Here is a 56,235-nt window from a genome sequence, read left to right on the forward strand (position 1 = left end):
GGATGGCTATGCGGCGGCGCTGACCATGGCGCAGGCGCGCGCGCAGCGTTTTATCGTCGCCACCCACCTGGACGGGCAGGCGATGGCGCTGGGCGGCTTGGGGCCCCTATGGGCGATCCACGATGCGGACCGCATCGCCGCCGTGGCGGCCCTGCCCCTGGCCGAACGGTTCGCCAGCTGCCCGTGGGCGCTGTATCACATCGGCGTGGAGGCGGGTTGACGCTACTTAAAACGCCAAACAAAACCGTAGCGAGCGGAAGGGAGAGGTGGCTGAGAAGCGGAGCTGTGCTAATGCACGGGGCCGCCGAGGCAGTGAGCATCGCAGGCCGCCTATACCGACGCGCAGTAGGTTTTGATAGGCGTTTAGGCGTAGGCTTCCGCCATCGACATGACGCGCGGCGAGATGGTGATGCCGTGTTCCTCGAACAGCGCCGTGATGGCCGCCAGGTTATGCGTGCATTCCTCGGTTTTCCAGCCCTTGAAGATGTCCGTGCCATCCTTCTGGAAATGCAGGTCCAGCACCTTGCCCGCATCCTTGTGCAGGTAGGGCGAACTATAGGTGTTCTCGAAGCCGAGCGCCTTCAATTGTCCCAGCAAGGCATGCGGTGGATGGTCGGGATCGGTGGCGAGAAAAATGCCGAAGGTCTTGCCCGGTGGTTTCGCGGCGATGTCGACCTCGTAGATGCCGGGGGCCTTGCTGACGGACGTACTCTTTAAAAATAACATACAACACTCCCTGCGCGTAATGTCCCGCGCCTGAAACGGGCGGCAAGACAGGGGCGGTGCGCAATGATTCCCCTCGTCAAATCTTATTGCTAATTTGCATCTTTGTCGACAAATCGGCACTTTTATTTGGTAAGTCGTGGTTATCTTGTTGCGTTCGCCAAGGTAAATTGTCAATAAAGCCAGTTATCATTGCGCCAATACCCAGCCTGCTGCATACTTTTGGCTTGCGTCAAGATTGCCTTCCCGCCGGCCACCCCTCGTCTCCATGCGTCTTCTGTCGATCAAGTACCGCCTGCTCATACTCCTGACCTTGATCCTGGGGGCGGGCTTCATGGCCACCAGCCTGGCCAGCTACCTGGCTTCGCGCCAGGCCATCGAGCACGGCATCGCCGACCAGACCTTGCCATTGACGGGCGACAATATCTATTCCGAAATCCAGAAGGACATACTGCGCCCCGTCTTCATTTCCTCGCTGATGGCACACGACACCTTCGTGCGCGACTGGATACTCGCCGGCGAAAACAAGCCGGAACAGATCGTGCGCTACCTGGCCGAGGTCAAGAAAAAATACGGCGCCATCACCAGCTTTCTCGTCTCGGACAAGAGCAGCAAATATTACTATGCGGAAGGCACCCTGAAATCCGTCAGCCCGCAAGCCACGCGCGACATCTGGTACTACCGCGTGCGCGCCATGGACACCACCGACTATGAAACGAATGTCGACGTGGACATGGCCAACCGCGACAGCATGACCATCTTCATCAACCACCGCGTCTACGACTACGACGGCCAGTTCATCGGCGCCACCGGCATCGGCCTGACCCTGGCCACCATGAGCCACATCATCGACCGCTACCAGGCGCGCTTCCACCGCAACATCTATTTTGTCGACGGCGCCGGCGCCCTGGTGCTGGCGGGCAAGACCATGCGCAACGGGCACGGCAATATCCGCAGCCTGCCCGGCGTAAACGCCATTGCCGAGCAAATCATCAACCACCAGAGCGAACCGACGCACCTGTCGTACCAGCTGGGGCGCGCGCAAATCCTCGTCAACTCGCGCTTCATTCCCGAACTGGGCTGGTACCTGGTGGTCGAGCAGAATGTCAGCGACGAAGTCCAGTCGCTGCAGCGCGTCTTCATCTTCAACCTGGCCATCAGCTTTGGCGTCACTCTGCTGGTGCTGGTATTGACCCTGCTGACGGTGAACCGCTACCAGCGCCGCATCGAACGCATCGCCTCGACGGATGCGCTGACGGGGCTATTGAACCGCCAATCGCTGGAATTGCTGTTCCAGCGCGCCATGCTCTTGTCCAAACGCAACGAACAACCGATGTCCGCCATCCTGTTCGACATCGACTTCTTCAAGCGCGTCAACGATACCCACGGCCACCTGTGGGGCGACAAGGTGATCCGTGGCGTGGCCGACGTGGCGCGCGCCACCGTGCGCGAAAGCGACGTCATCACGCGCTGGGGCGGCGAGGAATACCTGGTACTGCTGAACAATTGCAGCCTGGCGCAAGCGGCGGAAGTGGCGGAAAACCTCCGCGCCGCCGTCGAACGCCACGATTTCGGCCTGCCCGCGCCGCAACTGCCCGTGACGATCAGCCTGGGCGTGGCCGAGTACCGGCCAGAGGAAAGCGAGTCGGCCTTCTTCTCGCGCGCCGACAGCGCCTTGTATCAGGCCAAGCATCACGGCCGCAACGGCGTGCACGCCGCCTGAGTCATCCCCCGCGCTTGCGCCTGGCCAGATCCTGCGTGGGCGCCACCAGCGCCCGGTACAACTCGCCCGTGGCGGCATCCCAGCTTTGCACGGCCAGTTGCTGGCGTTGCACGGTGGCAGAGTCGCCGCGCGCGATGGGGCCGGACAGCGCGGGCGCGGCGCCCAGGCGGAACACGTTCGCCACCGCTTCCGTCACCAGGGGCTGCGCCAGTTCGCGCGCCACGGGCTCGGGAATGCCTGCCGCCTGGTAGGCGCGCAAGGCGGCGTCGAGCACCGTCACCAGGTAATTGCTGGCGAAGACGGCGGCGGCGTGATACAGGGTCTTGGCGGCCGGGTCGATGGGCACGGGACGCGCGCCGATGGCGTTCAAGGCGGGCGTGAGGAAGGCCAGCGCCAGCGGATCGCCTTCGACGCCGCAAAACGTGCCGTCAAAGGTGGCGGCCACCTGCTGCGGGTCGGCAAAGCTGCGGATCGGGTGCGCGCTGGCGACAAACGCGCCGGCCTGCGTGGCGGCCAGCAGCACGTTCGAGGCCAGCGCGCCGCTGCAGTGGAACACGATGGCGCCCGCCTGGCGTCCCTCGGCCACCAGCGCCGCGCAGGCCGGGCCGATCTGGTCGTCGGAGACGGCCAGCATGGTGACGTCGGCGCGCCGCAAGGCCGCATAGCTGGCGACGGGAGTGCCGGCACCGATGAAATCGACGGCCGCCTGCGCCGACGTCATCGAGCGCGTCAGCACGTCCTGCACCAGGATTGCTCCGCCCTGCGTGCCATCCACGCGGGCGAACAAACGGCCCAGCACACGGCCCACGTGGCCGGCGCCGATGATATTGAGGGTAACGTTCATGGCGATTTTCTAGAAGCTCGATCCCGGCTGGCGCAAAAATTCCAGCTCTTGCGGCGTGGAGGCGCGGCCGAGGATGGCGTTGCGGTGCGGGAAGCGGCCAAAGCGGGCGATCACTTCCTGGTGGCGCTCGGCGTAATCGAGCATGCCGTCAAAGCCGGGCTGCGCCTGCGACAGCAGCTGGAACAGCTCGACGGCGCGTGCCTGCATGGCCAGGTCTTCCGCGTGTTCGAACGGCAGGTAGGCAAAAGCGCGCAGCATCGGCGGCAGCTGGCGGTCCTGCCCCGCGTCCGTCAAGGCGACGGCCAGGGCCAGCGCCCGGGCATCGCCGGCAAACGCGCGCGGCGTACCCCGATAGACATTGCGCGTGAATTGATCGAGCACGATGAGGCGCGCCAGCGCGCCGTGCGGCGCGGTATCCCACGCGCGCAAGCCGCCGTCGATGGCGGCATCGATCAGCGCGCCGAAACGCGCGCGTATCTGCGCATCGAAGCCGTCATCCTTGCGGAACCATTCCACGCGCGACTGGCCGTAGTCGGGGTTATCCGGCGGCAGGAACCAGAAATCGAGTACCTCTTGAGCCTGTGCATCCATGTCCATCCTCTCGGCATCCGTATCAGTTGCGGGCATGCGACAGCTGGAAGCCGGCGATGCCTTCGAAGGCGGCCAGTTCGGCCGACATGGCCGACAGGCTGGCGCCCGTGTTCTTGCCATGCGCGATGGCAACAAAACGCCATTCCTGCATGCCGTCCGTGCTGCCGATGGTCAGCGAGCCGCCGGCGATGTCGTAGCCGCGCTTGGCCGCCATGCGCCGCAGCGCATCTTCGCGCGGAATGAAATCGCGCTTGAAGCGCATGGTGATGGCCACCGCGTGGCGCGACGGCAGCCAGTTCTCCAGTTTTGACAGGAAAATCATCGCCATCGCACACAGGAAGGCCAGGCCCATGGCCGACAGGTAAAAACCGATGCCGACCATGATGCCGATCACGGACGAAGCCCAGATCGAGGCGGCCGTCGTCAGGCCGCTGATATTGAAGCCCTCGCGCATGATCACGCCGGCGCCGAGGAAACCCACGCCCGTAACGATGCCCTGGATGACGCGCGTGGGGTCGCTGCCGATGATGGCGCCATGGCCGCCGTACCAGAACTCCGGATAGCCGCCCAGCACCGTCAGCGCGGCCGAGGCCATGCACACGAGGCTGTAGGTGCGCATGCCGGCCGCGCGCCCGTGATACGAGCGCTCGTAACCCACCAGCAAGCCCAGCAGCAGTGCGCCGAGCAGGTTCAGCAGGATCACGCCATTCGTCGCCAGCTCGGCCGGCGACCAGTAGGCGCGCAGGAAGTCGATGGTCGGCATTTAGTCCTGGGGCTTTTTCGTCAGCTGCTTTTCAAACGCCACGTCGAGCTTGCTGACGCGGCGCGCCTTTTGCGGTCCCAGGCCATTCACGAAGGCGACAAAGGCGTCCAGTTCCAGCGGCGGGCACAGGGGCGGCAAGCCCGGGCCTTCCGTGAGGAAGAACAGTTCATCGCCCGTGCGCGCCATCGTGTAGAGGCGGTGGCCGGTGCGTTCCTTGAGCCGCTCGATGGCGGACGTGGCGCGGGTCGAGCGCATCAGATGGCTCCCGTGCGCTGTTCCAGCCACGCCAGCGCAGGCGCATCGGCCGGCGCGGCCAGGTGCGGCGCTAGGCGCGCGCGCACGGTGGCGTGATAGTCGTTCAGCCAGGCCGCTTCGTCATCGCGCAGCAGCGAACGTTCCACGCAGCGCGTGTCGATCGGGCACAGGGTCAAGGTTTCGAAGCGCAGGAATTCGCCGAAGGGCGTCGTCCCCGCGGGAACGTTCAGCACCAGGTTCTCGATGCGGATGCCCCACTGGCCGGGACGGTAGATGCCCGGCTCGACGGAAGTGATCATGCCCGGTTCCATGGCTGTCTGCGGCTCCGGCATGGCGGACTGCGAAATCGATTGCGGCCCTTCGTGGACGTTGAGGAAGAAGCCCACGCCGTGGCCCGTGCCGTGGCCGAAGTCGATGCCTTCGGCCCACAGGGGCGCGCGGGCGATGGAATCGAGCATGGGCGACTTCACGCCGCGCGGGAATTGCGCGCGCGACAGCGCGATCATGCTGCGCAAGACCAGGGTGAAATCGCGCCTGTGCTCGGCCGTGATCGCGCCGACGGGGACCACGCGGGTGATATCCGTGGTGCCGCCCCAATACTGGCCACCCGAGTCGATCAGCAGCAAGCCGTCGCCTTCGATAGTGGCGGCCGAATCCGCATGGGCGTGGTAATGCATGATGGCGCCATGCGCATTGAAGCCGGCGATGGTGCCGAAACTGGGGCTGACAAACCCGGCGCGGCGGGCGCGGGCAGCCGTCAGGTGCTCGTCGACGCCGATTTCAGTCAACGGCGCACGTTGCGGGTCGGCCAGGGTGCGATCTAACCAGCTGAAAAACTCGCACAGGGCGGCGCCATCCTGCTCCATGGCGGCGCGCACGTGCGCCGCTTCGGCATCCGTCTTGCGCGACTTGGCCAGGGTGGTCGGGTTGATGGATTCGACCACCTGCACGCCATCGGCCACGGCCTGGCGCGTGCCGAACGTGATGCGGCGCGGGTCGAGCAGCAAGGTGGCGCCGGCCGGCAAGGCAGCCAGCGCGGCAGCCGTGCGGTCATAGGCGGCCACGTCCACGCCCTGCTCTTCCAGGATGGCGCGCAGGGCTGCCGACACCTTGCCGTCGGCGACGAACAGGGTGGCGCGCTCGGGTCCCACCAGCGCATGCGCGAGGAAGACGGGGTTGTAGTTGACGTCGGCGCCGCGCAGGTTGAACAGATAAGCGATATCGTCGAGGGTGGAAATCACGTGGTGGCTGGCGCCCAGGGCCGCCATGCTGGCACGCAGGGCCGCCAGTTTTTGCGCGCGCGACAGCGAGGGATACGCGGCCGCATGTTCAACCACGGGGGCGGCGGGCATGGCCGGGCGATCCGGCCACACGGCTTGCAGCACATCGGTGTCCGTGCGCAGGGTGACTTGCGCGCCCAACGCCTGCTGCAGCAGGCGCGCATTGGCCAGGCCCAGCACGGCGCCATCGACGGCCACCGTCTGCCCCGGCCGCATGGTTTCGCCCAGCCAGTCGATATACAGCACGCTGGCGCCGGACGGGATTTTCTTCAGGACGATGCCGCTGCCGGCCAGTTCGTCTTCCGCCTGTTCCCAGTAGCGGCCATCGGTCCATACGCCGGCAAACTCCTGCGTCACGACCAGGGTGCCGACCGACCCCGTAAAGCCCGACAGCCACTCACGGCCCTGCCAGCGGGCCGGCAGGTACTCGGACAAATGCGGGTCGGCCGAGGGCACGATGCAGGCGTCGATATGCTGCGCGCGCATGGCGCTGCGCAGTTGCGACAAACGGGAGGCGGGAGTGGCTTGGTCAGGTGTCTGCATGGGTGCGAAAATGGAGCGGTGCTGGGAAGTGTCTATGATACCGCGATTAGCAGCCGGGCTGCACTCGGTGCAGCGCCAGCAACACCCCGGCGGTAGCGGCGATTTTTTCCAGCAGCGCCTCGTCGTAAGGCAGCCACGGCACGGCGGCCAGCTTGTTCCCCTTCGCGAGCACCTCGGTCGCCACCTCGGCGCCGTCCAGCGTGACCCTGCCGGTGGTCAGGTGGATGGCATGCCTGCCCACCAGCAGGTGACGGGGCTCGAGCGCCATGCGCCCTGCTTCGATCTGCTGCCCAAACACCTGACGCAGCACGGTGCGCCGCATGCCCGCCATCGGACCCGGGGGCAAGTTGGCCAGATAAGACAAGCGCTCTTCGCGCTGCATGCTTTGCTCTTCTTCCACCAGCGCCAACGCGCTGGCGCTGACCAGCAGATCCACCGCGCGGCACGCTTCCGAATAGGCCACAAGCGCCAGCGGCATCATCTGCACGGGCGCCAGCCCGTTGGACGTGCAGGCGCCGCCCGCGCCTGGATAGACGCGTCCCTCGAGGCGCAGCAATACGCGCCAGGCGCCGAACCCGCGCGACAAGCCTTCATCGTCGTCCAGCCGCCAGCCTTCGCGGCGGGCCAGTCCCAGCAAGGTAGGCAGCGACAGCTGGTAACCGGAAAAGGGGGCACTGCCGTCGCCGGGCGGTGCATATATTTCACGATACACCTGGCGCAGTGGCTGGCGCACGCGCCGCTGTGTAACCAGCGCCTGCCAAGCGGCGCGCTGCTCCCCGTTGCCGTGCAGGGGATGCCACAGGCCGATCTCGCCTTCTCCCTGCAGCGGCACATCCGCCGGCTGCCCCCATGCATCGATGGCACCCTCGCCATCGAGCATGAAAGCCTGGCCGTCGCCCGTGCGCCAGACCAGCGCGCGCGCCACCGTATCGATATCGGCATCGTCGCGCAAGGCGCGCCATTGATCCAGCCCCAGACGCACATCGCTGGCATAGCCCGCTTCCAGGCGGCGCGCCAGCATGGCCTGGCGCCGCTTGCCCATGGGGCCGGGCATGCCGATCCGCCAGGCGATATCGGGCCGTTCGGCCAGCGCCCGTTCGGCCGGTTTCAGATTGCGGTCCAGCTTCTTGCGGATGCCCGCATGGCGCACCTGCGCCAGCGCCGTGCGCAGGGCCAGCAAGCTTTCCGGCGTGGGGATGGTTTCCACCGCATGGCCCAGCGCCATCGCCAACGACTGCGACGGCGCGCTCTTGGCCGTGCCGGGCGCAACGCATACCAAGGGCAGCAAGACGGTGATCACGGGCCTGAACCATGCATCATCGCGATAGGCGGCGACCCGCGCGGCGCGCGCCAGCACTTGAGAGTCTGCCGTGGCAAAGGCGGCATCGGCCGCATACGGCACACCGCCGTCATGGATGGCGGCGATATGGCGTGCCGCCTGTTCCAGTATCGTGCGCGCAAATTCGACATACGCCGCATCGTCGGCCAGCACGACGGCGGGATCGGCCTCGCCGATACTGTCGCGGCTCCAGTGGCCGCTGTAGCGCGAGCCGGCCAGCGCCAACAGGGACGCTTGCGCCAGCTGCGGCAGCAATTCCAATTCATGCAAGGTCAATGGCATCGGATAAAGGGCGTGACGATCCTCCATTGCCTGCGCAAATTGCGCAGGGGCGTCGCCGCCAGCAAGGCGCGCCAGCAGGTAGGCCTGGTAGGGGCACTCGGCCCAACCCGAGGTTTTGCCGAGAATGCGCCGCGCCTGCCCCGCCGTGCCTGCCGGTGCCTCGCCCTGCAGGCAGGCCAGACAGCCGATGACATACTCCCATTCCCGGTTGTAATCGCCGGCCGCGTCCAGCGCATCAAGGAACATGGCGCCTGCCAGCGCCGGCGCCAGGTTCATGCTGGTCGCTTGTGCCAATAGCGCCGTCGCCAGCTCGCGCCGCGCCGTATCGTCATGGCCGAAGCGCGCCGCGCGATGCAACGCCCCCCAGATGGCGCCCAGTTCTTCCGGTGTCCAGTCGTTGAAATCGACGGGCGGCCCCGCGAATCGCGCATGCTCGACAAAGCCGCCATCGAGGCGTACGCGCAGGGCTGCGGCACGCGTGGTCTCAGATGGCATCATCGGCCTCGTAACGGCGCAAGCCTTCCAGGTCCAGCACGCGAATGCCGCCGTAATCGAGGCGCAGCAAGCCTTTCTTTTCCAGCACCTGCAAGGCCTGGTTGGCGCGCTGGCGCGAAGAGCCCGACAGCAGGCCGATTTCCTCCTGCGACAGCTGCACCAGCGTCTCCACGCCAGGGTACAAGTGCGAGTTGAACATCGACGCCAGGCAGCGCGCCACGCGCGTGTTCAGGTCCAGCAAGCGTTCGTTTTCCACCATGCCGATGAACTGCCCCAGGCGCTCGTTGAGCTGCATCAGCAGGAAGCGCGTAAACGGCAAACTCGTTTCCAGCAGCCAGTGGAAGGTGGCGCCTGGCAGGCGCGCCACGCGCGTGTCGCGCAGGGCCATGGTGTCGTATTTGCGGATTTCATTCTTCAGCAATGAACCTTCACCGAACCAGCTGCCGGGCGGCACGCCGATGAAGGTCATGGCCTTGCCGGAGGCGGAAAAGTTATTCATCTTGACCATGCCGCTGATGACGCCGATCCAGTTGTCCACCGGCTCGCCCTTGCGGCACACAAAGCCGCCTTTCGGCACGAAAGTCTCGAACACATCCGCCTCGACCCGGGCCATTTGCACGGGGTTGAGCAGCTGCGCCCAGTTGGCCGCGCGCACGGCATCCTTGAGACTGATATCAGGGTAGGTCATTGTGCGATGCACCATCGAAAAGTGGGTAAATGTCCCCGAAAAGACAACTTGGCAAACTAACGCAAGCTACTATCATTGCACAAACGCCTTACACATAAAAAACACAGAGCGCCATCCAACGAGGTGGGGCCTGAGACAAGCAACAGGGAGACACTGGTGCAAACGAATACCACAGCAACAATGCCGACTTTTCCGCGGCGCTTATTGCAACACGGGACAGTACGATCCGACAAGCCCGCCTTTCGCGAAAAACACCTGGGCATCTGGCAAACCTGGACCTGGCGCGAGGTCAACGACGAGGTGCGCGCGCTGGCCTGCGGCCTGGCCGCCATCGGCTTCCAACGCGGTATGAACCTGGCCATCATCGGCGACAACCGTCCCCGCCTGTACTGGGCCATGCTGGCTGCGCAAAGCCTCGGCGGCGTGCCCGTGCCACTGTACCAGGACGCGCCGGCCGCCGACATGGCCTATGTGCTGCAGGATGCGGAAATCCGCTACGCCATCGTAGAAGACCAGGAGCAGGTCGACAAGCTGCTCGAACTCAAGGCCCTGTATCCGCACGTCGCCCACATCGCCTATGACGATGAACGGGGCATGCGCCATTACCGCCAGCCGGAACTGATGTCGTTTGCCGCACTGCAGACGCTGGGCCGCGCGTACGACCGCGAACATCCGGGCTTTTTCGACGCCGCCGTGGCAGCGGGCCAGGGTAGCGACTCCGCCGTGATCCTGTACACCTCGGGCACCACGGGCAAGCCGAAGGGCGTGTGCCAGAGCCACACGGCGCTGCTGGCCGCAGGCGTTGGCGGCGTCGCCTTCGACCAGCTCACCGACGAGGAAGACATCCTGTCCTACCTGCCCATGGCGTGGGTGGGCGACTGCCTGTTCTCGCTGGCGCAAGCCATGGTGGCCGGCTTCACCGTCAACTGCCCCGAATCGGGCGACACGGTGATGATCGACATGCGCGAAATCGGCCCCACCTGCTACTTTGCGCCGCCGCGCGTGTTCGAGAACATGCTCACCAGCGTGATGATACGCATGGAAGACGCCAGCAGCATCAAGCGCCACATGTTCAGCCATTTCATGGACGTGGCCAAGCGCTGCGGCGCGCAGATTTTGGATGGCAAGCCAGTCTCGCTGGCGGACCGCCTCAGCTACAAGCTGGGCGAGCTGCTCGTCTACGGCCCGCTGAAAAACGTGCTGGGACTGTCGCGCGTGCGCGTCGCCTACACGGCCGGTGCCGCTATCGGCCCCGACCTGTTCCGCTTCTACCGCTCCATCGGCGTCAACCTCAAGCAATTGTACGGTTCCACCGAAACCTGCGCCTATGTATGCCTGCAGCCGGACGGCAATATCAAGTTCGACAGCGTCGGCTTGCCGGCGCCGGGCGTGGAAGTCAAGCTGGCGGCCAATGGCGAAGTGCTGGTCAAGTCGCCCGCCACCATGAGCGGCTACTTCAAGCGGCCCGATGCCACCGCCGAAGTGATCGACGACGACGGCTATTTCCATACGGGCGACGCGGGCGTGTTCGACGGCGAAGGCCACCTGAAAATCATCGACCGCGCTGCCGACGTCGGCAAGATGAATTGCGGTGCCATCTTCGCGCCCAACTACATCGAAAACAAGCTCAAGTTCTTCCCCTTCATCAAGGAAGTGGTGGCTTTCGGCCATGCGCGCGACCAGGTGTGCGCCTTTATCAACATCGACATCGAAGCGGTGGGCAACTGGTCCGAACGGCGCGGCATCGCCTACTCCGGCTACACCGACCTGGCGGCGCGCGCCGAGACCTATGGCCTGATCCGCGACTGCATCGAGCAAGTCAACGCGGAACTGGCAGCCGATCCCTTGATGGACCGCACGCAAGTGCACCGCTTCCTCGTGCTGCACAAGGAACTCGACCCGGACGACGACGAGCTGACCCGCACGCGCAAGGTCCGCCGCAAATTCATCGCCGAAAAGTACGCAGTGCTCATTTCCGCCCTGTATGAGGGCAAGGCAACGCAATACATCGAGACCCAGGTGAAATTCGAAGATGGCCGCCTTGGCTCGACCAGCGCCAACCTGCAGATCTGGGACAGCAAAACGTACCGGCCCCAGGGCCTGGCCGCATGATGGAGCACAGCACGATGCAAATGAACGAACCCGACGCCCATTTCGGCACGGCCCGCAAGACGGGTCCCGTGATCCTCGACCTGAAGAACATCTCGCTGTCGTTCGGCGGCGTGAAAGCCCTTACCGACATCTCGTTTGACGTCAAGCAGCATGAAATCCGCGCCATCATCGGCCCGAACGGCGCGGGCAAAAGCTCGATGCTCAACGTGATCAATGGCGTGTACCGTCCGCAGCAGGGAGAAATCATCTACCGGGGCGAACACCGGCGCGGCATGGACTGCTACCAGGCTGCCAAGTCCGGCATCGCGCGCACCTTCCAGAACATCGCCCTGTTCAAGGGCATGACGGTGCTGGATAACATCATGACGGGGCGCAACCTGAAGATGAAGTCGAATTTTCTCTTGCAAGCCCTGTACTGGGGCCCGGCGCGGCGCGAGGAAATCGAGCACCGCAAGAAGGCCGAGGAAATCATCGACTTCCTGGAAATCCAGGCCATCCGCAAGACGCCCGTGGGGCGCCTGCCCTACGGCCTGCAAAAACGGGTGGAGCTGGGCCGCGCCCTCGTGGCGGAACCGGAAATTCTGCTGCTGGACGAACCGATGGCCGGCATGAACGTGGAAGAAAAACAGGACATGTGCCGCTTCATCCTCGACGTCAACGACCAGCTGGGCACGACCATCGTGCTGATCGAGCATGACATGGGCGTGGTGATGGATATCTCCGACAGGGTCGTGGTGCTCGATTACGGCAAAAAGATCGGCGACGGTACGCCCGACGAGGTGCGCAGCAACCAGGATGTCATCAACGCCTATCTCGGCGTGGCGCACTAGACGAGGAATAGCAATGAATATCAATTTTTTCTTTGAAGTGCTGATCGGCGGCCTGCTGTCGGGCGTCATGTACGCGCTGGTGGCGATCGGCTTCGTGCTGATCTACAAGGCTTCGGGCGTATTCAATTTTGCCCAGGGAGCGATGGTGTTTTTCGCTGCCCTCACCTGCGTCGGCATCATGGACAAGTTCGGCCTGTCGCTGTGGCTGGCGATCCCGCTGACGATGCTCACCATGATCGTACTGGGCATGGCGATTGAAAGAGTGGTGTTGCGCCCGCTCGTCAACCAGCCCGAAATCACGCTGTTCATGGCCACCATCGGCCTGACCTTCTTCATCGAAGGCCTGGCACAGCTGATGTGGGGCTCGCAAGTGCACAAGCTGGACCTGCCCATCGAAGACGTGCCGATGCAATTCCTGATGGACCGCTTCGACATCAACATCTCGCAGTTCGACCTGATGGCGGCCGGCATCTGCGCGCTGCTGGTGATTTGCCTGGCCTTGCTGTTCTCGAAAACCAAGGTGGGCCGCGCCCTGCGCGCCGTCGCCGACGACCATCAGGCGGCACTGGCGGTCGGCATCCCGCTGCAGCGCATCTGGGCTGTGGTGTGGGGCGTGGCGGGCCTGGTGGCCATGGTGGCCGGCTTGCTGTGGGGTGCGCGCAACGGCGTGCAATTCGCCCTCACCTTCATCGCCTTGAAAGCGCTGCCCGTGCTGATCCTCGGCGGCTTTACCTCGGTGCCGGGCGCCATCGTTGGTGGCCTGATCATCGGCGCGTCGGAAAAGCTGGCCGAAGTCTATCTGGGCCCCATGGTGGGCGGCGGCATCGAAGGCTGGTTCCCGTATGTGCTGGCCCTGCTGTTCCTGCTGGTGCGTCCGGAAGGCCTGTTCGGCGAAAAGATCATCCGGCGCATCTGACGCCGCACCGCCGCCGCATGATGCATACGACGCACCCATCACAAAGGACACGCCATGATTTACCGTGAAGCAGGACAATTCAAGACCAGCTACCAGGCTGACAACCAGATTTTCCCGATCCGACAAGACCGCCTGGCGCTGACGGCCACGCTCCTCGTCGCCGTCTTCCTCCTGCCGTATTTCGCCTCGCCCTACATGCTGTCGGCGATCCTGATCCCCTTCCTGATCTTCGCCCTGGCGGCGCTGGGCCTGAACATCCTGACCGGTTACGCGGGCCAGCTGTCGCTGGGCACAGCCGCCTTCATGGCCGTGGGCGCGTTCGCCTCGTATAACTTCATGGCCCGCCTGCCGGGATTGCCGCTGCTCGTGTCGTTCATCCTCGGCGGCCTGTGCGCGGCCATGGTGGGCATCGCCTTCGGTCTGCCCTCCCTGCGCATCCGCGGCTTTTACCTGGCCGCCTCCACCCTGGCGACGCAGTTTTTTGTCGTCTGGTGCCTGACCAAGATCCCGTATCTCACCAACTACAGCTCCTCGGGCGTGATCACGGTGCAGAAGATGACCATCCTCGGCTACCAGTTCGATACGCCGCAAAGCAAATACCTGCTGGTGCTGGCCATCGTCGCCGGCATGGCGCTGCTGGCCAAGAACATGATCCGCTCGAACGTGGGCCGCTCCTGGATGGCCGTGCGCGACATGGACATGGCGGCCGAGGTGATCGGTTTCCGCCTGATGCGCACCAAGCTCCTGGCATTTGCCGTCAGCTCGTTCTACTGCGGCGTGGCCGGCGCGCTGTATGCATACGCCTACCTGGGCACGGTGGAACCGGAAGCGTACAACCTGGACCTGTCCTTCCGCATCCTGTTCATGATCATCATCGGCGGCGTCGGTTCGATCCTCGGTTCCTTTCTCGGCGCGGCCTTCATTGTGCTGCTGCCCGTCTTCCTGAACACCATCGCGCATGGCCTGGCATTGCCGACCAGCGTGGCCTCGAACCTGGAACTGATGGTGTTCGGCGCGCTGATCATCTTCTTCCTGATCGTCGAGCCGCACGGCCTGGCCAGGCTGTGGCAGATCGCGAAGGAAAAGTTGAGACTCTGGCCCTTCCCCCATTAAGTTTTTGCAGTCGATGTCGGTTCACTTGAATACCAAATAAAACAAGAGGAGACACACAATGAAACACATCAAATCGCTCATGCTGGCCGCCGCCATCGCCAGTGCCGCACTCACCATGGCCGGCAGCGCGCAGGCGCAGGACAAGGAGCAGTACATCGCCCTGCCATCCTACCGCGTGGGTCCCTACGCGGCCGGCGGCTCCGGTTTCTACGGCGGCATCATCGACTACTTCAACCTGGTCAACCAGGCCGGCGGCGTGAATGGCGTCAAGATCAGCTGGGAAGAATGCGAAACCGAATACAACCCCTCGCGCGGCGTGGAATGCTATGAACGCCTGAAAACCAAGCAGGGCGGCGCCACTCTGGTGGAAACCCTGTCCACGGGCGTCGCCTACGGCATCCTCGACCGCGTGGCGCAAGACAAGATCCCCATGACGATGATCGGCTACGGCCGCTCGGACGCCGCCAACGGCAAGGTCTTCCCCTACGTATATCCGCTGATCTCCAGCTACTGGAGCCAGGCCGCCGCCATGATCAAGTACCTGGGCGACAAGGATGGCGGCATGGACAAGCTGAAGGGTAAAAAAATCGTCCACCTGTACCACGATTCGGCCTTCGGCAAGGAGCCGCTGCCCGTGCTCGAAGCGCTGTCGAAACAATACGGCTTCGAACTGGTGAAAATTCCCGTCGCGCCGCCAGGCAGCGAACAGCAATCGCAATGGCTGCAAATCCGCCAGGCCAAGCCGGACCACGTGATCCTGTGGGGCTGGGGCGTGATGAATTCCGTCGCCATCAAGACGGCGCAGCGCAACGGCTTCCCGCGCGACAAAATGCTGGGCGTCTGGTGGGCCGGCTCCGAGGAAGACACGATTCCATCGGGCGACGCAGCCAAGGGCTACACGGCGATGACGTTCAATACGCCGGGCAACTACCCCGTGCTCGATGACATCCGCAAGAAACTCTACGCGTCCGGCAAGGGCAACCTGTCCGACCAGTCGCGCATCGGCTCCGTCTACCACATGCGCGGCGTGACGGCCGGCATCCTGTGGGTGGAAGCGATCCGCACAGCGCAGGAAAAATTCGGCAAGGGCAAACCGATCACGGGTGAGCAGATGCGCTGGGGCCTGGAAAACCTGAACGTCGACGATGCGCGCCAAAAAGCAGTGGGTGCGCTGGGCATGTTCCCCACCGTGAAGACCAGCTGCGACGACCATGAAGGCTCGGGCGCCGTAAAAGTGCAGCAGTGGGATGGCAAGAAGTGGACCGCCATCACGCCGAAGTGGATCGTCGGCGACAAGGCCCTGGTGCGCAAGCTGGTCGAGGAATCCTCGAACAAGTACGCGGAAGAGAAAAAGATCACGCCGGCGTGCATGAAGTAATGCCGTAGGCGAGAGGAACCGGACCGGCCAACGCCGGTCCCGTGTTGAACATTTTAAAGAAGCAGCCATGACCCACACTGCCACGCAAGCCCCGACCCAGGCGGAATCGCCGCCGCCCTACCTGTCGGTGAACAATATCGAAGTCATCTACGACCACGTGATCCTGGTCCTGAAGGGCGTGTCGCTGCAAGTGCCGCAAGGCAAGATCGTGGCGCTGCTGGGCGCCAACGGCGCCGGCAAGTCGACCACCCTGAAAACCATCTCGACCCTGCTGCGCGGCGAACGGGGCGACGTCACCAAGGGCGAAGTCCAGTTCAAGGGCGAGCGCGTGGATCAATTGACGCCGAATGAACTGGTGAAGCGGGGCCTGTCGCAAGTGATGGAGGGACGCCACTGTTTCGGTCACCTCACCATCGAAGAAAACCTGCTGACGGGCGCCTACACGCGCAGCCTGTCGCGCGGCGAGCTGAAAGACGCGCTGGACAAGGTGTATCACTACTTTCCGCGCCTGAAAACGCGGCGCAGCAGCCAGGCCGGTTACACCTCGGGCGGCGAACAGCAGATGTGCGCCATCGGCCGCGCACTGATGGCCAAGCCGTCGATGATTTTGCTGGACGAGCCGTCGATGGGCATCGCGCCGCAGATCGTCGAAGAGATCTTCGGCATCGTCAAGGACCTGAACCACAAGGAAAACGTGTCTTTCCTGCTGGCCGAGCAGAACACCAACGTGGCGCTACGCTACGCCGACTTCGGCTACATCCTGGAAAACGGACGGGTCGTGATGGAAGGACAAGCCCAGGAACTGGCCAGCAACGAAGACGTCAAAGAGTTTTACCTGGGCGTGTCCAGCGCCGGGCGCAAGAGCTTCCGCGACATGAAGTTCTACCGCCGCCGCAAGCGCTGGCTGGCCTGACGCAGGAGGCAAGTCATGGACCTGGAACGGGCGAAGCAAGTGTGCCGCGGCTTTCGCGGCGCAACGCAAGACATCAAATGGAGCAACGTGCTGGCGTTTTGCGTCGGTGGCCGGATGTTCGCGCTGTGCGGCGCGGAAGCGCACAGCACGCGCGGCATGAGCTTCAAGGTCGATGCGGAACGCTTCCTGGAATTGACGGACCGCCCCGGTTTTCGCCCGGCGCCCTACCTGGCGCGGGCCAAATGGGTGCTGGTTGCCAGTCCCGACGCCCTCGACGACGACGAAATGGCCGCCCTGCTGCAGCACTCATACAGCCTGATTGTTGCGGGGCTGACGAAAAAAATGCAACGTGACATTGGAGAATCCGCAACATGACCGATACGCTCGACAGTCTGGAAGCACGCGCCCCCGAGGCGCGCGAACGCGAATTGATGGCCGGCCTGCCGCAGCTGATCGCGCGCGCACAACAGGCGCCGGGCTGGGCCCGCATCCTCGATGGCGTCAATGCAGCCGACATCACCAGCCGCGCCGCGCTGGCGCAGCTGCCCGTGACGCGCAAGTCCGACCTCAAGCAGTTGCAGCACGCGCAACTGCCGTTCGGCGGCTTGAACACGACGCCGAAAAACGCCCTGTCGCGCGTGTTCGTCTCGCCCGGCCCCATCTTCGATCCCGAAGGCCGCAGCCCCGACTGGTGGCGCTTCGCGCGTCCCATGTATGCAGCCGGCGTGCGCGCCGGCGGCTTGCTGCAGAACTGCTTTTCGTATCACTTCACGCCGGCCGCCTTCATGGTCGAAGGCGGCGCCGCGCGCATCGGCTGCACCGTCATCCCGGCCGGCATCGGCCAGACGGAAATGCAGGTGCAGGCGATGGTCGACCTGAAGCCCGACACGTATATCGGCACGCCGTCATTCCTGAAACTGATCATCGAGAAGGCGCGCGAAATGGGCGCCGACATCAGCAGCGTCACCAAGGCGGTGATGGGCGCGGAAGCCTTGCCTGAATCCTTGCGCAGCTGGTTTGCCGAAAATGGCGTGCCGCACGTGTTTCAGACCTATGCCTCGGCCGACATCGGCAGCATCGCCTATGAAACGGCCAGCAATGGCAAGCTCAATCCCGGCATGGTCGTTGACGAAAACGTGCTGCTGGAAATCGTCCATCCGGGCAGCGGCATTCCCGTCGCGCCGGGCGAAGTAGGCGAAGTGGTCGTCACCGTCTTCAATGCCGACTACCCGCTGATCCGCTTCGCCACGGGAGACTTGTCCGCCGTGCTGACGAACGCGCCGGAGTCGCCGTGCGGCCGCACGAATACGCGCATCAAGGGCTGGATGGGGCGCGCGGATCAAACCACCAAGGTGCGCGCCATGTTCGTGCATCCGTCGCAGGTGCATGAAATTGCACGCCGCCACCCGCACATCAAAAAAGCACGGCTGGTGGTATCGGGGCGCATGGCCAACGACGAGATGACTTTACATTGTGAAGTCGACGATCCGCTCGACACCAGCGGCACCGAAGCCATCATCGGCTCGATCCGCGAACTGACCAAGCTGCGCGGCGACGTGGTGCTCGTGGCCGTGGGCAGCCTGGCGCAGGATGGGAAAATCATCGACGACATGCGCGATTACAAATAAGGCCGATTTGCGGGATAATACCGGCATTGACCATCAGCCCCATTCATCGCCATGCAAGAGTCCATGCAAGAATTTCATCACAACCGTGCCCGTGACCTGATCAAGAACGCGGAACTTCTGTTCGACCAAGACGCCGTGCAGGCGTCGATCACGCGCATGGCCGATGTACTCAACACGCGCTTCAACGCCGAGGATTCGAAAGAGTTCCCGCTGGTGCTGGGCGTGATGGGCGGTGCCGTCGTCTTTACGGGCAACCTGCTGCCGCAACTGAGCTTTCCGCTCGAATTCGACTACATCCACGTGAGCCGCTACGGCGACGACGACAAGGGTGGCGAAGTGGTGTGGAAAGTCATCCCCCGCTCGAATGTAGCGGGCCGCACCGTCATCGTGCTCGACGATATTCTCGACGAAGGCGAAACCCTGGCACACGTCAAACAGCGCCTGCTGGACATGGGCGCCTCGGAAGTCATCCTGGCCGTATTTGCCGACAAGGCCATCGGCAAGAAAAAACCCGTGCAAGCCGACATCGTCGGCCTGGTGATTCCGAACCGCTTCGTCGTCGGCTTCGGCATGGATGCCTATGGCTACTGGCGCAACCTGCCGGGCCTGTGGGCCATCAAGCCCGAGGATTTGAAGCAGGAATAAGGATGGCTTGGATGACGCGGCATGCCGCGTCATCCGGCAGCAGCAGAGTTACAGCTTCAACCGCGCGCGCGCCGCATCGTATTCGGCTTTCAGGCGCGCCACCATCTCTTCCACGCTTGGCACGTCATCCATCAAGCCCACGCCCTGCCCCGCGCCCCAGATGTCGCGCCAGGCCTTGGCGCTGCCCGCGCCGAAATTCATCGCGCTCTTGTCCGCTTCGGGCAAGGCTTCCGGATCGAGTCCGGCCGCTTCGATCGATTTTTTCAGGTAATTGCCGTGCACGCCCGTAAACAGGTTCGTGTAGACGATGTCCGCCGCGCTGGAATCGACGATGGCGTCACGGTAGCCGTCGCTGACGTTCGATTCCTTGGTCGCCAGCCAGCGTGAACCGATGTAGGCGAAATCGGCGCCCATCGCTTGCGCGGCCAGCACGGCGTCGCCCGTGGCGATGGAACCCGACAGCGCCAGCGGGCCGTCGAAGAATTTGCGCACTTCGCCCACCAGCGCGAATGGCGACAGGGTACCCGCGTGGCCGCCGGCGCCGCTGGCGACCAGGATCAAGCCATCGACACCCGCTTCCAGCGCCTTTTTCGCGTGCCGGATCGAAATCACGTCATGCAGCACGATGCCGCCATAGCTGTGGATGGCGTCGAGCATTTCCTTGGGCGGCGCGCGCAGCGAGGAAATGATGATGGGAATCTGGTGTTTCACGCACACTGCCACGTCGTGCGCGAGGCGGTCGTTCGACTGGTGCACGATCTGGTTGACGGCGATCGGCCCGACTTTCTTGTCCGGGTTGGCGGCCTGGAAAGCGGCCAGTTCGGCCTGCAAGTCCGTGAGCCAGGTGTCGAGCAATTCGGCGGGACGCGCATTCAGGGCCGGGAAGGAACCGACGATGCCGGCCTTGCACTGCGCCGCGACGAGGGCCGGGCCGCTGGCGATGAACATCGGCGAGGCGATAACGGGTAAGGAGAGGTTTTGCAACGCAACAGGCAATGCCATGGCGGACTCGCTGGAAAGTTGATCGGACGTGAAAGACACACTGAACGTTGATTATAGTGCAGAAAAAGTACGATCGTGCTGAATTTATCGCACCGCCGCTTCAACCCTCGTTGAGCAAGTACTCAGCCTCGACGCGTGCCGCTACGGCCCTCACCAGCTGGGACACGGCCCACTCCGCCAGCGCGGCCGCCTCCTGGCGCAGAAAGCGCCGGTTGGCTTCCTCGAAGATGGGCATGCCACGCAACAGGGCCGGTATATCGGCGAGGGCGATGCGCTGGCGTTCCAGCAGCAGGAATTTCAGCAGCACCTTCACGGCGTTCTGCGCATTGCGCACGGGATCGGACGCCAGGTAATCGAGGCGCGAGTACGCGCGCTGCAGGGCGCCGGCGGCATCCATGAATGGCCGCCCGTGGCCTGGGATCACCACGCGCACGTCCAGGCTGGCGATCAGGTCCAGGGTGGCGCGCGCTTCCAGAAAGCCGGAGCCGCCATCGAGTTCCGGAAAGATCACGCCGAAGCCGTTTTCCCACAGGGCGTCGGCGGAAATCAGGATGCCCTCCTGGGCGCAGTAAAAAATCAGCGAGTGCGGATCGTGGCCCGGCGCGCCCAGCGCCTGCCAGGCCATGTCGGCCAAGGTCAACGTGTCGCCGGGCGAGACGGTGGCGTCAAAGCCGAAGCGCGGGCATTGCTGGCCCGTGGCCTGGAAGCTGAGGGCATCGATATCCCAGGCGCGCACCTTGTCCGCTTCCGATACGGGAATGGCCGTATGGCAGCCGTATTCGGCTTGCAGCAGCGCGTTGCCGCCGCAATGGTCGGAGTGCAGGTGCGTATTGAACAAGCGGTCCAGCGGCCGGCCTGCCAGGCTGTGGCGCAGCAGGGCCAGGGTTTGCGGCGCATGCGTGACATAGCCGCTGTCGATCAGGGCCGTGTCGTCCCTGCCTTGGAACAGGATGTTATTCGACGACAGCCAGCCGCGTTCGAACACCTGAATGGAATCGGGGAACAGCGCTGGCGATCGCGGCATGGGCTTCCTCAGTAATCGGGTTCGAAGTCGAGCAGGGATTCGCGTCCAGGCAATTCGGCCAACACGGCGCGCTTGAAGCCGTCGTCGGCCTTGCTCCAGGCGATGATCTCGTCGAGCGTGCGCAGGCAGCCTTCGCACAAGCCGCTGTTGCGGTTCATCTTGCACAAGCTGACGCAGGGCGACGGTACCGGTGACGGCAAGGGGAGCGGAACGGCTGGCGGAGGTGGGGTAGCGACCATCATGGAGCGGCATCGGTAAACGTGAAGGCATTCATTATGCCGCGAAACCGCGCCGGCGAGTCGGCAGCAACGCCCTGCAATGACACTGTCAACATATTTTCCGATGAAAAAAATAATCAAAAATATATCTTTTAAAAATTTATTTTATGCCCCGTATCACTCTGCGGGAGCCCGTCCTACAGCGTGATCAGACCAGATCCTGCTTGACTCGAGATATTTCAGAACTATACTACCATCCATACAGATGGCAATTGGATGCCACGTGGAGTTTTTGGAGAGATATGGCCAAGCAAGACAGCAAGCCCAAAATTGGGGAATCCGAGAAAATCACGATCAACCTCGGCTTGATCGACCTGGGGCAGATCGATTTGCTGGTCCAGGAGGGATTTTATTCCAACCGCACGGATCTGATCCGTACGGCCATACGCAACCAACTGGGTACGCACGCCGACGTGGTGAAACAGACCGTCGCCCGCAAAAGCCTGGTATTGGGCATGCAGCATTATTCGCGCGCCGACCTGGAAGCGATCCAGGCAGCCGGCCAGCGTCTGCAGATACAGGTGCTGGGACTGGCCAGCATCGCCAGCGACGTCTCCGTGGAACTGGCACTGGCCACCATCGAGTCGATCTTCGTATTAGGTGCCCTGCACGCCAGCACCGTCGTCAAGACGGCGCTCGCAGGGCGAATTCACTAGCGTATTGGTTCGCGGCGATGACCCGGCCGATGCGCGGCACCGTTAAGGATGGTCATGAAACTACCTCTCAACATGTTGGCGCAGATGCGCGCCGCAACCCGCAATCTGTTGGGCAGCGGTCCCGCCGCCGCCACCGAAGCGATCCAGCAGGCGCTGTCCGCCGCCGGCCTGGCGCCGCAGGCGGCGTCCACACAGCAGCCGCCGATGCGCGATATCAATCAGCCACCTGCGCCACCATCTGCGGCAGCGCAACCGCAAGCTGACGCCGCGCCCCCCACACCCGCGCAGGCGGCGCAGGACTTCGCGCAGGATTTCATGGCGCGCTTGGGCGTGCCGGCAGGCCTGGGCCAGCACAGCTTCGACATGCCCAGCTTCGAGCTGCCAAACTTCCACCCGTCCGGCTTCAACGCGCCGGCCGCCACGCCAGCGGAGATACCCGCCGGCGCGCAATTCATCGACGGCGTGTACCGCAACCATGCGGGCACGCGTTCGTACAAGCTGTATATCCCCAGCAGCTATCATGGCCAGGCCATGCCGCTGATCGTGATGCTGCATGGCTGCACGCAAAATCCCGACGATTTTGCCGCCGGCACGCAAATGAATGCGCTGGCAGAAGAAAAGGAGTGTTTTGTCGTCTACCCGGCGCAGACGCAGGGCGCCAACAGTTCGCGCTGCTGGAACTGGTTCAACGCCATCGACCAGCAGCGCGACCAGGGCGAACCGTCGCTGATCGCCGGCATCGCCCGGCAAGTCATCGACGACTACCCGGTCAACGAGCGCGAAGTGTTTGTCGCCGGCCTGTCGGCGGGCGGCGCCATGGCCGTCATCGTCGGCACCCTGTACCCCGACCTGTTTGCCGCTATCGGCGTGCATTCGGGTCTGCCCTTCGCTTCGGCGCAGGACTTACCGTCGGCGCTGGCCGCCATGAAGGGCGGCGCCATGCCCAATGCCCAGCGCAAGGCGCCGGCGGGCGGCGTGCCCATCATCGTCTTCCATGGCGACCGCGACACCACCGTCAACCCGCGCAATGGCGATGAACTGATCGCCCAGGGCGTGCGCAGCCAGTCGGGCGGCAAGGCGGCCAAAGCCGCTTCCGTCGATGGCAGCGTACCGAATGGCCACCGCTACACGCGCACCACGCACAGCCAGGCCGATGGCTCGCCGCTGGGCGAACACTGGGTCATCCATGGCGCCGGCCATGCCTGGTCTGGTGGCAGCGATAACGGCAGCTACACGGACGGCAAAGGGCCGGACGCCAGCCGAGAGATGCTGCGCTTCTTCAAGACCGTCAGCTGATGTTCTCGGCGAAGGGCGCGATTTGCCGCTGCTTGTCGGCGATCTCGCACACGCCATCGGCATAGCGGTTGGAGATGGCGATGAACTGGTCCTGGATCTGCAGGAAGGCGTCGACGATCTCGGCGTCGAAATGCGAACCGCGCCCCTCGACGATGATCTGCACGGCCTGCGCATGGTCCATGCCCTGCTTGTAGATGCGCCGGCTGATCAGGGCGTCATACACGTCGGCCAGCGCCATCAGGCGCGCCGAAATCGGGATGTCTTCGCCAGCCAGGCCTTGCGGGTAGCCGCTGCCATCCCATTTTTCATGGTGGCTGTAGGCGATCTCCTTGGCGTACTTGAGGAAATCGACTTCGATGCCCAGCTCGTGCTCGGCCGCCAGGATGGCGTCGCGTCCCAGGGTGGTGTGCGTCTTCATGATGGCCATTTCGTGCGGCTCGAAACGTCCCGGCTTGAGCAGGATATGGTCGGGAATGCCCACCTTGCCGATATCGTGCAGCGGCGCCGTCTTGAACAGCAGTTCGATATTCTTGTCCGTCAAAAAATCGTGGAAGCGCGGCAGGCCGCGCACTTTCTCGGCCAGCGCTTTCAGGTAGTGCGAGGTGCGGCGGATATGGTTGCCCGTCTCGCTGTCGCGCGTCTCGGCCAGCGAGGCCATCGCGTGGATAGTGACGTCCTGCAGCGCCGCCACTTCCTGCACGCGGCGCTCCACCTCCGTTTCCAAATACTGGTTCTGGTCGCGCAAGAAATCCTGCATCTGCTTCATCGCCAGCTGCGTCCTGATGCGCGCCAGCACGATGGGCGCCGAAATCGGCTTGGTGATGTAGTCGACGGCGCCCAGCGCCAGACCCAGCTGCTCGTCGGCCACTTCGCTCATGGCGGTGACAAAAATCACGGGGATGCCGGCCGTGGCGGGATCGGCCTTCAGCGCGCGGCACACGTCGTAGCCGCTCATGCCCGGCATCATGATGTCGAGCAGGATCAGGTCGGGCTGGTCGCTGCCGGCGGCGATCTTCAGGGCGCGTTCGCCATTGACGGCGATCTTGGTGCGGTAATCGTCTTCCAGCACCGCGCGCAACAGGTCGATATTGTCTGGCGTGTCGTCGACCACCAGAATGGTTGGCTTGCTTGCCGGCGCTCTCATGCCCGTCCTTCGCTCTGCATAGTTATCCTTGTCACAGTGTCAGCTCCAGCGCATCGGCCACCTCGCCCAGCTGCGCCAGCGCACCTTCGAAATCGTATTGTCCCAGCATGCGCTTCAACTGGCGCGCGTGTTCCGCCTGCCCAGCCGCGACCAGCACGGGGCCGATGCCGTCCAGGTGCTTGACGGCCTGCGCATCGTCCTGCAGCAGCAGCTGCGACAATTCGCGCAAGCCCGCTTCCAGCTGCGCCCGGTCCACCGCCGCCACTGGCGCCACCGCCGCGCCGCCCGCCTCGACCACATGGCCGCGCGACTGCATGGCCAGCACGATCTTCGGCACCAGCTCGTCGAGCGCCAGGGTGCAGGCGGCCAATGCCTGCGGCAAGCCGTCGTGCGAACCCAGGCTGAGCAAGTGCTCGACCCGCGCGGCGCTGTCGGCCAGGCCGCCGGCGCCGATATTGCCGGCCAGACCCTTCAGGGTATGCGCTTCGCGGATCGCCGTCTCGAGCTGGTTGTTCTCGATGGCGGCAACGATGCGCTGCATGGCGTCGAACTGGGTTTCCACAAAACGATCCAGCAATTTTCGCATCAAAACGGCATTGCCGCCCACGCGACGCATGGCTTCCGCCATTTTCAGGCCGGCGATCACGGGCAACTCCGCTTCCGGCTGCGCCACCACCGCCGTCATTGCCTGCGGCGTGGCCGGCGCGATCCAGCGCGCCAGGGTACCGAACAACTGCGCCACGTCGATCGGCTTGGCGATGAAATCGTTCATGCCGGCATCCAGGCATTTCTCCTTGTCGCCCACCATGGCATTGGCTGTCATGGCGATCACGGGCAAATTCGAATAACGGGGATCCTGGCGCAACTTGCGCGTCGCCTGGTAGCCATCCATCACCGGCATCTGGCAATCCATCAGCACGCCGTCATAGGCGTTTTCCTCGATCTTCGCCAGCGCGATGGCGCCATTGCCCGCGATGTCGACGCGGATGCCGGCGTCGTTGAGAATATGCTGCGCCACTTCCTGGTTGACTTCATTATCCTCCACCAGCAGCAGCCACGCGCCGCGCAAGGCGCGCTCGTCGTCGCGGTAGCTGCTCTGGCGCTGCGTCTTGCGGCTCTGCCCCGTCACGCCGCCAAACACGAACGATATCTGGTCGAGCAGGGTCGAGGCGCTGACCGGCTTGTTCAATACGCCGTCGAACGGCAAGTCCCGCTGGCGCGCCGCCTCCAGCAGCGCTTCGCGATAGAAGGCCGTGACCATGATGCAGGCCGGCGTCGCATCGATGCCGGCGGCATCGGCGCGGATGCCGGCCAGGGTATCGAGGCCGTTCATGCCCGGCATTTTCCAGTCCATCAGCACCAGTCCGTACCCTCGCCCCTCGGCGCGCGCCTGCGCCACGGCGCCGATGGCCAGCACGCCGCCAGACACGGCACGCGCCTCGAAGCCCAGCGCCGTCAGCATGCTGACGAAGATTTCACGCGCGCTGGGGTTGTCATCGACCACCAGCACGCGCAGGCCCTGGAATTGCTGCTGATGCTGCAGTTGCGACAGGCTGTCGCGCGGCACGGCGGCCAGGCCGAAGCGGGCCGTGAAGAAGAAGGTGCTGCCCACGCCCGCTTCGCTGACCAGGTCGATCTCGCCTTCCATCATTTCCACCAGGCGCTTGCTGATGGTCAGTCCCAGGCCCGTGCCGCCATGGTGGCGCGTGGTCGAGGTGTCGGCCTGGGTAAAGGCCTGGAACAATTTGCTGCGCTGGGGCGGCGTGAGGCCGATGCCCGTGTCGCGCACATCCACGCGCAAGACAGCCGCATGTTCTTCCAGCTGCTGCAGGCGGATGCTGACGACGATCTCGCCCTTGTCCGTAAACTTGATCGCGTTGTTGGTCAGGTTGATCAGCACCTGGCCCAGGCGCAGCGGGTCGCCCTGCAAGGCGTTCGGCACATCGGGGGCGATGTCGAACAGCAGTTCGAGCCCCTTGTCCTGGGCGCGCATCACGGACAGGTCGGCGATCTGCGCCAGCACATCCTCGAGGAAGAAATCGACTTTTTCAAAGGCCATCTTGCCCGCCTCGATCTTCGAGAAATCGAGGATGTCGTCGATGATGGCCAACAGGTTCTTCGAAGCCGATTCCACCTTCTCCAGGTAGTTGCGTTGGGCCGACGTGAGGTCCGTCTGCAGTGCCAGGTGGGTCATGCCGATGATGCCGTTCATCGGCGTGCGGATCTCGTGCGACATATTCGCCAGGAAGTCCGACTTCATCTTGGTCGCATCCTCGGCCACTTCGACGGCGTGGCGCAGGTCCTGCTCGACGGCCAGGCTGGTGCTCATGTCCTTGAGCGCCTGCAGCAATTCGCCCGTCTCGTCGCGCGACGTCACTTCGATGACGGAACTGAGGTCGCCATTGGCCACGCGCGTGGCAATCGCCACCGCCTCGCCCAGCGGACGCGTGATCGAGCGCGCCGACCAGGCAAAGGCGAGACCGGTCAGCAGGGCTGCCAGGCCGATGCCGCCCATCAGCAGCAGCGAGGTATCGATGTCATTGCGTATCCGGGCCGCGCTGTCGCGGATCAGCTGCTGCTGCAAGTCATCGAGCTGGCTTACGTACAGCAGCACTTTTTCCAGCACCGGCAAGGTCTGCGTCTGCATGGCCTGCTCGGCGCGGGCATCCTCGCCGCGCTCGACCAGTTCGAACATCGTCTTGAGCGACACATAGTAGTCGGCGCGCGCCAGGTGCATCTGTTCCAGCAGGCGCCGTTCCTCGGGCCGCGCATCGAGACCGTCGAGGATGCGCACCTGCTCATCGATGCCCTGCTTGATCGCCTCCAGGCGCGCCTGGTTCGCCTGGCGCAGTGCCGGCTCGTGCTGGCTCGGCAGGTTGCCGATGCGCGTGGCCGCCTCGCGCGCCAGTCCATGGATCTTGCTGGTGGCCTTGGCGGCGACCCAGTCGCGCTGCAGGATATCGTCGGTCTCGGCGCGGATGGCATAGATGCGGCTCCCCGCCAGGACGATGACGACCAGCATCAGCACGATCAAAATGGCATAACCGGCATTGATGCGCACGCCGATGCGGATATCCCTGAAACGCATAACTTTCCTGTAAGAAATTCCTAAAAATCGAAGTCTGAACGTATTCCCCTACAAAATGCAAGGTCTTTTGCAAAGGAAAAAGCGCGCCGATGCGCTTATCTGGCTGGCGTTGCTACCGGAGGGGTCAAGGCGGCGATGCGCTCTTGCAGGCAGGCGGGGCACCAGCAGCCCACGGCGGTGCTGCCGGGCACGGGAACGGCCGGCGGCAGGGCCACGCACCAGCAGGGTTCCTTGGCGTCCGGATCAAGCTGACCACACTGGAAGGTGACGCCGCACAGGCTGCATACGCTCATGGCTGTGTTTGAATTGGCAAGTGTGTGTCCTGCCGCGCCGGGATGCGACGCAGATGTAACGGGCAGTAAAAGGGCTGGCTGGGGGGCATATCGGGCCAGACTATAGGATCATCAGGGAAAATACAACAAGATCGCCCTATAATGCCTCCAAGATTTTCTTCTTCCCTGTAAAATCCCACAAATCTATTTTCCGGACTCGCCATGAATCAACTAGCTAACTTGAACCTGGACATGAATGACGACTTGACGGCGGTGTCGCCACAAATCAAGGCGCAGATTCTGGCCGAGGCCCTGCCCTACATCCGCAATTTCCATGGCAAGACCATCGTCATCAAGTACGGTGGCAATGCCATGACGGACGAACGCCTGAAGCACGGCTTCGCGCGCGACGTCATCCTGCTCAAGCTGGTCGGTATGAACCCGGTCGTGGTGCACGGCGGCGGACCGCAGATCGACAACGCGCTGAAAAAAATCGGCAAGCAAGGCACCTTCGTGCAAGGCATGCGCATCACCGATGAAGAAACCATGGAAGTGGTGGAGTGGGTGCTGGGCGGCGAAGTGCAGCAGGATATCGTCATGCTGATCAACCATTACGGCGGCCAGGCTGTGGGCCTGACGGGCAAGGATGGCGGCTTGATCCGCGCGCGCAAGATGCAGATGCCGGACCGCGAACATCCGGGCGAATTCCTCGACATCGGCTTCGTCGGCGAGATCGACGCGATCAACCCGGCCGTCGTCAAGGCGCTGCAGGACGACGCCTTCATTCCCATCATTTCGCCGATCGGTTTCGGCCAGGATGGCCAGGCCTACAACATCAACGCCGACGTGGTAGCCGGCAAGATCGCGGAAATTCTGAAAGCGGAAAAGCTGATCATGATGACCAACATCGCCGGCGTCCAGGACAAGCAGGGCAACCTGGTAACCGACCTGTCGGCGCGCGAAATCGACGAGATGTTCGCCGACGGCACGATCTCGGGCGGCATGCTGCCGAAGATCTCGTCCGCACTCGACGCCGCCAAGTCCGGCGTGAACACGGTGCACATCATCGACGGCCGCATCGAACACTCATTATTGCTGGAAGTGTTGACCGAGCAAGCTTTTGGTACTATGATCCGTTCGCACTAAAAAAATCGCAATGCATCACAGCGAGTAGTTTGGCGGCGCAGATCACCTGGCGCCGCTTTTAATTTGCCCTTGTAGCTCAGTGGTAGAGCACTCCCTTGGTAAGGGAGAGGCCACGTGTTCGATCCACGTCAAGGGCACCAGTATCCTTTCCCCGCAGCTGAAAAAATGTCCATGGCGGCGTTGTACTGCCTCGCCGTACATGCGTACTGTCTTCGTCAGTACGCCTTGCCCTGAACACTTTTCCATCTGCTCTGCCGCCGTTTGTTGCGCGGCTAAGCCACCAGTTCAATACACCCGCTCGACCTTCAAGCCCTTCTGACGCAATAAATCCGGAACGCTTTTCGTTCCCACCAGATGCAGCACGCCGATGGCGGCCAGGCTGTGTTTTTCGCGCGCCAGCAACCTGGCGATGCCGTCGGCCAGGGCCGGGTTGCGGCCATCCAGCAACACCTTTTGCACGAACTGGGCGGCGAACGACGGGTCTTGCGCTGCTTTCGCCGCCAGCCTGTCGAAGGCGGCGGCATCGGCCGTGCGCCAGGCGTTGGCGATCTCGCGCGCTTCCTGGCTTTGTTCCTGGTCCTCGATCGACGCCACGCCGTCTTCCAGGAAGCGGCACTGGTCGGCCGGCGACATGGCGCCGAACAGCGCCATCTGGCCTTCCATCGACTCGAGTTCCACCACGGGGATCTTGCGCGCCTTGGCCTGCTGCGACAGATAATTGTCGACGGCCAGGTCGGAGCGGTAGCCCAGGGTGGAAAACTCGCCGATGGCCAGCATGCTGGCCAGCATCCACGGCTTCATCGGCGCCACCGACTCGGCTGGAATGCCGTATTTTTGCAACAGCGGCGCCAGGCGCGGGGCCAGGGTCTGGCGGCAATCAAGCGGCACTTGGCTGCCCGGCGCCTCCATGCCGTACTTCAGCACGGCGCCCAGGGCGGCGCGCGGGTCGGCGCCAGGATCGATCTCCAGCGCCAGCGCGCCAGCCTGGTGCAGCGCCTGCGTCACGGTCGGCTCGAGCGGATAAAAATCGGGCGCGCCGACGTGGATGGTGCCGAACAGATACAGGGTATGGCTGGCGTCCTGCACCTTGAACAGGGCACCCCGGTTTTGCGCCGCGGGTGGCGCTTCGGCAAAGGCCGCCGGCAACGGCAGCAAGAATAATCCGCAAAACATCACTATAATCTGGCGTCGCATGGTTTTCCTGATTGTTGAATTTTTCATCTTGCTTATCATCTTGCCTAAAGACTCCTGTGCCTGTGTCCCATCTTAACCGCTCGTCGCCGGTCTGGCTGTTTGACCTCGACAACACGCTGCACAATGCCTCGCACGCCATCTTCCCCACCATCACGGCCAATATGAACACGTATATTGCCCGCGTGCTGGGCGACGGCGTGACGCCGGCCGACGACGCCATCGTCAATGCGGCGCGCGCGGCCTACTGGCGCCGCTATGGCGCCACCTTGCTGGGCATGGTCAAGCACCATCAGGTACAGGCAGCGCATTTTTTGCACGAGACGCATGCATTCGACGATTTGCGCGCCATGATACGCGCCGAGCGGGGGCTGGGGGCTTTACTCAAACGCCTGCCTGGCCGTAAAATTTTACTCACCAACGCGCCGCTGCGCTATTCGAGCGACGTGATGCGCCACCTGGGCTTGCGCCAGCATTTTTCGCAGCATATCGCCATCGAGGCGATGCATGTGCACCGCCAGCTGCGGCCCAAGCCATCGACCCTGATGCTGCGCAAATTGATGCGCAAGCACCAGATCCGCCCTGGCCGCTGCATCCTGGTGGAAGACACCCTGGCCAACCTGAAGGGCGCGAAAAAACTGGGCCTGCGCACGGCATGGGTCACGCAATACCTGAAAATGGCGGATCCGATAGGCGTGGCGAAGTTGCCCAAGGCGTTAAATCGCCCCGCTTACGTCGATGTCAAAGTAAAATCTGTCCGGCATTTGGCACGCCGCCTTCACCGTCTGCGTTGAAGGGGACTCCTGGGCTTCCGGTTGACGCCGGAAGCTGCACCGCTAGCGGCGGTGACGGACCTCCCCATCAAGGCAGCATTTTTTTTAACGACAAGAGAAAATATGGCAAGCACACCGCCGGGCCAACGCAGGCTACAAATTCTTCAGGCCCTCGCCGCAATGCTGGAGCAGCCGAAAGGCGAAAAGATCACCACTGCCGCACTGGCGGCCAGACTGGCCGTGTCGGAAGCGGCCCTGTACCGCCATTTCGCCAGCAAGGCGCAAATGTTCGAAGGGCTGATCGAATTCATCGAGTCGAGCGTTTTCGGCCTGATCAACCAGATCGCGGAAAAGCACAGCGACGGCATGACGCAAACGCGCGACATCGTCGGCATGCTGCTCAATTTCGCCATCAGCAATCCGGGCATGACGCGCGTATTGATCGGCGATGCGCTGGTCAATGAGGACGAACGCCTGCAAGTGCGCATGAACCAGTTCTACGACCGCGTGGAACTGGCGCTCAAGCAGGCCTTGCGCGTGGCCGCCGCCGAAGGCCATGGCAAGGAAAGCGAAGTGGCGGCGCGCGCCACCCTGATCGTCGGCTTCGTCATCGGACGCTGGCACCGCTACGCCAAGAGCGGCTTCAAGATCAATCCCTCCCAGGAAGCGGCGCTGCAAATCGCCATGCTGCTGGGGTAAGTCACCGCCGCGGCTGTCCCCATGCATACCGACTGTTTCGCCCTGCTCGACGACGCCAGCACCCCAGGCGCCGGTTCGCGCCTGTACACGGGCCTGGCGGCGGTCTTGCAATGCACCGAGGGGCAGGCCTGGCCCGAGCTGCTGGAAGGCCTGCAAGATGCCTTACATCGCGGCCAGTACGCCGTCAGCGTGTGCAGCTACGAGCTGGGGGCGCATTTGCTGGCCATGCCGCCGCGCGCGGCAGGCATCAATGCGCCGCCGCTGGCGCAAGTGCTCGTCTTCGACCATTGCACGCAGCTTTCACAGGACGAGGTGGCGCAATGGCTGGACGCGCCCGCCCGCGCCGACGCCGCGCCAGCCGGCGTGGCCGATATCCGCGCGAATGTGGATCAAGCCGAATTCACGCGCGCGCTGCACCGCATCCACGACTACATCTTGGCCGGCGACACCTACCAGGTCAACTACACGTATCGCTTGCGCTTCGACGCCTTCGGCTCGCCCCTGGCTCTGTATGCGCGGCTGCGCGCGCGCCAGCCAGTGCCCTACGGCGCGCTGGTGATGCTGCCCGATGGCAGTGCCCTGCTGTCGCTGTCGCCGGAATTGTTCGTGCGCCATGCGCAAGGCGAGCTGATGGCGCGCCCCATGAAAGGCACGGCGCCGGCCGCCCCCCCTGAGCAAACGGCAGAAAACGCGCGCCGCGCCAGAGCCCTGGCCAATGACCCGAAGAACCGCGCGGAAAACCTGATGATCGTCGACCTGCTGCGCAACGACATCGGCCGCATCGCCGTCACCGGCTCCGTCAAGGTGCCGGCCCTGTTCGAGGTGACGCGCTACAGCAGCGTGCTGCAAATGACCTCCACCGTACAGGCGCGCCTGCGTGACGACGCCAGCCTGGCCGACATCTTCCAGGCCTTGTACCCGTGCGGCTCGATCACGGGCGCGCCGAAACGCCGCACCATGGAAATCATCGCCGAGCTGGAGCCGGCGCCGCGCGGCATCTATACGGGCGCCATCGGCTGGTTCGACCCTTCTGCCGCCGGCGCTACCCACGCGGTGGGCGACTTCTGCATGTCCGTGCCGATCCGCACCCTGGCCTTGCAGCCGGCTGGCCCTGACGGCATCCGGCGCGGCGAGATGGGCGTGGGTGCCGGCATCGTGCTCGACAGCGACCCGCACGAGGAATTTGCGGAGTGCCAGCTCAAGGCCCGCTTCCTCACGGGCCTCACGAACGACTTCGAACTGTTCGAGACCCTGCACGCCAGCCGCACCGGCGGCTGCCGCCAGCAGGAGCGCCACCTGGCGCGCCTGGCCGCCTCCTGCGCCTACTTCGGTTTTGCCTGGGATGCGGACGCGGCCCGCGCCGCGCTGCAGGCAGCCTGCGCGGCGCGCCCCGACGACGCGCCCTTCCGCCTGCGCCTGGCGCTACGCCAGGATGGCCAGTTCACGACGCAAAGCGGTACACTCACCGCCCTGCCGGACACGGTAACCATCCTGCTGGCACCCGACGCCACGACTGCCGACGACCTGTTCCTGCGTCACAAGAGCAGCGTGCGCGCACGCTACGACGCGGCCTGGCGCGCAGCCGAGGCGCAAGGCAGCTTCGACATGCTGTTCTTTAACGAACGGAGCGAACTAACGGAAGGCGGGCGCAGCAATGTCTTCGTCCGCCTCGATGGCCGCTGGCATACGCCGCCCCTGTCCTGCGGCCTGCTGCCCGGCGTGCAACGCGCCGCCATGCTGGCCGATCCTGCCTGGGATGCGCAGGAAACCATCATCACGCGGGCCATGCTGGCGCGGGCCGAAGCGATTGTCGTGTGCAACGCGCTGCGCGGGGCATTGCCGGCACATATCATCGCTAGCGCCTGAAACCGTTCAGGGCAAGGCGCATTGCCGAAGGCAATGCAACCGCACGACGAGGCATTGCAACGCCGCCATGGACTGTTTCAGCCGCTAGAGATCCACCTGCATTTCATAACCGCCGTAGATCATCCGCTTGCCATCGAACGGCAGCTTGGCCGGATCCATCATCTCGGCCAGGCGCGGGTCTTTCATGACCTTGTCGTTGATTTCATCGCGCTTGGCGCGCGACGCATACACGATCCAGGAAAACACCACCACTTCGCCATCCTGCAAGTCCACCGCTTGCGGGAACGACGTCAGCTTGCCTGGCTTGACATCGTCGCCCACGCATTCGCGAAATTCCAGCGCGCCATACTCGCGCCAGATGGCGCCGCAACTGCGCGACATGGCCAGATAGGCATCGAGCTTGGCTTTCGGTACGGGCACCACAAATCCATCGACATACGCCATGATGTTCTCCTTTGTTGTGACAAACGCGAACAACCAGCTTAGGACAATGATGGCAAGACGACAAGCGCGGCATTAAAAAAAAGCAGGCGATCAAGCCTGCTTGGGTGTCGGCAACTTACATCGCCAGCGCTTTTTCCACCGCGCCAACGAGTTTCTTGTCGTCCGGCGTCACCTTGCTGGGGAAGCTTTCCACCACTTTACCGTGGCGGTCGATCAGGTATTTGTGGAAATTCCAGGCCGGGGTCTTGCCCGTCTGCTTGATCAAGTCCACGTACAGCGGATTCGGCGCAGGGCCGGAGACCACCGATTTGGCGAACATGGGAAACTTCACACCATAGGTGTTGTAGCAGAAATCGGCGATTTCCTTGCTGTTGCCCGGCTCCTGCTTGCCGAAATCGTTCGACGGGAAGCCCAGCACCACCAGGCCCTTGCTGCCGTACTTGGCGTACAGCGCCTCGAGCCCTTCATATTGATTAGTAAAACCACAATAACTTGCCGTATTGACCACCAGCACCACCTTGCCCGCGTACTGGCACAGGTTTTGCGGCGCTTCATCCTGCAGGCGGTTGAAGGTCTGCTTGAGAATGGCGGGGCAGGCGGCCGGCGCGGCGGCAGCTGTAGCGGTTTCGGCGGCATGGGCCGGCATGGCCAGGCTGGCGCCGGCGGCAAGGGTGGTGAGCGCAAATAGCTGGGCAAGGGTCTTGGACATGAAGGGCACCATGATTGAACGGAAAAAAACCATTCTATGTCAAACGCCGCGCGCGCGCATGAGGGCCACAACAACAGCAATTGCTTGAGCGACATCAACGATAGTGCAGTACTTGCCCATCGCACAGTTTTTTTACCTATGCTCGGCCTTCCTATCCCATTTCTTGCCTTGTGGAGTCGCCATGCCCTTCCCGCACCTGACCGCATTACCCACCGCCCTGCTGGCCGCCAGCCTGCTCACCCTGGCGCCAGGCGGCGCGCTCGCCGCCACGGCCGCCAAAGCTGCCAAGCCCGCCGCGACCAGGGATGCTCCCGCCCTGCCCGGCTACCAGGCTGACCTGAGCCAGACCACCGTGTCCGGCCTGTCCTCGGGTGGCTTCATGGCGGCGCAGTTTGCCGTCGCCTACTCGGCCACGGTGGCCGGCGCCGGCATCATCGCGGGCGGCCCGTATTTCTGCTCGGGCCAGCCGGGCCGCTTCCCCTACATTCCCTACCTGACGAATGCCCTGACCACCTGCATGAATCCGGGCAGCGCGCAGGTGGCGCCGCCTGTCGCCAGCGAATTGCTGCGCGCGGCGAACGACTTCGCGCGTGCCCGCCTCATCGACGACACGGCCAACCTGAAACGCCAGCGCGTGTATCTGTTCAGCGGAACAAAAGACCAGACCGTGACGCGGCCGGTAGTGGAACAGGTGGGGAAATTCTATGCGCTGGCAGGCACGCCAGCCGAGCAGATCCGCTTCGTCGACAATGTCGGCGCAGGCCATGCCATCATCACGGACAACAACCAGGACAAGGCTTGCGATGTAACGGCGTCGCCCTTCATCAATGACTGCGACTTCGTGCAGGCGCGCGACATCCTGCAGCACCTGTACCCGGACCTGCAGCCCGCGTCGACCACGCTGACGGGCAAGCTAATCGCCTTCAACCAGCGCAGCTTCATCCAGAACGCGTACTCGAGCATGAACAATACGGGCTACGCCTACATCCCGAAAGCCTGCGACAGCGAGAGCTGCCGCGTGCACGTGGTGTTCCACGGCTGTTTGCAAACGACGCAAGCCATCGGCGACCGTTTCTATACCAGCACCGGCTACAACCAGGTGGCGGACGCCAACAAGATCATCGTGCTGTATCCGCAGGCCGAACCGAGCCCCGTCTACCCGTACAACCCGAAAGGCTGCTGGGATTTCTGGGGCTACACCAGCATCAATCCGATCGACCCGGATTTCTACCGCAAGAGCGGCACGCAAATGGAAGCGGTCAAGGGCATGCTGGACCGCTTGGGATCGGCTCGCAACAGCCGTCGATAACGGACGTCACGAATGCTTGAGAAAATCGTAGCGAGCGGCAACGAGGCTCGGCGCCCCCATCTGGCTAAGAAGCGCAGCTGTACTGAGTACGGGGCCGCCGAGGCAGCGAGCATCGCAGGCCGGAAAGCGCGCCGCGCAGTAGATTTAATCAAGCATCCTAGATACCGCCCATGCAGATGTACTTGATGACGAGATAGTCTTCGATACCGTAGGTCGACCCTTCACGGCCCAGGCCCGATTGCTTGACGCCGCCGAAGGGAGCGATCTCGTTCGAGATCAGGCCCGTATTGACGCCGACCATACCCGTTTCCAGGCCTTCGGCCACACGCCAGATGCGGCCGATGTCGCGCGAATAGAAATAGGCAGCCAGGCCGAATTCCGTGTTGTTCGCCAGGGCGATGACTTCATCGTCCGTCTTGAAGCGGAACAGGGGCGCCAGCGGGCCGAAGGTTTCTTCGGTGGCCACGCGCATGTCGTTCGTCACGTCGGCGATGATGGTCGGTTCGAAGAAGCCGTTGCCCAGCGCATGGCGCTTGCCGCCAGCGAGCAGGCGGCCGCCCTTGCCCAGCGCGTCGGCCACGTGTTCTTCCACCTTGGCGACAGCCTTGGCATCGATCAGCGGGCCTTGCGTGACGCCCGCCTCGATGCCATTGCCCACCTTCAGCTTGGCCACGGCGGCCACCAGCTTGTCGGCAAACGCGTCATACACGCTATCCTGCACGTACAGGCGGTTGGCGCACACGCAGGTCTGGCCCGCATTGCGGTATTTCGAGGCGATGGCGCCTTCCACGGCCGCATCCAGGTCCGCGTCGTCGAAGACGATGAACGGCGCATTGCCGCCCAGTTCCAGCGACAGTTTCTTGATCGTTGGCGCGCACTGTTCCGCCAGCAGGCGGCCCACCTGGGTCGAGCCCGTAAACGTCAGCTTGCGCACGATCGGGTTCGACGTCATTTCGCCGCCGATGTCTTTCGGCGCGCCCGTGACGATGCTGAACACGCCCGCAGGCACGCCCGCGCGCTCAGCCAGCACGGCCAGCGCCAGCGCGGAAAACGGCGTTGCTTCAGCCGGTTTCAGGACCATCGGGCAGCCGGCGGCCAGGGCCGGGCCGACTTTGCGGGTGATCATGGCGGCGGGGAAGTTCCACGGCGTGATGGCGGCGCATACGCCGATCGGCTCCTTGGTGATGACCAGGCGGCGGTCCGGCCAAGGCGATTGCAGGGTATCGCCCGCAACGCGCTTGCCTTCTTCGGCAAACCACTCGATGAACGAGGCGCCGAACTGCACTTCGCCCTTCGCTTCCGGCAGGGGTTTGCCCTGCTCGGTGGTCATGATCAGCGCCAGGTCGTCGGCGTTTTCCAGGATCAGGTCATGCCAGCGGCGCAGCACGGCCGCGCGCTCCTTGGACGTCTTCTTGCGCCAGGCAGGCCAGGCGGCATTGGCCGCCTCGATGGCGCGGCGCGTCTCGGCGGCGCCCATCAGGGGCACCGTGCCGATATGCTCGCCCGTGGCGGGATTGCTCACATTAATCGTCTGGCCACCATCGGCATCGACCCAGGCTCCATTCACGTAAGCCTGGTGACGCAACAAGGTAGGATCTTTCAACTGCAGCATATGCATCTCCGGTCTGGTTTGAATTATCGACGAGGGATACTATGCCACAGCGCGGCAGATTTCGCAGGCGCGGCGCTGAACTGCCCCGAGCTCTACTCGACCTTGAAAGACGACAGTTTCGGGTCCGGCGCCGGGTATTCCAGCTTCATGCCCTGCAGGGTTTCCAGCAGCAGGGACGCGACCACCAGGTTGCGCTGCGTCTTGGAGTTCGATGGCACCACGTACCACGGCGCGTGGTCTGCATCCGTCTCGCGGATCGCCGTTTCATAGGCGCGCTGGTAGCCATCCCACTTCTTGCGCTGGGCGATATCGTTGGGATCGAACTTCCACTGACGGTCGGGATCGTCGAGCCGCTCCTGCAGCCGTCCCCGTTGCTCGTCCTTCGAGATATGCAGGAAGACTTTCAGGATGACGGTGCCCGTTTCGCTCAGCATGCGCTCGAAATCGCGGATCTGCGCATAGCGGCGCTGGCATTCGGCTTTGTCGATCATGTCCTGCACGCGCGTGATCAGCACATCCTCGTAATGGCTGCGGTTGAAGATGGCGATCTCGCCTTTCACGGGCACATGCTGGTGCACGCGCCACAGGTAATCGTGCGCCAGTTCGATATCGGTGGGTCCCTTGAACGCCACGGCGCGGATGCCCATCGGGTTGATATTGCTGAAGATCGCCTTGACCGTGCCATCCTTGCCCGACGTATCCATGCCCTGCAAGACCAGCAGCACCTTCTTTTTGTGCTGCGCGTACAGCATGCTCTGGCACTCGGCGATCTGCGCCGTCAGGGCCACGGTTTCCTCGCGGTCCAGGGCCTTGCACTGGGCCGGCGTCAGCTTCTTGTTGGCCGCCTTGGTGGCGGCGCCCAGCAGGCGCTTTCCGGCGAAATCCTCGTTCAGGTCGAAGTCCTTCCCGGCACGGAACTGCGTGCGCGCCTTCATGCCGCCACCGCCAGCTTGCGGTGCTCGATTTTTGTGCAATGGTCCATTACCACCTCCAGGCCCGCCGCCCGCGCCAGCTGCGCCGCCTGCTCGTTGACTACGTCGAGCTGCAGCCACAGGCAGCCAGCCTTGACGGCGATGGCTTCCTCGGCGATGGGCAGAATATCTTCTGACTTGCGGAAGCAGTCGACGATGTCGATGCGCGCCGGCGCGACAGCCGCCGCGGCCTGCGTCAGGGTGGCGTAAGCGCGCTGCCCCAGCACATCGCGCCCGGTGAGGGCCGGATTGACGGGCAACACGCGATAGCCATGCCGCAGCAGGTAATCTGCCACTTCATGGCTGGCGCGTTCGGGCTTGTCGGACATGCCGACGATGGCGATGATGCGGCTGTCTTGCAGAATGCGGGCGATGTTGGACATATTCTGGTCTATGAGGCGTGCGACATTGCCCCCTTAGCGTAGCAGATTCCCGTCCCGGTGGGAGCTAGCCAGAAGACTTAGCCGTCCGCACGGCCGCCATCTTCGCCACGAAGGCCTGCGCGCGCGCCGTCACGGCCGCGTAGTCTCCCGTGGCGCCCGGACCACTCAGACTGCTGCCGATGCCTACGGCCACGGCGCCGCTGGCAAACCATGCATGCAGGTTCTCCACCGTCACGCCGCCCGTCGGCATCAACGGCGCTTGCGGCAGGGGCGCGCGCAGGGCCTTGATGTAGGCGGGACCGAACATCTCGGCAGGGAAGATCTTGACGATGTCGGCGCCCGCCTGCAGGGCCGTGACTATCTCCGTCGGCGTCATCGCCCCCGGCATAGACAGCACTTGGTAGCGCTGACACAGCGTGATGGTCTCCACGTTCACGCCAGGCGAGATGATGAACTGGGCGCCGGCCAGGATGGCGGCGCGTGCCGTCTCCGTATCGAGCACCGTGCCCGCGCCCAGCAGCACGTCATGGCCATGGCGTTCGCGCAGGGTGCGCAGCACGCCCAGGGTATCGGGCGTGGTGAACGCCACTTCCAGCGCCGTGATGCCGCCGGCAATGCACGCCTCGGCAATCTGCACGGCCGCCTGTGCCGAAGAGGCGCGCACGATGCCGACCATGCCCCGTTCGAGGATGCCCTCGAAAACCGTGTGCTTCTGCATTTGCTCTCTCCTGTCAGGCCGGCAGGGCGCCAAAGCGCACTTCCGGCAAACCGCGCACGCCCACCTGACGCGCATGAAACAATCCCCCGGCCAGCGGTTCGCTCGCCAGCTGGGCCGGGCTCAAGCTCTCCTGCGCCGTCGTGACGAACAATTCGTCGTAGTGTGGCCCGCCCAGGCTCACGCAGCTGGGCTGCGACACGGGCAAGGCTATCGCGCGCTCGACGCTGCCGTCCGGCGCGAAGCGCAAGACCCTGCCTGCTCCCCATTGCGCGCTCCACAGGTAGTCATCCGCATCGATGGTGGCGCCATCGGCGGCGCCGGGGCCCGGATCGAGCACGGCAAACACGCGCACCCGGCTGGCATCGCCCCCCAGGTAATCGTCCCAGCGGTAGATCGCCTTCTTCATCGAGTCGCAGAAGTACATGGCCGTGCCATCGACGCTGAAGCAGATGCTGTTCGAGATGGCGATCTGCGGCAGCGGCAGGCGCTCCAGGGTAAGGTCCAGGTTGAGGCGGTAGAAGCTGGCGACGGCATCGCGGCACGGCCGCTCATCGAGCGTGCCGAAGACAAAGCGTCCCTGGCGGTCGCAGCGGCCATCGTTCAGGCGCGTCATGGGCAAGTCCCCCTCCACCGTGTGCAAGGGCGTGACGGCCCCGCTGCGCGCGTCAAACCAGGCCAGGCGCGAGGCCAAGCCCAGCAGCAAAACGTCGTCGCTGTCCGTCAGCGCGAAGCACGCCAGGCGCTCCGGCATGGCCCACGTCTGGCGCTCGCCTGTGGCCAGCACCAGCGCATGCAGCTGGCAGCCTTCGATATTCGTCCAGAAAACGCGGCCGCTGCGTTCGCACCAGCGCACGCCCTCGCCGAGAAAATTCTGCGCATCGACCAGTAATTGGGCCTGTGTCCCCATCATTTTTTCCTTGTTTTTCAATGTGATTCGCGCGGAACCGCGGAGCCCCGGCAACCGACGAGGAAGTCGAGGTCCGCGCCTTCGTCGGCCTGCGTCACGTGCTTGATGTACATCGACTGGTAGCCGCCCTTCATGGCCAGCTGCGGCGCTGTCCACTCGGCGCGGCGGCGCGCCAGTTCGGCCTCGTCGACGTCCAGGTGCAAGCGGCGCCCCGCCACATCCAGTTCAATCATGTCGCCATCGCGCACCAATGCCAGCGGCCCGCCCACGGCCGCTTCCGGCGCCACGTGCAGCACCACCGTGCCGTAGGCCGTGCCGCTCATGCGCGCGTCCGAGATGCGCACCATGTCGCGCACGCCCTGCTCCAGCAGTTTTTTCGGCAGTCCCATATTGCCCACTTCCGCCATGCCCGGATAGCCCTGCGGGCCGCAATTTTGCAGCACCATCACGCAGCTGGCGTCGATATCGAGCGCGGGATCGTCGACGCGCTTTTTATAATGCTCGATGCTGTTGAAGACGACGGCGCGGCCACGGTGCTGCATCAGTTCCGGCGAAGCGGCCGACGGCTTGATGACGGCGCCGCGCGGGGCCAGGTTGCCATGCAGGACGGCGATGCCGCCCTCGTCCTTGAAGGGCTGCGCCAGCGGCGTGATCACCTCGGGATTGAAATTTTCCGCTTCGGCCACGTTGACGGCCATGCTGGCGCCCGTGACGGTGAGCGCCTCGCCATGCAATTTGCCCAGCAGATCGCGGATGATCACGGGCAGGCCGCCCGCATAATAAAAATCTTCCATCAGGTATTGACCCGACGGCATCAGGTTCAGCAGGCAGGGAATGTCGCGCCCCAGACGGTCCCAGTCGCCCAGGCGCATGTCCACGCCGATGCGCCCGGCGATGGCCAGCAGGTGGATCACGGCATTGGTCGAGCCGCCGATGGCGCCGTTGACCATGATGGCGTTTTCAAACGCCTCGCGCGTGAGGATCTGCGACAGTTTCAGGTCTTCATGCACCATGTCGACGATGCGCCGGCCCGTCAGCTGCGCCTGCAGCTTGCGGCGCGCATCGACGGCGGGAATGGCAGCGTTGCCGGGCAGGGTCACGCCCAGTGCCTCGACCATGCTGGCCATGGTGGAAGCCGTGCCCATGGTCATACAGTGGCCGGCGGAGCGCGACATGCACGATTCGGCCTGTTTGAATTCGTTTGAGGTCATGCGCCCGGCGCGCACGTCCTCGGAAAACTTCCACACGTCCGTGCCGGAGCCGATCGGTTTGCCGCGGTAGTTACCGTTCAGCATGGGGCCGCCCGACAGCACGATAGTGGGCAAGTCCACGCTGGCCGCGCCCATCAGCAGGGCCGGAGTGGTCTTGTCGCAGCCCGTCAGCAGCACCACGCCGTCGATCGGATTGGCGCGGATCGATTCCTCGACATCCATGCTGGCCAGGTTACGGAACAGCATGGCCGTCGGGCGCAGGTTCGTCTCGCCCAGCGACATCACGGGGAATTCGACGGGAAAACCGCCCGCTTCGAGCACGCCGCGCTTGACCATCTCGGCCAGGTCGCGGAAATGGCCATTGCAGGGGGTCAGTTCGGACCAGGTATTGCAGATGCCGATGACGGGACGGCCATCGAAGGCGTCGCTGGGATAGCCCTGGTTCTTCATCCAGCTGCGGTGAATGAAACTGTCTTTGTCGTCACCGCCAAACCACGCTTGCGAACGCAAGGGACGCTTGTTCTTGTTGTCACTCATACTGTCTCCTGCGGGGAAATCAAGCCGCGCGCGGCGGCGATCAGCAGCGCACCGTGACCGGCCAGATTGGCTTGCTGCTGGTCGTCGACGATGATGCGCTTGCCATAAAAAAATCCGTGTTCTTCGATCAGCAGCCCGAGCGCCTGGCGCAGCATGGGCTTGCCCGTAATGACGAGCGGGGTATCGGGCCGCATCTGGATGGCGGTGCTGTTGCGCAGCGCCAGCAAGTCGCCGCTGAGGACGGCGCCCATCAGGAAATTGGCCCGCTCGTTGCATTCGACGGCGCTGAACTGGCCCAGGGTGCGCACGCTGAAGCAGGCGCGCGCCAGCCCCGTTTTTTGCGCCGCCGCCGCGCCGGCCAGCAGCATTTTCGGCACCAGGGTCTGCGCAAAACCGCCATCGACCGATTGCTTGATCAGGGTATGCTGCGTGATCGCCTGCAGCAGTTCGCCCGCGATGGTGGTGCTGCAGCCGAGGATGCGGCGCTGCTCGTCCACACTGATCAATTTGGTATGCGAGCCGGGCATGATCAAGGTTGCCGCGCCCCGCAATTGCAGGCGTTCCAGCAACGCGACGACTTCCGTCTCTTCGCCGCGCATCATGTCCATCGCCTCGACGTTATGCAGGCCGACGGCGCCATGCTGGTTGCGCACGCCGGGAATCAGCCACAGGGGCTGCGCCAGCACGTCGGGCAAGTCCACCGCCTGCATGCCTTGCGCCAGCTGGGCCAGGCCGGCGGGCGCCGGCAAATGCGGCACTTCCCGCACTCCCATGGGCGAGGTGATCATGCCCGAGGCCAGCGCCAGGTCCACCTCGGACGGCGCGATGCCTGCGCTGGCCAGCACGCAGGCGATGGTGTCGCGCAGCGCCTGTTTCAGCGCGCCGTTATGGCCATCGATGGCGGTATTGCGCACGCCCGTTTCCAGCTGCGCCTGGGCGACGACGGCGCCTGCGCGCCACAGCAAGGTACGCGTATTGGTGGTGCCGGCATCGATGGTGAGTATGTTCATGGGCAGGTTCGCAGCGTCGGTCAGGACAAAAATAAATGAGGGAAAAACTACCCCATGGTAGAACTGCCCCGCATATCTGACCAATCACTTATTTGACATCATTGATACCGGTTCGGATATGTCAAACGCGTCGATATCCTGCACGCCCAGACGGTAGGCGAGCGTGAAGCGCATCACCTGTCCCGGCTGCATGTCCACACCCTGCGCCAGCAGGGAAAAACAGCGCGCATCGGAGTACAGATGGCAACTGTCCTGGGTGCTGGAAAAACGCAAGACCCGGCCGGACGTGGGGTCGACAACCCGCGCCGCCTCGCGCAGCTGGCCGCTGCCCGTCCAGTAAAAGTCATGCCGGAATCCCGGCAAATGGGCCAGCGCGGGCCAGGCCAGGCGCGAAGCGAGCGGCGCCGGCTGGCGGAAGTCAAACGCGCTGCCCGCCACATCGAGCGCGGCGTCACCCGCGCTGCCGCCTGGCCAAGGCCAGTAACGGTCGGCGGCCAGGCGCAGCACGTGGTCGCCCACGCCGGCACGGCGGCCCTGCAGGTTGAAGCGGGGCGCGGCAAGCGCGAAACGGGAAACGGTATCGGCCGTGGCGACGCAATCGAGCTGCAGGCTGCCATCGTCGTCAAACCGGTAGGTCAGGTGCACCGACAGGCCGTCTTGCGCCAGCTGCAACTGCAAGTGGCCGTCGTCCGGTGATGCGCACCGCCAGCCCGCGGAGGACCGCGCCACTGGGGGCGCCACGCCCAGCACATCGGCCAGTCGGCCATAGCGGTCAGGCGCCCACCATGCCCGCACGCTGGCATCGTGCGCATCGATGGCCACGCGCATGCCGCGCGCATTGCGCAGCAGATGCATCATGGCGCCTGCCCGGGCGCTGGCGGTGGCCGGCTGCGCTGCTGGAATTCGCGCGGGGTGCAACCGAGTTCGCGCTTGAAGACGGCATGCATGTACTGCACCGTGGTAAAGCCGCAACGCACGGCCACCTCGGCCACCTGCCCCGGCCCGCGCGCCAGCAGGGTCTTGGCCGCATCGAGCTTGAAATGCAGGATTTCATCGTGCACGCTGCGCCCCAGCTCGTGGCGGAAGTGCGCTTCGAGCGAAGAGCGCGACACGCCCACGTAATCGGCCACCTGCTCCGTCTTGATGCCCTGGCAGGCGTACTGGCGGATGAAGTGGCGCGCCTGCATCACCTGCGGATGCTGGAAGGGCTGGTGGCGCGTGGAAGCAAGCACGTTCAGGCCGGCCGGCGGCACGAGAATGCGCGTGCCGGCCAGGCGCGCACCGTTGAGCATCTGGTGCAGCAGATGCGCCGCCGTGCGGCCCATTTCCTCCGTTCCCTGGATCACGGAGCTGAGCGGAATGCGCGTGAGCATGCGCGCAAGCGGGTCGTTGTCGATGCCGATCAGGGCGACCTGCTCCGGCACGGCGATGCCCGCATGCATGCACGCTTGCAGCAGCTGGCGCGCGCGCGCGTCGCTGACGGCGATGATGCCGACGGGTTTTTCCAGGCTGTTGAGCCAGGCGATCTGCTGTTCCACCGCCTCGTCCCACGAGGGGGCGCTGGTGGCGACGCCGCGGTACACGTCGGCGCGCATGTGGTCGCGCTCCATCAGGGCGCAAAACGCCGTTTCGCGTTCCTGCGCCCAGCGGTTGACATCGGCCTCGGGCAGGCTGAAACAGGCAAAGCGGCTCAATCCCGCTTCCACCAGGTGTTCATAGGCCAGCTTGACGATCTTGAAATTATCGGTCGCCACGTACGGGATGCCGGCCGGGTAATCCTCCGCGCGCGCATACGAGCCGCCCACAGCCACCACCGGCAGGCGACTGTGTGCCAGCGCCGCGCAGACGGCGGGATCGTCGAAATCGGCGATGATGCCGTCGCCCTGCCACCGTTCGATGCCGGGCAGGCGGCAGCGAAAATCCTCTTCCAGGAACAGGTCCCACGACACGCGCGTGGTGTTCAGGTAGGCGGCGATGCCCGCGATGATGTCGCGGTCATAGATTTTATTCCCGTTAAACAGTAGCGCGATCCGGTGCGCGGTCGGCATCTTCATGGTGTCTCCTCCCGTGCCAGATCGTTTCACGGCTAGCGGCGTCCGGCACGCGTGCTGACATCGACCCACACGGCGAGGGTGAGGATACTGCCTTTTACGATCATCTGCCAGTAGGTGTCCACGTCCAGCATGGACATGCCGTTATCCAGGCTGGCCATCACCAGCGCGCCAATAAGGGCGCCATACACGGTGCCCGAGCCGCCGCGCATCGAAGTGCCGCCGATGAAGCAGGCGGCGATGGCATCGAGTTCGCTGAAGGTGCCGGCCGACGGCGAACCGGCCGCCAGGCGACCCGTGTTGATCAGACCCGCCAGCGCGCACATCAGGCCCATGATGCCGAAGATCCACAGCTTGACGGCTTTCACATTGATGCCGGACAAGCGCGTCGCTTCCATATTGCTGCCGACAGCGTAGATGCGGCGGCCGAACACGGTCTGGCTGGTGATGTAGCTGAACAGCCCCAGCAAGGCCAGCAGCAAAAGCACGGGCAGCGGGATGCCTTCATAGCCATTCAGGGTTTGCACGAAGGCGTACAGCACGGCGCCGATGACGGCCAGGCGCAAGCCGTCGGCCCAGGGCGCCGTCTGCGGCAAGCCATGCTGCGCGCGGCTGGCACGCGCGCGCCACGTCAGGAAAGCGGCCAGCAGGAACAGGCCGATGCCCAGCACGATGCCGGGCACCGCGGGCAGGTAGCCCTGTCCCAAGTAGACCATCGGCTCGGAGACGGGCGCGATCGTGATGCCGCCCGTGATGCCCAGCAAAATGCCGCGATACGCCAGCATGCCCCCCAGTCCCACGATGAAGGACGGGATACCCCGGTACGCCGTCAGGTAGCCGTTGAGCAAACCGATCACCAGGCCGCCGCCGAGTACCGCCGCCAGGTTCAACGCCAGCGGCCAGTGCTGCGTCACGTCCAGCACGGCGGCGATGCCGCCGAGTAGCCCCAGCAGGGAGCCGATCGACAGGTCGATCTCGCCGGCGATAATCACCAGCACCATGCCGCAGGCGAGGATGCCGGTGACGGACATCTGGCGCAGCAGGTTCGACAGGTTGCGCGGCGTAAGGAAACTGCCCTCCGTCTTCCACGAAAAGAAGGCCCAGATCAGCGCCACGGCGATCAGCAGGGCCAGCATCTTGTATTGGGTGAACAGCTGTTTGATACTGTGCGGTTTCATGCTGCGGTTTCCTTGTTTGCGGTATGGGCGGCGGGAGCCGGGCGCTGGTCCAGCGCCGCCGCCAGCACGGTTTCCTGGCTCAGGCCATCGTTGATAAAGTCGCCGCGCAGGCGGCCTTCGCCCATCACCAGCACGCGGTCGGACACGCCCAGCACTTCTGCCAGCTCCGACGAGACCATGATGATGGCCACGCCCCGGTCGGCCAGCGCCAGCATCAATTTGTAGATTTCATATTTGGCGCCCACGTCCACGCCGCGCGTGGGCTCGTCGAGAATCAGCACACGCGGGCGCGTCAGCAGCATCTTGGCCAGCACGGCCTTTTGCTGGTTGCCGCCCGACAGGCTCGTAATGGGCAGCGACGGGCTGGCCGCCTTCAGTTCCAGCTGGGCGATCTCGCCGCGCACGGCCGTCAATTCCGCCTCGCCATCGATGCGCGTGGCGCGCGCGAACTGCTCCAGCACGGCCAGGGTGATGTTCTGTCCCACGTCGAGGTCCGGCACGATGCCGTGGTGCTTGCGGTCTTCCGGCACCATGGCCAAGCCCATGGCGATGGCTTTTTGCGGCGAACCGGTATCGATTCTCCGGCCATCGAGCCACACTTCGGCCTGGCACGGCCCCTGGTAGGCGCCGAACAGGGCCGAGACGAGTTCCGTGCGCCCCGCCCCCACCAGACCGGCGATGCCGAGGATCTCGCCCTTGCGCAGGGTGAATGACACATCGTCGACGCGCTTGCGCTGCGGGTTGTCGGCATCGATGCAAGTCACGTGGCGTGCCTCCAACAGCACCTCGCCAATGGCCGGCGGCTGCGCGCGCTGCGGATACAGCTGGCTCATTTCGCGGCCCACCATCTGCGCGATGATGCGTTCAACGTTCATCTGCGCCATCGGCGTGGTGGCGATATGCCTGCCGTCGCGGATGACGACGATGGTGTCGCAGATGGCCGCCACTTCATCGAGCTTGTGCGAAATGTAGATACAGGTGACGCCCTTGGCCTTCAACGCGCGCAGGATATCGAGCAGTACGGCGATTTCCGACGCCGTCAGCGACGACGACGGCTCGTCGAGAATCAACAGGCGCGCATTCTTGTTGAGCGCCTTGGCGATTTCCACCAGTTGCTGGTGGCCGCCGCCGTAATTCATCACGGGCTGCGCCACGTTCAATTCGGGAATTTTCAGTTCGCGCAGCAGCTCGTCGGCGCGCTTGTACATGGCCGCATAATGCATGCGCCCACCCGGCAGGGTCAACTCGCGGCCCATGAAGATATTCTCGGCCACGGACAGCTGCGGCACCAGCATCAGCTCCTGGTGGATGATGATGATGCCCGCGTCTTCCGTGTCGCGGATCGATTGCGCGCGCAGGGGCTGGCCATCCCACAGGATGTCGCCATCCCAGGTGCCGTGCGGGTACACACCGGACAGCACTTTCATCAGGGTCGACTTGCCGGCGCCATTCTCGCCGCACAGACCGATGCATTCGCCGGCCCGCACCTGCAGGTCGATGCCGTCAAGTGCGCGGACACCGCCAAACTGTTTGACGATGCCTTTCATTTCAAGCAGATATTCAGACATCTGAGCTCACATTCATTCACCAAGAAGCAAGAGAAATCAGGGGTCAGTCCCTGCGGGATCGGAGTGCGCCCCATTGGGGCGTACTCCCCCGGCGGGTCTGACCCCAGCTTTTAGTTGCCCAACTGAGCTTTGGTATAGAAGCCGTCGTCGACGAGAACGTTCACATTCGCCTTGGTCAGCGGCGTTGGTTTCAACAGCACCGTGCTGACTTTTTTCAAGCCGTTGTCATAGCTGGAGTTGTAGGCCGGCTTTTCATTGCGCGCCAGTTGCACGGCCAGCTTGGCCGCTTCGGCAGCGATGGTTTTGAGCGGTTTGTAGACTGTCATCGACTGCGTGCCGGCGATCACGCGTTTCACCGCCGCCAGATCGGCGTCCTGGCCCGAGACAGGTACCTTGCCTGCCAGTTTTTGCGCAGCCAGAGCCTGGATGGCGCCGCCGGCCGTGCCGTCGTTCGAGGCCACGATGGCATCGATCTTGTTGCCGTTGGCCGTCAGCGCGTTTTCCACGATGGACAGCGCTTCGGTGGCGCTCCAGTCCTTCACCCACTGCTGGCCGACGATCTTGATGTCGCCCTTGTCGATGAACGGCTTGAGCACCTTCATCTGTCCTTCGCGCAGCATCTTGGCGTTGTTGTCGGTCGGCGAGCCGCCCAGCAGGTAGTAATTGCCCTTCGGTTGCAGCTTGGTCACGCCTTCGGCCTGCATTTCGCCTACTTTCTCGTTGTCGAACGAGATATACGCGTCGATATCGGCATTCAGGATCAGGCGGTCATATGACAGCACCTTGATGCCGGCCTTTTTCGCTTCCTTGACGGTGTTGTTGAGGACTGTGGCGTTGAACGGCACGATCACCAGCACGTCCACGCCGCGCGAGATCAGGTTTTCGATTTGCGAAATCTGGCGTTGCTCGCTGGCATCGGCCGACTGCACGAAGACCTTGGCGCCCTGCTTTTCGGCGGCGGCGATGAAGAAATCGCGGTCGCGCGTCCAGCGTTCCACGCGCAAATCGTCGATGGAAAAGCCGATCTTCGGATTTTTCGCATCGGCCAGGGCGGCGCTGCTGCTCAATGCCAGCATGGCGGTCATGATGGCTGCACTGATGATCTTGTTCATTGTGTGTCTCCTTGTGGATTTTATTAACAACGTTTTTTCACTGCGGGTGTTGCGGCTTCAAAAATCAATGGTTGTGGCGCGGCAGGGTCTGCCCCACGGCGCGGTACTTCAGCGCCAGCTCCATGCAGGCGCCAGTTTCCAGCTGGCCCACGCTGGCGCGGTACAGCTCCTGCCATGGCGTGGCGCTGTCGTTGACGGGCGGCGGCAGCTCGTTGGCGCGGCGCGCCAGTTCCTGTGCCTCGACCAGCATGTCGCAACGGCCCGCGTTCAAGTCCACGCGGATCATGTCGCCCGTGCGCAGCAGCGCCAGGCCGCCACCGACCGCGCTTTCCGGCGACGCGTTCAGGATCGAGGGACTGTCCGAGGTGCCCGACTGGCGCCCGTCGCCCAGGGTCGGCAGGTTCAAAATGCCGGCCTTGAGCAAGGCGTCGGGCGGCTGCATGTTGACCACTTCGGCCGAGCCGGGCCAGCCGACAGGGCCGGCGCCACGCATGACCAGCATGCAGCTGTCGTCGATGGCCAGGGCCGGGTCGTTGATGCGCGCGTGGTAGTCGTTTGACCCGTCAAAGACAATGGCGCGCGCCTCGAATACGCCTTCGCTGCCCGGGCGCGACAGGTAGCGCTCGCGGAAAGCGGGCGAGATCACGCTGGTCTTCATGATGGCGAAGTCGAACAGGTTGCCCTGCAAGGCCATGAAACCGGCCTTTTCCTTCAGCGGCGCGGCAAACGGACGGATCATCTCGCGGTCCGCGCTTTCGCGCCCGGCCAGGTTCGCCGCCATCGTCTGGCCCGTGACGGTGGGCCGCTCGGCATGCAGCAAACCCGCCTGGAGCAACTCCCACATCACGGCCGGCACGCCGCCGGCGCGGTGGAAGCGCTCGCCCAAATACTTCCCGGCCGGCTGCATGTTCAACAGCAGCGGCACGTCGTAGCCGTGCTCCATCCAGTCGCTCGAATGCAATGCCACGCCCGCATGGCGCGCCATAGCCATCAAATGCGGCTGGGCGTTGGTGGAGCCGCCGATGGCCGCATTGACGATGATGGCGTCCAAAAATGCTTCACGCGTGAGGATGCTCGACGGGCGCACGTCGTCATGCGCCATGCCGACGATGCGGCGCCCCGTTTCATAGGCGATCTGACCCCGCTCGCGGTACGGCGCGGGGATGGCCGAGCAGCCCGTCAGGGACATGCCCAGCGCCTCGGCCAGCGCATTCATCGTCGATGCCGTGCCCATGGTGTTGCAGTGGCCGGCCGACGGCGCCGAGGCGGCGGCGATCTGCAGGAATTTGTCGTTGTCGATCAGGCCGGCGGACAGCTGGCGCCGGCCCTTCCAGATGGCGGCGCCAGAACCCACCAGTTCGCCGTCCATCCAGCCATCGAGCATGGGACCGCCCGACAGCACGATGGCGGGGATGTCGACCGTGGCGGCGGCCATCAGCTGGGCCGGCGTCGTCTTGTCGCAACCCGTCGTCAGCACCACGGCGTCGATCGGATAGCCGTGCAAAATCTCCACCAGGCCGAGATACGCCAGGTTGCGGTCCAGCGCGGCCGTCGGACGGCGGCAGTTTTCAAAGATCGGGTGCAGCGGGAATTCCATCGGGATGCCGCCCGCATCGCGGATGCCGTCGCGCACGCGCTGGGCCAGTTCCAGATGGATACGGTTGCAGGGGCTGATATCGCTGCCGCTTTGCGCAATACCGATGATGGGCCGGCCCGAACGCAGCTCCTCGGCCGTGATCCCGTAGTTCATGAAGCGCTCCAGGTACAGCGCCGTCATGTCGATGTGGTCGGGATTGTCGAACCAGTCCTGCGAGCGGAAGCGCCGCGACTGGCGATTGTTTGGGGTACTCATGCGCCGTACCAGCCTGCATCGACATAATATTCGCGGCCGGCGCACTTGGCCGCGTTGTCCGACGCGAGGAACAGCGCCAGCGCCGCCACGTCTTCCGGCTCCACGCGCAGCTGCAGGCATTGCCCCTGCAGGATCACGGCTTCTGCCTCCGGCGTATGCCACAGTTTCTCCTGGCGCAGCGTGCGCACGGCGCCGGGAATGATGCAATTGACGCGGATGCCGTCGACGCCCAGGTCGCGCGCCAGGCCGCGCGTCAGGCCCTCGATACCGGCTTTTGCCGTCATGTAGATCGACAGGCGCGCTTGCGCCAGGTGCCAGGAAATCGACCCCAGATTGAGGATCACGCCGCTGCCCTTGGCGCGCATGGCCGGCGCCACAGCCTGGGCGCAGAAATACTGGTGGCGCAGGTTGACGGCAATGCGCTCGTCCCAGTAGGCGGGCGTGACGTCCTGCAGCTGGTGACGGTCGTCATTGGCCGCGTTGTTGATGAGGATATCCGTAGCGCCCGCGCTGTGTTCGATCTCGGCGAAGGTGGCGGCCAGGGCGCCCAGGTCCGTCAGGTCGCAATAACGGAAGACGGGCGGCTGCGGCAGGTCGGCCAACTTTTCCTGCAGCGCCAGCGACGCCTCGCGGGCGATGTCGAGAAAGGTGACGTGGGCGCCCTGGCGCGCGAACGCCTCGACGATGGCCACGCCGATGCCGGTGCCGCCGCCCGTGATGACGACGCGCTGGCCTGCCAGGCTGGGGTAGATTGCATGTTGCATGGTGTCTCTCTTTTAGGAACGCATAACCAAACCTACTGCGCGTCGAGATTTGCGGCCTCCGATGCTCACTGACTCGGCGTCCCCGTGCATGCGCACAGCTCCGCTTCTCAGCCACAGCTCTCATCCGCTCGCTACGGTTTTGTTAAGCGTTCTTAGTTAATAAATAATCAAAGTAAACCGCGTTGGGCCAGGTTCTGGTACAGCGCGCGCACGCCGAACGTCCAGGGAGGGATCGCATCGCAGCGCTGCACTTCGTTGACCAGCGCGCCCAGCGCGGCGCTGGCAATCGTCACCCGGTCGCCCAGGTGGTGCGTGAAGCCGCCGCCCTGCGCGCCGCGGTCCTTCACGGGCGAGAACATGGTCCCCAGGAACAGCATGAAACCGTCCGGATACTGGTGGTACTGGCCTGCCGTTTGCCGCACCAGGTCCAGTGGGTCACGGCTGATCTCGCGCATAAAGCTGGCGCCTTCGAGCACAAAGTCATCGTCCGCGCCTTCGATCAGCAGCGACACTTCCGCTTGGCGCACGGTGTCGAGCGTGAAGTGTTCGTCGAACAGGCGGATGAAGGGGCCGATGGCGCAGGAACCGTTGTTATCCTTGGCCTTGCCCAGCAAGAGGGCGCTGCGCCCTTCGATATCGCGCAGGTTGACGTCATTGCCCAAGGTCGCTCCCAGCACCTCGCCGCGGCTGTTGACGGCCAGGACGATCTCGGGCTCCGGGTTGTTCCAGGCGGACGATGGCAGCAAGCCCACCTGCGCGCCGCAGCCCACCGACGACATCGGCTGCGCCTTGGTAAACACTTCCGCATCGGGGCCGATGCCCACTTCCATGTACTGCGACCAGGCGCCGCGCTGCTGCAGCTGCTGTTTCAGCCGCTGCGCCGCGTCCGAGCCGGGCTTCAATGCGGACAAGTCGCCGCCCAGGGTCATTTGCAGGGCGGTGCGCAGGCTCGCCGCGCGTGCCGCGTCGCCGCCCGCCTGTTCCTCGATCACCCGTTCGAGCAGGCTGACGGCGAAGGTCACGCCGCATGCCTTGACAGCCTGCAGGTCGCACGGCGCCAACAGCAGCGGCGCGCCGGACGGCGCGGCCAGCGCCTGCTCCAGCAGCGCCTGCACGGAGCCGAGCGCGATTCCGGGCGCATGGCGGGCGATATCGAGCGCATCGCTGCGCTCGAACAGCTCGGCCACCGTCGCCACCGTCTGCGTGAGGCCGACCACCTCGCCGCCGCGCACGGCGACGACACAAGGGCCGTCGCGCCAGATGCGGCCGATAAGGAGGGCCTGCGCCAAATCGGCGGGCAACAGGGAGGCGGGGGAAATCGGCTGCATGGCAAGCTTTCAAAAGGTCGGGACGGGATGGCTGGTCTTCAAGTTCGGACCGATTCTGCGCGCCGCCCTGTGTCGCCGCAATTACGAAAATCACCAAATTGAATGATGATTATTGGTATTGCAGCGCACCAAAAAAAGCCGCCGCCCGGCCCCCTTTCCAGCCCTGGCTGCACGGCGGGAATGGGCCGCATGGCGCATTGCATCAATCCGCTTATCGATACCGTTTTGGATATCACCGATGTGAAAAAAGTGATTGGTGAGGGATGGATGGACAAACTAGTATCAGCCGTGGCCTGCAATCGGCCATCCGCACGGAGCCCGCCCACTGGGACGACGGCCCTGGCACATTCAACTATCGAAGACGGTGGAGACCTGAAATGAAAACAACAATGAAAATGCTGACCGCGAGCCTGGCGCTGGCCATCTCCGGCATGGCGGTAATACCCGTGGCAAGCGCCGCCGACAAGGGCGCGATCGGCATCTCGATGCCAACCAAGTCGTCCATGCGCTGGATCGCCGACGGCGACAACATGGTCAAGGTATTCAAGGAGCGCGGCTACAAGACGGACTTGCAGTTTGCCGACGACGATATCCCGAACCAGCTGGCGCAGGTGGAAAACATGATCACCAAGGGCGCCAAGGTGCTGGTGATCGCCGCCATCGACGGCACCACCTTGTCGAACGTGCTGCAGAAGGCGGCCGACAAGGGCATCAAGGTCATTTCGTATGACCGCCTGATCCGCGGCACGAAAAACATCGATTACTACGCCACCTTCGACAACTTCCAGGTCGGCGTGCTGCAAGCGGGCTATATCGAATCGGCGCTGAAACTCAAGGAAGGCAAGGGCCCGTTCAACATCGAGTTGTTCGGCGGCTCGGCCGACGACAACAACGCGCACTTCTTCTATAACGGCGCGCTGTCGGTGCTGAAACCCTACATCGACAGCGGCAAGCTGGTGGTGCGCTCGAAGCAGATGGGCATGGAAAAGGTTGCCACCCTGCGCTGGGACGGCGCCGTGGCGCAGGCGCGCATGGACAACCTGCTCAGCGCCTACTACGGCAATGCGCGCGTCGACGCGGTGCTGTCGCCGTATGACGGCTTGAGCATCGGCATCCTGTCGTCGCTCAAGGGCGTCGGCTACGGCACGCCGAAACAACCGTTCCCCGTCGTGACAGGCCAGGATGCGGAAATCCCGTCGGTGAAATCGATCATCCGCGGCGAACAGGCATCGACCGTGTTCAAGGACACGCGCGAACTGGCCAAGGTGACGGCCAACATGGTCGACGCGATGATGTCGGGCAAAGTCCCGACCGTCAACGATACCAAGACCTATAACAACGGCGTGAAAGTCGTGCCGTCCTACCTGTTAAAACCGGTCACCGTCGACAAGGCGAACTGGAAGCAGGTACTCGTCACCGGCAGCGGCTACTACACGGAATCGCAAGTGAAATAAGCATCGACGGTACTGAAGGCCCGGCGCTGCCGGGCCTTTCGCTTCATGCACGATCAAGAACAAGACTGCCGCACGACCGGCGCCGACCAGCGCGGCCGTGCCAGAGAGGTTATATGACGAACACTATCCTGGAAATGCGCGGGATACGCAAAACATTCCCGGGCGTCGTTGCGCTCGACAATGTCAACCTGCGGGTACGCAGCGGCGAAATCCACGCCATCGTCGGCGAAAACGGCGCCGGCAAATCGACCCTGATGAAAGTGCTGAGCGGCGTCTACGGCCATGGCAGCTATACGGGCGACATCGATTACCTGGGCCAGACGCGGCACTTCCGCGGCATCAAGGACAGCGAAGAAATCGGCATCATCATCATCCACCAGGAACTGGCGCTGGTGCCCCAGTTGTCGATCGCCGAGAATATCTTCCTCGGCAACGAGCCGGCCCGCATGGATGTCATCGACTGGGAATACGCGCAAGCGAAGACGCGCGAACTGCTGCACAAAGTCGGCCTGAAAGAGTCCCCGGACACCCTGATCACCAACCTGGGCGTGGGCAAGCAGCAACTGATCGAAATCGCCAAGGCGCTGTGCAAGGACGTCAAGCTGCTGATCCTCGACGAGCCGACGGCCAGCCTGAACGAGAGCGACAGCGCAGCCCTGCTCGACCTGCTGCTGGGCCTGAAAGCCCAGGGCATCGCCTCCATCCTGATCTCGCACAAGCTCAATGAAATTTCCAGAGTCGCCGATGCCATCACGGTGCTGCGCGACGGGAACACGGTCGACAGTTTCGACTGCCGCATGGAGCCAGTCAGCGAAGACCGCATCATCGAAAAAATGGTCGGGCGCGAGATGGCCGACCGCTATCCACCGCGCACGCCCACCATCGGCGAGACCATTTTCGAAGTGCGCGATTGGCGCGTGTTCCATCCCGAGCATGCCGAGCGCCCTGTCATCAAGGGCATCAACATGCACGCCAGGAAGGGCGAGATCATCGGCATCGCCGGCTTGATGGGCTCCGGGCGCACGGAACTGGCGATGAGCATTTTCGGGCGCGCCTACGGACAGCGCATCAGCGGCACGGTGCTGAAGAACGGCCAGGAAATCGACGTCAGCACCATCGGCAAGGCGATCGCGCATGGCCTTGCGTATGTCACGGAAGACCGCAAGGGCCTGGGCCTGATCCTGGAAGAGGACATCCAGAAGAATACCAGCCTGGCCAACCTGGACGCAATTTCGAAGCGCATGGTGATCGACGAGCAGCGTGAATTCAGCGTGGCCGAGGAGTTCCGCCGCAAGCTCAAGACCCGTTGCTCGAGCGTGGCGCAGAAAGTGGTCAACCTGTCCGGCGGCAATCAGCAGAAAGTGGTGCTGGCAAAGTGGCTGTTTTCGCGCCCCGACATCCTGATCCTCGATGAACCGAGCCGCGGTATCGACGTGGGCGCCAAGTACGAGATCTACAGCATCATCAGCGAGCTGGCCGCCGAAGGCAAATGCATCATCATGATTTCGTCGGAAATGCCGGAATTGCTGGGCATGTGCGACCGGATCTATGTCATGAACGAAGGCCGCTTCGCGGCAGAACTGAGCGCAGCAGAAGCATCGCAAGAGCGAATCATGCGCGC

53 protein-coding genes and 1 tRNA gene (2 of these 54 cut by a window edge) are annotated in these 56,235 nt (G+C 63.8%); 22 read left to right on the forward strand and 32 right to left on the reverse strand.

From position 1 onward, the window contains the following. Nucleotides 1–220: the 3' end of a molybdopterin-dependent oxidoreductase gene (locus tag OX459_RS17310; RefSeq protein WP_289905939.1), read on the forward strand. The gene continues 362 nt to the left of window position 1, outside the view; only the last 220 of its 582 coding nucleotides appear in the window; its start codon lies off the left edge, out of view; its stop codon occupies nt 218–220. A 143-nt stretch (nt 221–363) separates the two neighbouring features. Here the strand turns inward: OX459_RS17310 and OX459_RS17315 are convergent, their stop codons facing one another. After that, on the reverse strand, nt 364–726 hold the full coding sequence (locus OX459_RS17315) for a hypothetical protein (RefSeq protein WP_251349529.1): 363 nt from the start codon (nt 724–726) through the stop codon (nt 364–366). A 265-nt stretch (nt 727–991) separates the two neighbouring features. Here OX459_RS17315 and OX459_RS17320 point away from each other — a divergent pair, with 265 nt between their 5' ends. Then, nucleotides 992–2,446, forward strand: coding sequence for a sensor domain-containing diguanylate cyclase (locus OX459_RS17320; RefSeq protein WP_289905940.1), 1,455 nt, complete (start codon nt 992–994; stop codon nt 2,444–2,446). A 1-nt stretch (nt 2,447) separates the two neighbouring features. On the opposite strand, the gene OX459_RS17325 is transcribed toward OX459_RS17320, so the two are convergent. From OX459_RS17325 to OX459_RS17355, 7 genes are read right to left on the reverse strand one after another with little or no spacing between them, the layout of a single operon-like run. After that, on the reverse strand, nt 2,448–3,290 hold the full coding sequence (locus OX459_RS17325; RefSeq protein WP_289905941.1) for a Rossmann-like and DUF2520 domain-containing protein: 843 nt from the start codon (nt 3,288–3,290) through the stop codon (nt 2,448–2,450). A 9-nt stretch (nt 3,291–3,299) separates the two neighbouring features. Further along, the gene (locus OX459_RS17330; RefSeq protein ID WP_289906103.1) at nt 3,300–3,887 is read right to left on the reverse strand and encodes a DUF924 family protein; all 588 of its coding nucleotides are present in this window, start codon (nt 3,885–3,887) and stop codon (nt 3,300–3,302) included. A 16-nt stretch (nt 3,888–3,903) separates the two neighbouring features. After that, nucleotides 3,904–4,644, reverse strand: a complete 741-nt coding sequence (locus OX459_RS17335) for an MgtC/SapB family protein (RefSeq protein WP_289905942.1) — start codon at nt 4,642–4,644, stop codon at nt 3,904–3,906. Further along, entirely contained in the window at nt 4,645–4,899 is a 255-nt protein-coding gene (locus OX459_RS17340) for a hypothetical protein (RefSeq protein ID WP_077398459.1), read from the reverse strand. Further along, entirely contained in the window at nt 4,899–6,722 is a 1,824-nt protein-coding gene (locus OX459_RS17345; RefSeq protein WP_289905943.1) for an aminopeptidase P family protein, read from the reverse strand. The genes OX459_RS17340 and OX459_RS17345 overlap by 1 nt, the downstream gene beginning before the upstream one ends. 46 nt (nt 6,723–6,768) lie before the next feature. Next, a complete protein-coding gene (locus OX459_RS17350; RefSeq protein ID WP_289905944.1) occupies nt 6,769–8,841 on the reverse strand; it encodes a DUF4132 domain-containing protein in 2,073 nt (690 codons plus the stop codon). Then, a complete protein-coding gene (locus tag OX459_RS17355; RefSeq protein ID WP_251349718.1) occupies nt 8,828–9,451 on the reverse strand; it encodes a Crp/Fnr family transcriptional regulator in 624 nt (207 codons plus the stop codon). The genes OX459_RS17350 and OX459_RS17355 overlap by 14 nt, the downstream gene beginning before the upstream one ends. 255 nt (nt 9,452–9,706) lie before the next feature. On the opposite strand from OX459_RS17355, the gene OX459_RS17360 reads away from it, so the two are divergent. The 9 genes from OX459_RS17360 to OX459_RS17400 all read left to right on the forward strand — a co-directional run bounded on the left by OX459_RS17360 (nt 9,707) and on the right by OX459_RS17400 (nt 19,061). Next, nucleotides 9,707–11,638 carry an AMP-binding protein gene (locus OX459_RS17360; RefSeq protein WP_289905945.1) on the forward strand — a complete coding sequence of 644 codons (1,932 nt, stop codon included), beginning with the start codon at nt 9,707–9,709 and terminating at the stop codon, nt 11,636–11,638. Nucleotides 11,639–11,652: 14 nt separating this feature from the next. Beyond that, nucleotides 11,653–12,468 (forward strand): ABC transporter ATP-binding protein, encoded by an 816-nt coding sequence (locus OX459_RS17365; RefSeq protein ID WP_251349535.1) that lies wholly within the window; start codon nt 11,653–11,655, stop codon nt 12,466–12,468. 19 nt (nt 12,469–12,487) lie between these two features. Beyond that, nucleotides 12,488–13,384: a branched-chain amino acid ABC transporter permease gene (locus tag OX459_RS17370; protein ID WP_198521486.1), complete on the forward strand. Its 897-nt coding sequence runs from the start codon at nt 12,488–12,490 to the stop codon at nt 13,382–13,384. A gap of 54 nt (nt 13,385–13,438) precedes the next feature. Then, complete coding sequence (locus tag OX459_RS17375; protein ID WP_034752817.1) at nt 13,439–14,497, forward strand: branched-chain amino acid ABC transporter permease; 1,059 nt, start codon at nt 13,439–13,441, stop codon at nt 14,495–14,497. Between the two features lie 58 nt (nt 14,498–14,555). After that, nucleotides 14,556–15,875 carry an ABC transporter substrate-binding protein gene (locus OX459_RS17380; protein ID WP_099665905.1) on the forward strand — a complete coding sequence of 440 codons (1,320 nt, stop codon included), beginning with the start codon at nt 14,556–14,558 and terminating at the stop codon, nt 15,873–15,875. Between the two features lie 67 nt (nt 15,876–15,942). After that, nucleotides 15,943–16,788 carry an ABC transporter ATP-binding protein gene (locus OX459_RS17385; RefSeq protein ID WP_289905946.1) on the forward strand — a complete coding sequence of 282 codons (846 nt, stop codon included), beginning with the start codon at nt 15,943–15,945 and terminating at the stop codon, nt 16,786–16,788. Between the two features lie 15 nt (nt 16,789–16,803). Beyond that, the gene (locus tag OX459_RS17390) at nt 16,804–17,163 is read left to right on the forward strand and encodes an MmcQ/YjbR family DNA-binding protein (RefSeq protein WP_289905947.1); all 360 of its coding nucleotides are present in this window, start codon (nt 16,804–16,806) and stop codon (nt 17,161–17,163) included. Further along, nucleotides 17,160–18,416: an AMP-binding protein gene (locus OX459_RS17395; protein ID WP_289905948.1), complete on the forward strand. Its 1,257-nt coding sequence runs from the start codon at nt 17,160–17,162 to the stop codon at nt 18,414–18,416. The genes OX459_RS17390 and OX459_RS17395 overlap by 4 nt, the downstream gene beginning before the upstream one ends. Before the next feature lie 63 nt (nt 18,417–18,479). After that, the gene (locus OX459_RS17400; protein ID WP_099377742.1) at nt 18,480–19,061 is read left to right on the forward strand and encodes a hypoxanthine-guanine phosphoribosyltransferase; all 582 of its coding nucleotides are present in this window, start codon (nt 18,480–18,482) and stop codon (nt 19,059–19,061) included. Nucleotides 19,062–19,109: 48 nt separating this feature from the next. Here the strand turns inward: OX459_RS17400 and OX459_RS17405 are convergent, their stop codons facing one another. The 3 genes from OX459_RS17405 to OX459_RS17415 all read right to left on the reverse strand — a co-directional run bounded on the left by OX459_RS17405 (nt 19,110) and on the right by OX459_RS17415 (nt 21,245). After that, nucleotides 19,110–20,063: a nitronate monooxygenase family protein gene (locus OX459_RS17405; RefSeq protein ID WP_289905949.1), complete on the reverse strand. Its 954-nt coding sequence runs from the start codon at nt 20,061–20,063 to the stop codon at nt 19,110–19,112. A gap of 100 nt (nt 20,064–20,163) precedes the next feature. Next, nucleotides 20,164–21,087 carry an MBL fold metallo-hydrolase gene (locus tag OX459_RS17410; protein ID WP_289905950.1) on the reverse strand — a complete coding sequence of 308 codons (924 nt, stop codon included), beginning with the start codon at nt 21,085–21,087 and terminating at the stop codon, nt 20,164–20,166. A gap of 8 nt (nt 21,088–21,095) precedes the next feature. Continuing rightward, nucleotides 21,096–21,245 carry a DUF1289 domain-containing protein gene (locus tag OX459_RS17415; protein WP_289905951.1) on the reverse strand — a complete coding sequence of 50 codons (150 nt, stop codon included), beginning with the start codon at nt 21,243–21,245 and terminating at the stop codon, nt 21,096–21,098. A gap of 362 nt (nt 21,246–21,607) precedes the next feature. On the opposite strand from OX459_RS17415, the gene OX459_RS17420 reads away from it, so the two are divergent. Together OX459_RS17420 and OX459_RS17425 are read left to right on the forward strand one after the other, a co-directional pair. Next, nucleotides 21,608–22,021 carry a CopG family transcriptional regulator gene (locus tag OX459_RS17420; protein WP_034752801.1) on the forward strand — a complete coding sequence of 138 codons (414 nt, stop codon included), beginning with the start codon at nt 21,608–21,610 and terminating at the stop codon, nt 22,019–22,021. Between the two features lie 54 nt (nt 22,022–22,075). Further along, complete coding sequence (locus OX459_RS17425; RefSeq protein WP_289905952.1) at nt 22,076–23,317, forward strand: PHB depolymerase family esterase; 1,242 nt, start codon at nt 22,076–22,078, stop codon at nt 23,315–23,317. Here the strand turns inward: OX459_RS17425 and OX459_RS17430 are convergent. The 3 genes from OX459_RS17430 to OX459_RS17440 all read right to left on the reverse strand — a co-directional run bounded on the left by OX459_RS17430 (nt 23,310) and on the right by OX459_RS17440 (nt 27,842). Further along, entirely contained in the window at nt 23,310–24,461 is a 1,152-nt protein-coding gene (locus OX459_RS17430; protein WP_289905953.1) for a two-component system response regulator, read from the reverse strand. The genes OX459_RS17425 and OX459_RS17430 overlap by 8 nt on opposite strands. Before the next feature lie 31 nt (nt 24,462–24,492). Then, nucleotides 24,493–27,549 (reverse strand): response regulator, encoded by a 3,057-nt coding sequence (locus OX459_RS17435; protein ID WP_289905954.1) that lies wholly within the window; start codon nt 27,547–27,549, stop codon nt 24,493–24,495. Between the two features lie 95 nt (nt 27,550–27,644). Further along, nucleotides 27,645–27,842, reverse strand: coding sequence for a cysteine-rich CWC family protein (locus tag OX459_RS17440; protein WP_289905955.1), 198 nt, complete (start codon nt 27,840–27,842; stop codon nt 27,645–27,647). A 231-nt stretch (nt 27,843–28,073) separates the two neighbouring features. Between OX459_RS17440 and argB the strand changes: the two genes are divergently transcribed. Both argB and OX459_RS17450 read left to right on the forward strand, forming a co-directional pair. Beyond that, nucleotides 28,074–28,967, forward strand: a complete 894-nt coding sequence (argB, locus tag OX459_RS17445) for an acetylglutamate kinase (RefSeq protein WP_010393729.1) — start codon at nt 28,074–28,076, stop codon at nt 28,965–28,967. A gap of 65 nt (nt 28,968–29,032) precedes the next feature. Then, nucleotides 29,033–29,107 (forward strand) — tRNA-Thr (locus tag OX459_RS17450). A gap of 145 nt (nt 29,108–29,252) precedes the next feature. On the opposite strand, the gene OX459_RS17455 is transcribed toward OX459_RS17450, so the two are convergent. Continuing rightward, nucleotides 29,253–30,122, reverse strand: coding sequence for a TraB/GumN family protein (locus OX459_RS17455; RefSeq protein ID WP_289905956.1), 870 nt, complete (start codon nt 30,120–30,122; stop codon nt 29,253–29,255). A gap of 95 nt (nt 30,123–30,217) precedes the next feature. Here OX459_RS17455 and OX459_RS17460 point away from each other — a divergent pair, with 95 nt between their 5' ends. From OX459_RS17460 to pabB, 3 genes are all read left to right on the forward strand, one after another. Next, entirely contained in the window at nt 30,218–30,952 is a 735-nt protein-coding gene (locus OX459_RS17460) for a pyrimidine 5'-nucleotidase (protein ID WP_077398423.1), read from the forward strand. Between the two features lie 102 nt (nt 30,953–31,054). Beyond that, nucleotides 31,055–31,630, forward strand: coding sequence for a nucleoid occlusion factor SlmA (gene slmA / locus OX459_RS17465; RefSeq protein WP_099665918.1), 576 nt, complete (start codon nt 31,055–31,057; stop codon nt 31,628–31,630). A 21-nt stretch (nt 31,631–31,651) separates the two neighbouring features. After that, nucleotides 31,652–33,496, forward strand: a complete 1,845-nt coding sequence (gene pabB / locus OX459_RS17470) for an aminodeoxychorismate synthase component I (RefSeq protein WP_289905957.1) — start codon at nt 31,652–31,654, stop codon at nt 33,494–33,496. 84 nt (nt 33,497–33,580) lie between these two features. Here pabB and OX459_RS17475 read toward each other — a convergent pair whose 3' ends face one another. Together OX459_RS17475 and OX459_RS17480 are read right to left on the reverse strand one after the other, a co-directional pair. Beyond that, the gene (locus OX459_RS17475; protein WP_034783795.1) at nt 33,581–33,940 is read right to left on the reverse strand and encodes a DUF1428 domain-containing protein; all 360 of its coding nucleotides are present in this window, start codon (nt 33,938–33,940) and stop codon (nt 33,581–33,583) included. 115 nt (nt 33,941–34,055) lie between these two features. Then, nucleotides 34,056–34,649 (reverse strand): glutathione peroxidase, encoded by a 594-nt coding sequence (locus OX459_RS17480; protein WP_289905958.1) that lies wholly within the window; start codon nt 34,647–34,649, stop codon nt 34,056–34,058. A gap of 181 nt (nt 34,650–34,830) precedes the next feature. Between OX459_RS17480 and OX459_RS17485 the strand changes: the two genes are divergently transcribed. Further along, the gene (locus OX459_RS17485) at nt 34,831–35,958 is read left to right on the forward strand and encodes a poly(3-hydroxybutyrate) depolymerase (protein ID WP_289905959.1); all 1,128 of its coding nucleotides are present in this window, start codon (nt 34,831–34,833) and stop codon (nt 35,956–35,958) included. A 157-nt stretch (nt 35,959–36,115) separates the two neighbouring features. On the opposite strand, the gene gabD is transcribed toward OX459_RS17485, so the two are convergent. The 15 genes from gabD to OX459_RS17560 all read right to left on the reverse strand — a co-directional run bounded on the left by gabD (nt 36,116) and on the right by OX459_RS17560 (nt 53,160). Next, the gene (gabD, locus tag OX459_RS17490) at nt 36,116–37,570 is read right to left on the reverse strand and encodes an NADP-dependent succinate-semialdehyde dehydrogenase (protein ID WP_289905960.1); all 1,455 of its coding nucleotides are present in this window, start codon (nt 37,568–37,570) and stop codon (nt 36,116–36,118) included. A gap of 92 nt (nt 37,571–37,662) precedes the next feature. Further along, the gene (locus OX459_RS17495) at nt 37,663–38,505 is read right to left on the reverse strand and encodes a PPK2 family polyphosphate kinase (protein WP_251349555.1); all 843 of its coding nucleotides are present in this window, start codon (nt 38,503–38,505) and stop codon (nt 37,663–37,665) included. After that, a complete protein-coding gene (locus OX459_RS17500; protein WP_289905962.1) occupies nt 38,502–38,924 on the reverse strand; it encodes a CoA-binding protein in 423 nt (140 codons plus the stop codon). The genes OX459_RS17495 and OX459_RS17500 overlap by 4 nt, the downstream gene beginning before the upstream one ends. A gap of 64 nt (nt 38,925–38,988) precedes the next feature. Further along, nucleotides 38,989–39,642, reverse strand: a complete 654-nt coding sequence (locus OX459_RS17505; protein WP_289905963.1) for a bifunctional 2-keto-4-hydroxyglutarate aldolase/2-keto-3-deoxy-6-phosphogluconate aldolase — start codon at nt 39,640–39,642, stop codon at nt 38,989–38,991. A gap of 13 nt (nt 39,643–39,655) precedes the next feature. Further along, nucleotides 39,656–40,549 (reverse strand): SMP-30/gluconolactonase/LRE family protein, encoded by an 894-nt coding sequence (locus tag OX459_RS17510; protein WP_289905964.1) that lies wholly within the window; start codon nt 40,547–40,549, stop codon nt 39,656–39,658. Between the two features lie 17 nt (nt 40,550–40,566). Further along, a complete protein-coding gene (araD, locus tag OX459_RS17515) occupies nt 40,567–42,297 on the reverse strand; it encodes an L-arabinonate dehydratase (RefSeq protein ID WP_289905965.1) in 1,731 nt (576 codons plus the stop codon). Beyond that, a complete protein-coding gene (locus tag OX459_RS17520) occupies nt 42,294–43,307 on the reverse strand; it encodes a 2-dehydro-3-deoxygalactonokinase (RefSeq protein WP_099665927.1) in 1,014 nt (337 codons plus the stop codon). Before OX459_RS17520 ends, araD begins: the two co-directional genes overlap by 4 nt. A gap of 84 nt (nt 43,308–43,391) precedes the next feature. Beyond that, entirely contained in the window at nt 43,392–44,165 is a 774-nt protein-coding gene (locus OX459_RS17525) for a hypothetical protein (RefSeq protein WP_289905966.1), read from the reverse strand. After that, nucleotides 44,162–45,361 carry a DNA-binding transcriptional regulator gene (locus OX459_RS17530; RefSeq protein ID WP_289905967.1) on the reverse strand — a complete coding sequence of 400 codons (1,200 nt, stop codon included), beginning with the start codon at nt 45,359–45,361 and terminating at the stop codon, nt 44,162–44,164. The genes OX459_RS17525 and OX459_RS17530 overlap by 4 nt, the downstream gene beginning before the upstream one ends. Before the next feature lie 32 nt (nt 45,362–45,393). Further along, the gene (locus OX459_RS17535; RefSeq protein WP_289905968.1) at nt 45,394–46,536 is read right to left on the reverse strand and encodes a sugar ABC transporter permease; all 1,143 of its coding nucleotides are present in this window, start codon (nt 46,534–46,536) and stop codon (nt 45,394–45,396) included. Continuing rightward, nucleotides 46,533–48,104, reverse strand: coding sequence for a D-xylose ABC transporter ATP-binding protein (xylG, locus tag OX459_RS17540; protein ID WP_289905969.1), 1,572 nt, complete (start codon nt 48,102–48,104; stop codon nt 46,533–46,535). Before xylG ends, OX459_RS17535 begins: the two co-directional genes overlap by 4 nt. A gap of 110 nt (nt 48,105–48,214) precedes the next feature. Further along, complete coding sequence (gene xylF, locus OX459_RS17545; protein ID WP_289905970.1) at nt 48,215–49,216, reverse strand: D-xylose ABC transporter substrate-binding protein; 1,002 nt, start codon at nt 49,214–49,216, stop codon at nt 48,215–48,217. A 64-nt stretch (nt 49,217–49,280) separates the two neighbouring features. Next, nucleotides 49,281–51,068 carry an IlvD/Edd family dehydratase gene (locus tag OX459_RS17550; protein WP_289905971.1) on the reverse strand — a complete coding sequence of 596 codons (1,788 nt, stop codon included), beginning with the start codon at nt 51,066–51,068 and terminating at the stop codon, nt 49,281–49,283. Next, entirely contained in the window at nt 51,065–51,832 is a 768-nt protein-coding gene (locus tag OX459_RS17555; RefSeq protein WP_289905972.1) for an SDR family oxidoreductase, read from the reverse strand. Before OX459_RS17555 ends, OX459_RS17550 begins: the two co-directional genes overlap by 4 nt. Before the next feature lie 167 nt (nt 51,833–51,999). Then, complete coding sequence (locus OX459_RS17560; RefSeq protein ID WP_289905973.1) at nt 52,000–53,160, reverse strand: fumarylacetoacetate hydrolase family protein; 1,161 nt, start codon at nt 53,158–53,160, stop codon at nt 52,000–52,002. Nucleotides 53,161–53,262: 102 nt separating this feature from the next. Here OX459_RS17560 and OX459_RS17565 point away from each other — a divergent pair, with 102 nt between their 5' ends. From OX459_RS17565 to mmsA, 3 genes are all read left to right on the forward strand, one after another. After that, the gene (locus tag OX459_RS17565; protein ID WP_289905974.1) at nt 53,263–53,541 is read left to right on the forward strand and encodes a hypothetical protein; all 279 of its coding nucleotides are present in this window, start codon (nt 53,263–53,265) and stop codon (nt 53,539–53,541) included. Further along, on the forward strand, nt 53,538–54,614 hold the full coding sequence (gene chvE, locus OX459_RS17570; protein WP_289905975.1) for a multiple monosaccharide ABC transporter substrate-binding protein: 1,077 nt from the start codon (nt 53,538–53,540) through the stop codon (nt 54,612–54,614). Before OX459_RS17565 ends, chvE begins: the two co-directional genes overlap by 4 nt. Before the next feature lie 113 nt (nt 54,615–54,727). Further along, a protein-coding gene (gene mmsA, locus OX459_RS17575; protein WP_289905976.1) for a multiple monosaccharide ABC transporter ATP-binding protein crosses the window boundary here: on the forward strand, nt 54,728–56,235 show its 5' portion. It continues 34 nt past the right edge of the window; 1,508 of the gene's 1,542 nt are visible here — the first part of the coding sequence; the start codon lies at nt 54,728–54,730; its stop codon lies off the right edge, out of view.

Source organism: Janthinobacterium sp. SUN026 (genome assembly GCF_030397625.1).
In the GTDB taxonomy this organism is placed as follows: domain Bacteria; phylum Pseudomonadota; class Gammaproteobacteria; order Burkholderiales; family Burkholderiaceae_D; genus Janthinobacterium; species Janthinobacterium kumbetense.

Bases quoted from the DNA above. Each gene is read 5' to 3' on its own strand.
- OX459_RS17315 (WP_251349529.1), bottom strand. From the start codon at position 726: ATGTTATTTTTAAAGAGTACGTCCGTCAGCAAGGCCCCCGGCATCTAC.
- OX459_RS17320 (WP_289905940.1), top strand. From the start codon at position 992: ATGCGTCTTCTGTCGATCAAGTACCGCCTGCTCATACTCCTGACCTTG.
- OX459_RS17325 (WP_289905941.1), bottom strand. From the start codon at position 3,290: ATGAACGTTACCCTCAATATCATCGGCGCCGGCCACGTGGGCCGTGTG.
- OX459_RS17330 (WP_289906103.1), bottom strand. From the start codon at position 3,887: ATGGACATGGATGCACAGGCTCAAGAGGTACTCGATTTCTGGTTCCTG.
- OX459_RS17335 (WP_289905942.1), bottom strand. From the start codon at position 4,644: ATGCCGACCATCGACTTCCTGCGCGCCTACTGGTCGCCGGCCGAGCTG.
- OX459_RS17340 (WP_077398459.1), bottom strand. From the start codon at position 4,899: ATGCGCTCGACCCGCGCCACGTCCGCCATCGAGCGGCTCAAGGAACGC.
- OX459_RS17345 (WP_289905943.1), bottom strand. From the start codon at position 6,722: ATGCAGACACCTGACCAAGCCACTCCCGCCTCCCGTTTGTCGCAACTG.
- OX459_RS17350 (WP_289905944.1), bottom strand. From the start codon at position 8,841: ATGATGCCATCTGAGACCACGCGTGCCGCAGCCCTGCGCGTACGCCTC.
- OX459_RS17355 (WP_251349718.1), bottom strand. From the start codon at position 9,451: ATGGCCCGGGTCGAGGCGGATGTGTTCGAGACTTTCGTGCCGAAAGGC.
- OX459_RS17360 (WP_289905945.1), top strand. From the start codon at position 9,707: ATGCCGACTTTTCCGCGGCGCTTATTGCAACACGGGACAGTACGATCC.
- OX459_RS17365 (WP_251349535.1), top strand. From the start codon at position 11,653: ATGCAAATGAACGAACCCGACGCCCATTTCGGCACGGCCCGCAAGACG.
- OX459_RS17375 (WP_034752817.1), top strand. From the start codon at position 13,439: ATGATTTACCGTGAAGCAGGACAATTCAAGACCAGCTACCAGGCTGAC.
- OX459_RS17380 (WP_099665905.1), top strand. From the start codon at position 14,556: ATGAAACACATCAAATCGCTCATGCTGGCCGCCGCCATCGCCAGTGCC.
- OX459_RS17385 (WP_289905946.1), top strand. From the start codon at position 15,943: ATGACCCACACTGCCACGCAAGCCCCGACCCAGGCGGAATCGCCGCCG.
- OX459_RS17390 (WP_289905947.1), top strand. From the start codon at position 16,804: ATGGACCTGGAACGGGCGAAGCAAGTGTGCCGCGGCTTTCGCGGCGCA.
- OX459_RS17395 (WP_289905948.1), top strand. From the start codon at position 17,160: ATGACCGATACGCTCGACAGTCTGGAAGCACGCGCCCCCGAGGCGCGC.
- OX459_RS17400 (WP_099377742.1), top strand. From the start codon at position 18,480: ATGCAAGAATTTCATCACAACCGTGCCCGTGACCTGATCAAGAACGCG.
- OX459_RS17405 (WP_289905949.1), bottom strand. From the start codon at position 20,063: ATGGCATTGCCTGTTGCGTTGCAAAACCTCTCCTTACCCGTTATCGCC.
- OX459_RS17410 (WP_289905950.1), bottom strand. From the start codon at position 21,087: ATGCCGCGATCGCCAGCGCTGTTCCCCGATTCCATTCAGGTGTTCGAA.
- OX459_RS17415 (WP_289905951.1), bottom strand. From the start codon at position 21,245: ATGAACCGCAACAGCGGCTTGTGCGAAGGCTGCCTGCGCACGCTCGAC.
- OX459_RS17420 (WP_034752801.1), top strand. From the start codon at position 21,608: ATGGCCAAGCAAGACAGCAAGCCCAAAATTGGGGAATCCGAGAAAATC.
- OX459_RS17425 (WP_289905952.1), top strand. From the start codon at position 22,076: ATGAAACTACCTCTCAACATGTTGGCGCAGATGCGCGCCGCAACCCGC.
- OX459_RS17430 (WP_289905953.1), bottom strand. From the start codon at position 24,461: ATGAGAGCGCCGGCAAGCAAGCCAACCATTCTGGTGGTCGACGACACG.
- OX459_RS17435 (WP_289905954.1), bottom strand. From the start codon at position 27,549: ATGCGTTTCAGGGATATCCGCATCGGCGTGCGCATCAATGCCGGTTAT.
- OX459_RS17440 (WP_289905955.1), bottom strand. From the start codon at position 27,842: ATGAGCGTATGCAGCCTGTGCGGCGTCACCTTCCAGTGTGGTCAGCTT.
- argB (WP_010393729.1), top strand. From the start codon at position 28,074: ATGAATGACGACTTGACGGCGGTGTCGCCACAAATCAAGGCGCAGATT.
- slmA (WP_099665918.1), top strand. From the start codon at position 31,055: ATGGCAAGCACACCGCCGGGCCAACGCAGGCTACAAATTCTTCAGGCC.
- pabB (WP_289905957.1), top strand. From the start codon at position 31,652: ATGCATACCGACTGTTTCGCCCTGCTCGACGACGCCAGCACCCCAGGC.
- OX459_RS17475 (WP_034783795.1), bottom strand. From the start codon at position 33,940: ATGGCGTATGTCGATGGATTTGTGGTGCCCGTACCGAAAGCCAAGCTC.
- OX459_RS17480 (WP_289905958.1), bottom strand. From the start codon at position 34,649: ATGTCCAAGACCCTTGCCCAGCTATTTGCGCTCACCACCCTTGCCGCC.
- OX459_RS17485 (WP_289905959.1), top strand. From the start codon at position 34,831: ATGCCCTTCCCGCACCTGACCGCATTACCCACCGCCCTGCTGGCCGCC.
- gabD (WP_289905960.1), bottom strand. From the start codon at position 37,570: ATGCTGCAGTTGAAAGATCCTACCTTGTTGCGTCACCAGGCTTACGTG.
- OX459_RS17495 (WP_251349555.1), bottom strand. From the start codon at position 38,505: ATGAAGGCGCGCACGCAGTTCCGTGCCGGGAAGGACTTCGACCTGAAC.
- OX459_RS17500 (WP_289905962.1), bottom strand. From the start codon at position 38,924: ATGTCCAACATCGCCCGCATTCTGCAAGACAGCCGCATCATCGCCATC.
- OX459_RS17505 (WP_289905963.1), bottom strand. From the start codon at position 39,642: ATGCAGAAGCACACGGTTTTCGAGGGCATCCTCGAACGGGGCATGGTC.
- OX459_RS17510 (WP_289905964.1), bottom strand. From the start codon at position 40,549: ATGGGGACACAGGCCCAATTACTGGTCGATGCGCAGAATTTTCTCGGC.
- araD (WP_289905965.1), bottom strand. From the start codon at position 42,297: ATGAGTGACAACAAGAACAAGCGTCCCTTGCGTTCGCAAGCGTGGTTT.
- OX459_RS17520 (WP_099665927.1), bottom strand. From the start codon at position 43,307: ATGAACATACTCACCATCGATGCCGGCACCACCAATACGCGTACCTTG.
- OX459_RS17525 (WP_289905966.1), bottom strand. From the start codon at position 44,165: ATGATGCATCTGCTGCGCAATGCGCGCGGCATGCGCGTGGCCATCGAT.
- OX459_RS17530 (WP_289905967.1), bottom strand. From the start codon at position 45,361: ATGAAGATGCCGACCGCGCACCGGATCGCGCTACTGTTTAACGGGAAT.
- OX459_RS17535 (WP_289905968.1), bottom strand. From the start codon at position 46,536: ATGAAACCGCACAGTATCAAACAGCTGTTCACCCAATACAAGATGCTG.
- xylG (WP_289905969.1), bottom strand. From the start codon at position 48,104: ATGTCTGAATATCTGCTTGAAATGAAAGGCATCGTCAAACAGTTTGGC.
- xylF (WP_289905970.1), bottom strand. From the start codon at position 49,216: ATGAACAAGATCATCAGTGCAGCCATCATGACCGCCATGCTGGCATTG.
- OX459_RS17550 (WP_289905971.1), bottom strand. From the start codon at position 51,068: ATGAGTACCCCAAACAATCGCCAGTCGCGGCGCTTCCGCTCGCAGGAC.
- OX459_RS17555 (WP_289905972.1), bottom strand. From the start codon at position 51,832: ATGCAACATGCAATCTACCCCAGCCTGGCAGGCCAGCGCGTCGTCATC.
- OX459_RS17560 (WP_289905973.1), bottom strand. From the start codon at position 53,160: ATGCAGCCGATTTCCCCCGCCTCCCTGTTGCCCGCCGATTTGGCGCAG.
- OX459_RS17565 (WP_289905974.1), top strand. From the start codon at position 53,263: ATGATGATTATTGGTATTGCAGCGCACCAAAAAAAGCCGCCGCCCGGC.
- chvE (WP_289905975.1), top strand. From the start codon at position 53,538: ATGAAAACAACAATGAAAATGCTGACCGCGAGCCTGGCGCTGGCCATC.